The organism is Streptomyces sp. NPDC002809, assembly GCF_040295435.1.
Taxonomy (GTDB): Bacteria; Actinomycetota; Actinomycetes; order Streptomycetales; family Streptomycetaceae; genus Streptomyces.
Genome location: NZ_JBEOVJ010000001.1, coordinates 170,828 through 228,498, shown reverse-complemented (window position 1 = coordinate 228,498; position 57,671 = coordinate 170,828). Strand labels below are relative to the sequence as shown.

The window sequence follows — 57,671 nt, the reverse complement described above, 5'->3', positions numbered from 1 at the left end:
ACCTCCGCCCTTCGCTGCCGCTGGATCGCTCGTGTCTGCATCTCTTGGTCCCGCCGCCGGTGGGACGGATGCTCTCGGCGTCCGGTTCCCTTCCGTCCGCGGCCCGGCACCGCCGTCGTTCCCGCTGCGGAGGTGATTGAGCTGAGGGGCCAGCCTGGCGCGTCCCCGTGCGCAACGGCTCTTCACGGTGCCGACCGGCACTTCAAGGATGCGGGCTGCCTCCGCCACCGGGTATCCCTGCATATCGACGAGGACCAGGGCGGCGCGCTGCTCGGCGGGCAGGGTGGCCAGAGCCGCGAGCAGCTCACGGTGGAGGTCCTGACGTTCTGCGGGCGCCTCGGCGGACTCATGCGGCTCCAGGAGCTGGTCGAACCGCTCGGGGTCGTCGACCGGTGCGGTCTTCCTGGAAGAGGCTTTGCGGACCCGGTCGAGGCAGGCGTTGACCGTGATGCGGTGCAGCCAGGTGGTGACGGCGGACTGGCCGCGGAAGGTATGGGCGGCGCGGAAGGCGGAGACCAGGGCATCCTGCACGGCATCGGCCGCTTCCTCGCGGTCCCCCAGGGTCCGCAGCGCCACGGCCCACAGCCGGTCGCGATGACGTCGTACGAGCTCACCGAAGGCGTCCGGTTCACCGGCTACGTGACTGGCCAGAAGATCCTGGTCGGACGTGTCGGCGAAACTGGTGTCGTCCAACGGTGAGCCCCCTCCCTTGGTGCCGTCAGCTTGTGACCTTGATGTCTGAGATCTTGCCCCGGAAGTTCCCTGTGTCGCTCTGTGGCAGCTCGGTGAGCCAGACCAGAAGGTACCGTGCCTGGACGGGTTCGCCAGGCTTGAGTGCCACCTTCGTTCCAGAACCGTGAGCGACCTTGCTGAAGTCGGTGGGCCTACTCGGCACCTCGGAACTGGTGGTGGTCCGCAACTCGACCGACGTGTTGCCTCCCAGGAAGGTCACGTCCACCGTGCTGACCTGCTGCACCTTGCCCAGGTCGAGCACGACCCCGACGCCCTCCTTCAGCTTGCCGAAGTCGGCGGTGAAGTAGCCGTCGGTGTTCCAGTAGGTCGTCGCGTCCCCGTCGTAGAGATTCTTTATGCTCTGAGGCTTCTCGGACCCGTCGCCGAGCGGGTCGTAGTCCCGGGCCTCGACGATGGGGACCGGCTTGCTCTCCACGACCGGCTTGTGGTCGCCGTTCTCCGGATTGGTCTGGGTGGTCCCCGGGTCGTCCGAGCTGTTGTCGCGGTCCAGGAGCGTCTCCGCGAGCTGCCAGCTGCCGAGACCCAGCGCGGCGATGAGCAGCGCGGACACCGCCCACTTGAGAGCCTTCCCGGTGCGGCTCTGGAGCGGCGCTGGAGGCACGACGAGTGCCGGCTGGGTGACCCCGGCCCCCGGCCCGGCCGGGCGCCCGTAGGTGCCCTGCTGGTACGTGGTCCGCTGGTACTCGGGCGGTGCGGTGAACGTGGGCTCGGGCGGGCGGATGCGCGGCATCGCCGCGACGGCCTTGGCGAGCTCATCCGGGGTGGTGCACGGCTGTTCCTGGCGGGAGGCCGTGGCTCCGTCGTTGGCGAGGGCGCGCATGGCGATCTCGGAGAGACCGCGGTGGACCCCGGCCCGGACCTGGTCGGGTGCGATCAGCCCCACGCCCTTGGGCAGCCCGGTGAGCCCGTAGGCATCGCTCTCGTACGGCCAGCGCTGGGTCAGCGCGGCGTACAGAAGGGCACCGATCGCCTCGGTGTCGGCGCGCTGCGGTCCCTCGGAGGTGATCCCACGCAACGCGGCGTTCACGGCGAGGCCGCGAATGCGGTACTGGCCCGACGAACTGCGCAGCACCGCTCCGGGCGTGAGCCTCAGATGGGCCAGGCCCTCACGATGTGCGGCCGCCATGGCCTGGGAGATCTGACTGACGAGCTGGTACGCGTCGTGGGCGTCCATCGGCCCCGCGCCCAAGAGGGCGGTCAGCTCGGTGGCGTCGGGAAGCCACTCGTGGACGACGTAGACGAGATCGTTCTCCTCCACGGCGTCGAGGACCTGCACGAAGCGGGGGTCGCCGAGCAGTGCGGAGGAACGGGCCGCGGCCAGCACGGAGCGGGCCCGGGGATGGTCAGCGGGCAGGAGGTGTACGCCCACCGCGCGGCGCAGTTTCTCGTCGACGGCACGCCAACTGCTGAACCCGTCCAGACGGGTGACGCACTCCTCGAGCCGGTAGCGCCCGGCAAGCTTGTGACCGCTGTGCAGATCAGGGGTCGGCACAGCGGCTTCGGAGCCGCCCGGCTCACTCTCCGCGTCCTGAGTGCCTGTGCCCGTTGAATCCTGAGCTTCTGCCGCACCGTCGCTCGTGGCCTCGTCCGCCTTCGCGGCCAGTGGCTTGTCGCCACTGTTGTCGGCCACGTCGACAGCAGCCGTGCTACGTTCCGCCACCGTCGTTCCTGCCTCCCCATCCGTTGGGCGATGCCAGCCAGCCCCGCACAGTCACGCCAATTGTGCCCACACTCCAGCGCTATGCACGACACGCAGAGACCGGCGATGGTTGTGCGGGCCGATGATCCTCAGCGGCCGAGCCGTCCCCGGACCATGCCGACCATGCCGTTGATCTCTTCGATCCGCATGCGCTTCGCCGCGACGAAGAAGACTCCCAGCAGCACGACCCCACCGCAGACCAGCGCGATGAGAGAGCCTCCGGCGCCGTCGCCCAGCCCCTGGAGGACAGCGAAGCCCACTCCGCCGCCGACCACTGCCGCAGGGATTGCAGCAAGGCACAGCCGGGCGTAGGTGCGGAGCACGTGGGCGCCGTCCAGATCGCCGCCCAGCCGGTTGCGCAGCCGCCGCCAGGCGATACCGACTCCTACCGCGTAGGCGAGCCCGTACGAGGCGGCCATGCCGACCACGGCCCACTGGGCAGGCAGCACCACGTAGCAGATGGCCGATGCAGCCGCGTTGACCAGAGCGACGATGACGGTGTTGTAGAAGGGCGTGCGGGTGTCCTCGTACGCGTAGAACCCTCGCAGCACCACGTACTGGACGGAGTAGGGGATCAGACCGAGGCCGAAGGCCATCAGGATGAAGCCCATGGAGCGGGCGGCCTCGGGGCCGCTGGAGGCGTAGAGCAGGGTGCACATCGGTACGCCCAGGGCGAGGAACGCGAAGGCGACCGGCACGATGGCCACTGCCGAGTTCCGCAGGCCCTGCGAGATGTCGTCGCGGACCGCGCCCGGGTCGTTGTCATGGGCGGCACGGGAGATACGGGGCAGCAGGGCAGCCATGACCGAGACGGTGATGATCGCCTGAGGCATGCCCCAGATCAGCTGTGCGTTGGAGTAGGCGAGGAAGCCCGCCCCGTTCTGGCCGGACGCCTTGCCGGCGGAGGTCGCGAGCTGGGTGACGACCAGCACGCCGGCCTGGTTGGCGAAGACGAACAGCACGGTCCACTTGGCCAGCTTGACCGTCTTGCCGAGCCCGTGGCCCTTCCAGTCGAAGCGCGGGCGGAAGCGGAATCCGGCCTCGCGCAGATACGGGATCATGGCCAGGGCCTGGACGACAAGGCCGAGCAGGGTGCCGATGCCCAGCAGCCGGACGCCTTCCGGCGGGATCGTCGCGACGCCCATGTGGGACTCGTGCGAGGTGCCGTAGACCCAGATGAAGAGGCCGAACGTGAAGATCATGACGATGTTGTTGAGGACCGGGGTCCACATCATCGCGCCGAACTTCCCGCGGGCGTTGAGGATCTGGCCCATGACGACGTGCACACCCATGAAGAAGATGGTGGGCAGGCAGTACCTGGCGAAGGTGGTGGCCACGTTGTTGGCCGCGGGGTCGTTGGAGATCGTCGACGACATCAGCCGGATGAGGAAGGGCGCGGCGAAGACCGCGAGGGCGACGATCAGCCCGAGCGCGACCATCACGAGGGTCAGCAGCCGGTTCGCGTAGGCCTCGCCGCCGTCCTCGTCGTCCTTCATCGAGCGGACGAGCTGGGGGACGAAGACCGAGTTGAGACCGCCGCCCACGGTGAGGATGTAGATCATCGTCGGCAGCGTGTACGCGATGGTGAAGCTGTCGCCGAGGAGGGCGGCACCGAGCGCGGCGGTGATCACCAGGCTGCGCACGAAACCGGTGAGCCGTGAGACGAGGGTTCCGGCAGCCATGACTGCGCTGGACTTCAGCAGACCGGACGCCCGGCCACCGCCGGACTTCGGCGGCTGGGGGGTGGGAACGGGGGCCGGCTCGGGCCGGTCCGGGGCGGGGGACCCGGCCGGACCCTCCTGATCCCGGAAGAGGTGGGCGAACGCGTCCGGCTCCTCGCGGTTCGTCGACGCCTGGGTGACGAGATCGTCCACGCCCACGAACTGGGTGGTCGCGGCGTCGTCCCCGTACGGCAGGTGGCGCGACGGGCCGTCCGGCTCGGGGGGCGGGGTCTGCGCCCAGATCCGGGGGTCGGGTGCGTACTGGGCGGCCGGCGGCTGCTGGTAGAGCGGCTGCGGCTGCTGGTAGTAGCCGGGGGGCGGCGGCGGGTGCGCGGCGCGGTCGTACAGCGCCTCGCTCACCGGGTCCTGGGCGGAGAGATCCTGGGACCGGTACGGGTCGTAGTCGTAGGCCGCCTGCAGGTAGGGGTCGGGAGGCGGAGGCATCTGCTCCGGCCCGGGCGGCACAGGCGGCCCGCCCGAAGACCCAGCTCCGCCCGTACCCTGACCGCGGTCACCGTCGTACGGCGCGTTCATCGAAACCCCACCTCATCGTCCCCGGCCGACCGGCCACGACAGACATCGCTCAACGGTCCACTTTCTCACCCGTGCCCGGCGGCTTCGTGCTTTCGGGACCGGTGTCCGGCGTCGGGTCACTCGGCTGCTCGGGTTCACTGCCGCCGTCGCCCGCCGCGCCGCCCGCGTTGGCACGCTTGCGATGTGCATACATCCGGATGCCGGCGAGAACCAGGAGCAGAAGTCCGCCGGCGATCACGAGCAGCACGGTCGGGGTGAGCTCGGACACCTTCACGGTGAACGCCATCTCCGCGCCGTACGGCCTGCCGTCCTCCGTGTAGAGCTGCGCGGTCATCTGTACCTGACCGTTGATGTTCGCCGCGGCGTCGAACTTCACGGACTGGCTGTGGCCGGCGCCGATCTGGATCGGCTGCTCCGCGACGGCGCCGCCGTCGTTCAGCTCAAGGCGGGTCGCGTTCTCCGACTTCAGCCTGAGCACCAGGTGCTCGACGTCCTGGAGCAGTCTGTTCTGCACCGTCACGGGAATCGTGGCGCTGCGGCCGGACAGGGTGACATCCGACTTCGAGATGAGCTGCACCTCGTTGATGAGGCCCTGGAGATAGGTACGCACCGAGTCCCGGTACTGCTGGGCCTCCAGGGGCTTGCCTCGCCACGACGTCGACATGGACCGGTTGATCGCGTTGCCGAAGGGGGTCACCACCCGCTCGGGCTGGGTGAGGATGACCTGGAAGTCGTCGAGGGAGGCCTGGGTGGACTTGATGTCCTGGAAGGCCTGGGTGGGCAGCTCCTGGCTGCGCAGCTTCTTCGGGTACTGGGACGTCGGGGGGACCGTGGTGGTCGCCTCCGCGTCGGGCTTCGCCGCTGCTGCCTGGATCAGGGTCTGGGACTGCGTCCACCGCTCGTCGTCGAGGGCGTGAAGGGCGCGGGCCATCGTCTGGGCCTGTGCGATCGTCGGCATGCGCTGGGGCGCCACGACGACGCTTCGGTCCTTGTCCGTGTCCTGTTCGGACAGGGCGAGGGTGAGGGCGAGGAACTTCTGCACGGCGAGTGTGGAGTTCCCGGCCTTCGACATATCGCCCTGGAAGGCGGTGGAGAGCCGGGCGTCGGAGACCACGGCGGTCGTGCCACCACCGATGGGACGGGCAGCAGTCGGTGTGTACGACAGGCCGGCGGTCTCCTGGAGGCTGTCGCTGCGGGCGATCACGTTGTGGGCACCGGCCGAGGTGGCGACATCCACGATGGACGGGTCGATGGCCCCGTCGACGGGCCAGGCGAAGTCGGTCGACGGCTTCAGGTGGAGGATGGTCTCCACGGTCACCCCGGCGACCTCGCTGGCCGTCTGGAGGTGGCTGAGCGTGCCTGACACGTTCTTGCCGCGGTGAGCGATGGAAGCCAGATCAGGGTCTCCGAAGGGCAGAGCGACCACCTTGCCGTCGGACACCGCCGCTTCCAGTGAACTGAGCCACTTCTTGGCCACGGACTGGTTCGTACCGGCGACCGTCGTGTCACCCGACTTGACGCGGTAGCTCTTGGTCATGGCGTCGACACTGGAAAGCAGGTCCGGGTCGATAACCCAGGTCACGGGCAGCTGGCTGCCGAGCGACACCATCCGTTCGAGCCGGCCGCCCGGTGCGATCTCGGCGGCCAGGTCGTCATCGGCGAACACCGGGGTCTGCTGTTCGTCGGAGCCGGTCTCCGCGGTGAGATGCGCCGACGCGATCAGCGGCCAGAGGTAGCTGATCGAGGTCTTGGAGTCGCTGTCCTTGTCCTGCCAGGGCAGGAACGTCCGCTTGATGCCGAGCACGTGGTCGTACTGAGCGCCGGCCGTCCGGCCGGACAACGAGACGCCCAGTTGATAGACCCCCTCGTCGCCGAGCTCCAGCTTGTTGACAGGCACGGACAGGGTGAAGTCCTGGCTGATACCCGAAGCGAGCTTGGCGATCTTGACCGTGTACTTGCCCCCGAGCGGATAAGGATCCGTCCCCGGGACGAAGCCGGTGCGCTGAGCGGCCGCGTCGATCGAAGTCCTGCCGTAGAGCTGCGGACCGACACGCAGATCGACCTGCGCATCGGTGATGGTTTCCTTGCCCTTGTTGACCAGGGTGCCGGAGACGGTGAGCGTGTCCCCTTTCACAGGGGCGCTCGGCGTCAGCGTGTCCAGGGAAACCGAGACAGTGCTGGATCCCGTTGGAGCCTTGCTCGTCCCGCCGGCCTGTGCCTGCGGGGCGGCCACCCCGGCCAGCAGAGCGGCGACGAGCGGGGCCCCGGCGAGCGCGGCGGCTGTGCGCCGCAGCCACCGGCGGGCAGGAGAGGGACTCATCCCCTGGTTGTCTGCCGCCTCGGCCACGCGTACCCGTCCCTCGTCGTCGTCAGCTGCTGTCATCGTTGTCCGTTGCTGCGTCCCCGCATGGTAACGATCTGCGCCGCGGCCACGTGCCAGGGTGTGCGTCACATGGACGGGACAGTCTCACAGGGCGAACGGAAACCATGACGCCCGGACCGGTCCGGGCACGTACCCTTTTCTGTTGTGCCGAACGCCAATGAAGAGAACTCCAGCGCCCTGACCCAGGTGCAGCTCCGCGCAGTCAGCGAACTGCTGCGGGTGTCCCCGGTCGCCGACGATCTCGCCCGCCGATTCCAGGATGCCGGATTCAGTCTTGCCCTGGTCGGCGGCTCGGTCCGGGACGCGCTCCTCGGCCGGCTGGGGAACGACCTGGACTTCACGACCGAAGCACGTCCCGAGGACGTCCTGAAGATCGTGAGGCCCTGGGCGGACTCGGTGTGGGAGGTCGGGATCGCCTTCGGCACGGTGGGTGCTCAGAAGGACGGTTACCAGATCGAAGTCACCACATACCGGTCCGAGGCGTACGACAGGACCTCGCGAAAGCCGGAGGTTTCCTACGGCGACTCCATCGAGGAGGACCTTGTCCGCCGTGATTTCACGGTGAACGCGATGGCGGTCGCGCTGCCGCAGAAGGAGTTCGTCGATCCGCACGGCGGCCTCGCGGACCTGGCGGACCGGGTGTTGCGTACCCCCGGAACGCCTGAGGACTCCTTCTCCGACGACCCTCTGCGCATGCTGCGCGCCGCGCGTTTCGCCGCACAGCTGGACTTCGAGGTTGCTCCCGACGTCGTCGCCGCGATGACGGAGATGGCGGGCCGGATCGAGATCGTCTCCGCCGAGAGGGTCAGGGAGGAGCTCAATAAGCTCCTGCTCTCGTCGCATCCCCGTAAGGGGCTGGCGCTCCTCGTCGACACGGGACTGGCCGATCAGGTCCTGCCGGAGCTCCCCGCGCTCCGGCTGGAAAGTGACGAGCATCACCGTCACAAGGATGTGTACGAGCACTCCCTGACCGTTCTTGAGCAGGCGATCGGTCTGGAAGGGGACGGCCCGGACCTCGTTCTTCGCCTCGCTGCTCTTCTCCATGACATCGGCAAGCCGAGGACCCGCCGCTTCGAGAAGGACGGACGGGTCTCGTTCCATCACCACGAGGTGGTGGGCGCCAAGATGGTCAAGAAGCGAATGACCGACCTCAAGTACTCCAACGACATGGTCAAGGACGTCGCGAAGCTGGTGGAGCTGCATCTGCGCTTTCACGGATACGGCGACGGGGAGTGGACCGACTCGGCGGTGCGTCGCTATGTGCGTGATGCAGGGCCTCTGCTGGGCCGACTCCACAAGCTGACCCGCTCGGACTGCACCACGCGGAACAAGCGCAAGGCCAGTGCTCTCTCTCGGACCTACGACGGGCTGGAGGAGCGCATTGCCCAGTTGCAGGACCAGGAAGAGCTGGACTCGATCCGGCCGGACCTTGACGGGAACGAGATCATGGAGATTCTGGGCGTCGGACCGGGGCCGGTCATCGGCAAGGCGTATGCGTTCCTGCTTGAACTGCGTCTGGAGAACGGGCCGATGGAGCATGACGCGGCCGTGGCGGAGCTCAAGAAGTGGTGGGAAGCGCAGAGCTGAGGCCGTGAAGGCCACTCCGTCCCGGAGGCCGCAGGGCATGTTTCACGTGAAACATGCCCCATGGTAGATGTGCTGGCGGCGCTGTTTCACGTGAAACAGCGCCGCCAGTCGTCCCTGCTCCACCGGAACAACATCGCGGCCGCCAGGGCGTACAGCGCACCCACTCCGATCACTACTGCTGCCGATCTTCCATCAGCAGGCAGGAGTAGCGCGGAGGCCCCGGCAGCGCCCACGAAGGCCACGTTGAACAACACGTCATAGAGCGAAAAGATCCTGCCGCGGAACGAGTCGTCCACGGTCGTCTGCACCACCGTGTCCGTCGCGATCTTCGCTCCCTGAGTGACAAGGCCGAGGACGAACGCGGCGATGAGCATCGGGACGGGCCTGAACCAGAGGCCGAGCGCCGGCTCCAGGACAGCGGCGGCCGCAGCGCACACCGTCATCCAGCGGAACCTGCCCAGTCGTCCCGCGGTCCAGGGAGTCAGTACGGCCGCCGTGAAGAAGCCTGCGCCGGACGCCCCGACTGCGAGGCCCAGGAGGGCCAGCCCGTCGGAGTCGTTGTCGGCCCAGGCGTACCGGCACAGCATCAGGACCATGACCGTCAGTGCCCCGTAGCAGAAGCGGAGCACCGTCATGGCGGCCAGTGCCCGGGCGGCATTCCGGCGCTCCGCGAGATGGCGCAGTCCGTGGCCGAGTCCGCGTGCGGTGCTAGCGAGAGCCGTCCGCAGGCGAAGGTGGATCCCACTCCTGTCCGGCCCCAGCAGGCCCGAAGCAAGACTCAGAGACGCCAGCGCCGAGGCGAGGTAGAGCCCGGCGCCCAGGAGTACCACCGCGGCATCGGAGTCGGCGAGGAGCAGCCGCACGGCGAAGGCGAGACCGCCGCCCGCGGTGGCGGCCAGGGTGCCCGCGGTCGGTGACAGCGAGTTGGCCATCACCAGCAGATCTCGGTCGACAACGCGTGGCAGCGCGGCGGAGAGGCCGGCCAGGACGAAACGGTTGACCGCCGTGACGCAGAGGGCCGAGGCATAGAAGAGCCAGTCGGGGGCGGAGCCGAGGATCAGGAGCGCGGTGCAGCAGGCGAGCGCGGCGCGCAGCAGATTGCCGTAGAGGAAGACCTGCCTGCGCGGCCAGCGGTCCAGCAGCACACCGGCGAACGGGCCGATGAGTGAGTAGGGCAGCAGGAGTACCGCCATGGCGGAGGCGATCGCGCCGGCGGACGCCTGCTTCTCCGGGGAGAAGACGACGTGAGCCGCGAGGGCCACCTGATAGACACCGTCGGCCGCCTGGGACAGGATCCGCACGGCCAGCAGACGGCGGAAGTTCCGAAGGCGCAGGAGTATGCGCAGGTCACGCACGACGGGCATGGAAGCAAGGGTCACATACGTTGAGGGTCCCCGGGCGGATTGCCCGGGGACCCTCAACGGTGCGGGAGTCAGGAAGCGTTGCCGCTCCTCACCATGCCGCGCCGACGCACCGTTTCCGGTGGGTCAGTTGGAGACCTCGCCACGGATGAACTTCTCGACGTTCTCGCGCGCCTCGTCGTCGAAGTACTGAACCGGCGGGGACTTCATGAAGTACGAGGACGCGGAGAGGATCGGGCCGCCGATGCCGCGGTCCTTGGCGATCTTCGCAGCGCGGACGGCGTCGATGATGACACCGGCCGAGTTCGGGGAGTCCCAGACCTCGAGCTTGTACTCCAGGTTCAGCGGAACGTCACCGAAGGCGCGGCCCTCGAGGCGCACGTACGCCCACTTGCGGTCGTCCAGCCAGGCCACGTAGTCCGACGGGCCGATGTGGACGTTGTCCGCACCGAGATCGCGGTCACGGATCTGCGAGGTGACGGCCTGCGTCTTGGAGATCTTCTTGGACTCCAGGCGCTCACGCTCGAGCATGTTCTTGAAGTCCATGTTGCCGCCGACGTTCAGCTGCATCGTGCGGTCCAGGACGACGCCCCGGTCCTCGAACAGCTTCGCCATCACGCGGTGTGTGATGGTGGCGCCGACCTGCGACTTGATGTCGTCGCCGACGATCGGGACACCGGCCTCGGTGAACTTGTCCGCCCACTCCTTGGTGCCGGCGATGAAGACCGGGAGAGCGTTGACGAACGCGACCTTGGCGTCGATGGCGCACTGCGCGTAGAACTTCGCAGCGACCTCGGAACCGACGGGCAGGTAGCAGACCAGCACGTCGACCTTGCGGTCCTTGAGGATCTGGACGATGTCGACCGGGGCCTCGGTCGACTCCTCGATGGTCTCGCGGTAGTACTTGCCCAGGCCGTCGTGGGTGTGGCCGCGCTGGACGGTGACGCCGGCGTTCGGCACGTCGCAGAGCTTGATGGTGTTGTTCTCGCTGGCGCCGATGGCGTCCGAGAGGTCGAGGCCGACCTTCTTCGCGTCGACGTCGAAGGCGGCGACGAACTCGACGTCCCGCACGTGGTACTCGCCGAACTGGACGTGCATCAGGCCGGGCACCTTGCCGGCCGGATCGGCGTCCTTGTAGAACTCGACGCCCTGGACCAGCGAGGCGGCGCAGTTGCCCACGCCGACGATGGCTACGCGAACCGAACCCATTCCGGTTGCTCCCTGTGTGTAATGGATGTTCCTGATGAGGGCCCCGCGGATCTGCGGGGAACTCACTTGGCGGTGTCGCCGGACGGATCCGGCGGGTTGTTACCCCGCCGGGGCAGGCCGTCCGGCTCTCCTGCGGTGTCCTGCTGAGCTGAGCCCTCGGGCGAGGATCGTCGATGATCCCGTCCCGACCGCTCGCTCTCGATGAGCTCGTTCAGCCAGCGCACTTCGCGCTCCACGGACTCCATGCCGTGTCGCTGCAGCTCAAGTGTGTAGTCGTCGAGGCGCTCGCGGGTGCGGGCCAGAGAGGCGCTCATCTTCTCGAGACGCTCCTCCAGCCGGCTGCGACGGCCTTCCAGCACCCGCATTCGCACGTCGTGCTCCGTCTGCCCGAAGAAGGCGAAACGAGCAGCGAAGTGCTCGTCCTCCCAGGAGTCGGGGCCGGTGTGCGAGAGCAGTTCCTCGAAGTGCTCCTTACCTTCTGCCGTCAGCCGGTAGACGATCTTGGCGCGGCGCCCTGCCAGTGAAGAAGCGGGTGCGACCGCGCGGCCGGCGCCGGGCGGAAGGTCTGCCGGAACATTTCCCGGCTCCTCGATCAACCAGCCGGTGGCGACCAGAGTCTTGAGGCAGGGGTAGAGGGTTCCGTAGCTGAAGGCACGGAAGATCCCCAACGAGGTGTTGAGGCGCTTGCGCAGCTCATAGCCGTGCATCGGGGACTCGCGGAGCAGTCCGAGGACGGCGAACTCGAGGATGCCTGAGCGTCTGCTCAACCTCGCCTCCTCCTTCTCCGAGTGCTCTCGCGTGGCCCTGTGCGGAGCCGATGTACCGAGTCGATGTACCGAGCTGATGTATCGACTCGATACATCAGCACGATAGATCGGACTCCGGGCTGCGACAAGGGGAACCTTAGTGAGCGGCGTCACATCGCTAATTCGTAGCAACCGACTTGCGTAATTTGGGGTGAAGTTAGGCCTCGGGAGGGTTTTGACCGTGCGTAGTCTGTGCTGGATGCAGACCACCGGGAACCGTGTGACGTCCGAGCGCGTCAGTCTTCGCGGACTGGCCGGATGCACTGCGGATGAGCCTCTCGCAGGGCTTGTCCGTAATTCGGGGGGACCGGATCTCAACTGCCGCTTCCAGGCGCTCTCGCCTGCCCGAGGAGTAGTCGTTCGATGAGCGAGCACCGTCGCAAGATGCCGCAACCGCAAGGTGGCGGGCGTGCCGCGGCCAGACGAGCCGCCCAGCAGTCCTCCGGACGACGCGCAGCGCCGTCACGCGGAGTCACTTCCGAGTCACCTTCCGGCTCTGATGTCGAGGAGAGTCCGTACGGCGGGCGTGCCGCGGCCAGACGGGCCGCCCAGCGGGGCGGCGGTGGCCGTGGTGGTTCCGACGGCGGCGGTGGCCGGCGTCGCGGAGGCGGGGACGGCGGCCAGGAAGGCCCCGGCCGCGGCCGTGGGCGCGGCAGCCAGCGCCCGGCCAAGAAGCGCTTCATCGACTACCCACGCTTCGGCAGGCAGGGCCTGCGGCGCTGGATGCCGTCGTGGAAGCTCGTCTCCGGCCTCTGTATCGGTTTTCTCGGCCTTCTGATGGGACTCGCGGGCCTCGCGTACGCGATGGTCGCCAAGCCCCAGGTCCAGGCGGCCGCGAAGGCGGAGAACAACGTCTACTTCTGGAAAGACGGCTCGCAGATGGTGGCCACCGGCGGTGAGATCAACCGCCAGATCATCGACTACGCCCAGATTCCGGAAGCGATGCGCAACGCCGTCATCTCCGCCGAGAACAAGACCTTCGACACCGACCACGGCATCGACCCGATGGGTATCGCCCGAGCCGTGTTCAACATGGCCAAGGGCGGCCAGACGCAGGGTGGCTCGACGATCACCCAGCAGTACGTGAAGAACGCGCAGCTGTCGCAGGAACAGAGCCTGAGCCGTAAGTTCCAGGAACTCTTCATCACGCTGAAGGTCGGCAGCGAGATGGACAAGAAGGAAATCATGGCCGGGTACCTCAACGTCTCGTACTACGGACGAGGTGCCTCGGGTATCCAGGCGGCGGCGCGTACGTACTACGGCAAGGACGCCAAGGACCTGAACCCGAGCCAGTGCGCCTTCCTGGCCACCCTGCTCAAGGGCGCGAGCTACTACGACCCCGCAGGTGCCCCGGAGATCGACTCGGTGGAGGCGACCGCGGAGAAGAACAGGGCCCGGGCCGAGAAGCGCTGGAGCTGGATCCTCGACGAGGAGGTGAAGGACGGCCGGATGGAGCAGTCGGAGCGCGCCAAGTACACGAAGTTCCCGATGCCCGACAAGCCGAAGAAGAACGCCCAGCTGGGTGGGCAGATCGGCTACCTCGTCAACACGGCCAACACCTACATCGTCGAGAACGACAAGGACATCACCCGCGAGAAGCTGGCCCAGGGCGGCTACGAGATCCACACGACCTTCGACGAGAAGAAGGTCGCCCAGCTCAGCAAGGCGGTCAAGAAGGTCTACGACGAGAAGATCGACCCCAAGAAGCGCCCGAAGACGGACACCCACGTCCAGTTCGGCGGCTCCTCGGTCGATCCGAAGACCGGCGCCATCGAGGCCATCTACGGCGGTGAGGACGCGACGAAGCACTACACCAGCAACGCCGATCCCACCGGCGCAGCGGTCGGCTCCACCTTCAAGCCGTTCGTGCTGGCTGCCGCGATGGAGTACGGCAAGCGGGACCCCTCCGGAGGCACGGAACAGGGTGAGTCGGAGCGTACGAAGGTCTCGCCGAAGAGCATCTACAACGGTGACGACAAGCTGAAGATCAAGAAGTACAACGGCGAGATCTGGACCGACGAGAACGGCAAGGAGTGGCTCCAGGCCAACGACGGCCACGAGTCGAAGGGCAACATCACCCTTCGTGAGGCGATGCGGGTGTCGGCCAACTCGCCGTACGTACAGCTGGGCATGGACGTCGGCACCGACAAGGTGAAGGCAGCGGCCATGGCGGCCGGCCTGAAGGACGACAAGTACATGGCCAACGCGAACGTCCCGTCGTTCTCCATCGGTACCTCATCGCCCGGCGCGACCAGCATGGCGAGCGCGTACGCCACGTTCGCGGCCAGTGGCCAGCAGCGTGAGCCCTTCTCGGTGACCGAGGTGAAGAAGCGCGGCGAGGTGGCCTACCAGCACAAGGTGGTGGCCAAGAGCGCCTTCGACAACGTCATCGCCGACAACGTGACGGACGTACTCAAGAACGTCGTCGAGAAGGGAACCGGTACGCCGGCCAGGCTTCCCGGACGGGACGTCGCCGGTAAGACGGGTACGACGGACGACAACCTGTCCGCCTGGTTCGTGGGCTACACGCCGCAGTTGTCGACCGCGATCAGCATGTACCGGATGGACGACGACGACAGTCACGAGAACCGTGCGTTCGAGAAGATGTACGGCACCGGTGGCGAGAGGACCATCCACGGCGCCTCGTTCCCCGCCCGGATCTGGCACGACTACATGGCCGAGGCGATGGAGGGCCAGGAAAAGGTCTCCTTCCCGAAGCCGGAACCGATCGGTGACACGGTCTACGGCGGTGGCGCGAAGAGTCCCACCCCGACCCCCACCCCGACGCCGACCCCGACGCCCACCAAGTCGGAGACCGTCGAACCGTCGCCGAGCACACCTGACGTTCCGACGCCCGACCCGAGCGAGACCTGCAGCACGTGGGACGTGACCTGCCAGAACAACAACGGCGGCAACTCCACCGGTTGGACCGACGGAGGTACCGACACGGGAACGACCGACGGCACCACGAGCGGAACGGACGCCGGGACCACCACAGGAACCACGGATGGTGCCACGGACGGAGGCGTCAGTCCCTCACCCGACACAGGTGGCAACGGCAACGGGAACGGGAACGGCAACGCCTTCGGTGGACTGGGCGGGTAGCGCCCGCCGGACAGCTCGTCCCACTCCGCCGGAGCGGACACAGGTGAGCCGAGCAGCATGACGAGGGCCGCGGCACCACAGGGTGCGGCGGCCCTCATCGTTTCCACACGTCGGTACGGCAGGATGTGCGGCATGCCAAGCGCAGAGGACACGAACGTGCACCAGGAACGGTCCGTCGTACGGCCCACGCACCAGGACGAGGTCGCCGCGGCCGGCAGCGAGCTGATCGGCGGGAGGTCGGGCCGCTGGGCGCGGCTGGGCAGTACCGCGCTCACGCCCGTGGGAGCCGTCGCGCTGGTGGCGATCGGGATGTTCGCGCTCGGCATGGTGCAGAAACTGCCCTGCTACAACTGGGCGTGGTTCAGAGGCGCCGGCTCCCAGTACACCCACGCCTGCTACTCCGACATCCCGCATCTGTACGCAGGACGCGGATTCGCCGAGGGCCTGGTGCCGTACTTCGACCGGCTGCCCGGCGACATGCAGTTCCTGGAGTACCCGGTTCTCACGGGCGTATTCATGCAGATCGCCGCGTGGCTGACCCCGGGCGGCTCCATCCAGGAGCAGGAGCAGGCCTACTGGCTCGTCAACGCGGGCATGCTGATGATCTGCACCGCCGTCATCGCCGTGTGTGTCGCCCGCACGCACCGGCGCCGGCCCTGGGACGGCCTGCTGGTGGCGCTGGCGCCCGCGTTCGCCCTCACGGCCACGATCAACTGGGACCTGCTGGCGGTCGCCCTGACGGCCGCGGCGATGCTCATGTGGTCCCGGAGCCGCCCCCTGGCCTTCGGCATCCTGATCGGGCTGGCCACCGCCGCCAAGCTCTATCCCGTCTTCCTGCTGGGCCCGGTCTTCGTGTTGTGCTGGCGGGCGGGAAAGTGGCGGGAGTTCGCGGTGGCGACGCTCGGTGCCGCCGGCTCGTGGCTGGTGGTCAACCTGCCGGTGATGGTGTTCGCGCCCGAGGGCTGGAAGAAGTTCTACACCTTCAGCCAGGAGCGCTCGATCGACTTCGGTTCCTTCTGGCTGGTCATCACACAACGAACCGGTGACTCCATCGAGGTCTCCACGGTCAACACCGTGTCCACGCTGGCGACGGTCGCCCTGTGCGCGGCGATCGGGGCGCTGACGCTGACCGCACCGCGCAGGCCGAGGTTCGCCCAGCTGGCCTTTCTCGTCGTCGCAGTGTTCATCCTCGTCAACAAGGTCTACTCACCGCAGTACGTGCTGTGGCTGATCCCCCTCGCCGCGCTGGCCAGGCCGCGCTGGCGGGACTTCCTGATCTGGCAGGCGTGCGAGGTCATGTACTTCCTGGGGATCTGGATGTACCTCGCCTACACGACGAGCGGGGACAAACACCAGGGGCTGCCCACGGAGGGCTATCAACTGGCGATCGTCCTGCACCTGCTGGGCACGCTCTACCTCTGCGCCGTCGTCGTACGGGACATCCTGATGCCGGAGCGCGACGTGGTGCGGCGTGACGGTTCGGACGACCCGGCGGGCGGTGTGCTCGACGGGGCCGAGGACGTCTTCGTACTGGGTCACGCGGGGGCGCACCGGACGCGCCATACCGCGCTGGCCGAGGCGGGACCGCGGGTGGAGTGGGGCACGGCGGGCACACCGGCCGCCGACTGAGCGACCGGCGGCCCGGGCCTCAGCGGTCGACGAGCCGGTCGAACTGCGTGGTCGTGTGCCGCAGGTGGGCCACCAGCTCGTCGCCCACCCGCGGCTCCTCGGCGTCCGAGGGCACGAACAGGATCGACACCTGCATGTGCGGCGGCTCGGCGAACCAGCGCTGCTTGCCGGCCCAGACGAACGGCGAAAGATTGCGGTTGACGGTGGCCAGCCCGGCCCGGGCGACGCCCTTGGCGCGTGGCATCACACCGTGCAGGGCCTTCGGGGCCTCCAGACCCACGCCGTGCGACGTGCCGCCCGCGACGACGACCAGCCAGCCGTCGGAGGCGGCCTTCTGCTGCCGGTAGCCGAACCGGTCACCCTTGACGACGCGTGTGACGTCGAGCACCGCGCCCCGGTACTCCGTCGCCTCGTGGTCGCCGAGCCACAGCCTGGTGCCGATGCGGGCACGGAAGCGGGTCTGCGGGAACTGCTGCTGCAGCCGGCCCAGCTCCTCGGCACGCAGATGGCTCACGAACATCGTGTGCAGCGGCAGCCGGGCCGCCCGGAGGCGGTCCATCCAGGCGATGACCTCTTCGACCGCGTCCGAGCCGTCGGTGCGGTCCAGCGGCAGGTGCAGGGCGAATCCCTCGAGGCGTACGTCCTCGATGGCGGCGTGCAGCTGTCCGAGCTCCTCCTCCTTGACGCCGTGGCGCTTCATCGAGCTCATGCACTCGATGACGACACGGGCGCCCACCAGGGCGTGCACGCCGTCCACGGACGAGACGGAGCGGATGACCCGGTCGGGCAGCGGCACCGGCTCCTCGCCCCGCCGGAACGGTGTGAGCACCAGCAGATCACCGCTGAACCAGTCCTTGATGCGGGCCGCTTCGTAGGTGGTGCCGACCGCGAGGATGTCGGAGCCGAAGCGGATCGCCTCGTCGGCCAGCCGCTCGTGGCCGAAGCCGTACCCGTTGCCCTTGCAGACCGGTACGAGGCCGGGGAACTGGTCGAGCACGGATTTCTGGTGCGCCCGCCAGCGCGCGGTGTCGACGTACAGGGAGAGCGCCATGGCCGGTCCGGAACCTTTCTGGTGGCTGCGGTGGTGTCAGAGGAGTGCGGAGCTTCCGGAACAGCTTCCGGAAGAGCCCATTGAAACGAATGAAGCCGGTTTCGTCAGCCTTGCACGGCGGAGCAGCGGTGGATCAGCGGCGTGACATGTAAATGTCGAGCGCCTTGTGCAGCAGCTTGTTGAGTGGGAAGTCCCACTCACCGAGGTACTCCGCGGCCTGGCCGCCGGTGCCCACCTTGAACTGGATCAGACCGAAGAGGTGGTCGGTCTCGTCCAGGGAGTCGGAGATGCCGCGCAGGTCGTAGACGGTGGCGCCCATCGCGTACGCGTCGCGCAGCATCCGCCACTGCATCGCGTTCGAGGGGCGGACCTCGCGCTTGTGGTTGGCCGAGGCGCCGTAGGAGTACCAGACGTGCCCGCCCACGATCAGCATGGTCGCGGCCGCGACGTTCTCGCCCTCGTGACGGGCGAAATACAGCCGCATCCGGTTGGGGTCCTCGTTGTTGAGGGCCGTCCACATGCGCTGGAAGTAGCCGAGCGGACGCGGTCGGAAGTGGTCGCGCTCCGCCGTGATCTCGTACAGCCGCTGCCACTCGGCGAGCTCCGCGTAGCTGCCCTGGACGACCTCGACACCGGCCTTCTCGGCCTTCTTGATGTTGCGCCGCCAGAGCTGGTTGAAGCCCTTGTGGACGTCCTCGAGGGAGCGGTTGGCCAGCGGCACCTGGAAGATGTAGCGGGGCTGTACGTCACCGAATCCGGCGCCGCCGTCCTCGCCCTGCTGCCAGCCCATCTTCCGCAGCCGGTCTGCGACCTCGAAGGCGCGAGGTTCGATGTGGGTGGCCTCGACGTCGCGCAGGCGCTTCACGTCCGGGTCCTGGATGCCGGCCTTGATGGCGGTGGCGTCCCAGCGTCGGATCACGACGGGCGGGCCCATCTTCACCGAGAACGCGCCCTGCTGCTTGAGGTGCGCCAGCATCGGCTGCAGCCAGTCGTTCAGGTTGGGGGCGTACCAGTTGATGACCGGGCCCTCGGGCAGATAGGCCAGGTACCGCTTGATCTTGGGCAGCTGGCGGTAGAGCACCAGACCGGCGCCGACGAGCTGCCCGCCCTTGTCGAACCAGCCCAGGCTCTCCGAGCGCCACTCGGCCTTCACATCCGCCCATGCCGGGACCTGCATGTGACTGGCCGCGGGCAGACTCTGGATGTACGCCAGATGCTGCTCTCGGCTGATGGTCCTCAGGGTCAGGCTCATGCGGGGCGCTCCTCGGCAGGTGTGTCCCCATCGGTCAGGGGCTCCGGCTCTCGCGCCGAAGCCTACTGTGACCGGGAAGCGCGCGGTCTGGCCCCGTCGTACCCGTGCGGTCCGGCACGGCGCACGGGGCGGCCCCGTCCGTGAACGGTGCCGCCCCGCAGGCTGCCGGGACGGTGTTGCGCCGCGGTCAGCTGATCACGCCGCCGAAGAGTCCGCCGTGGGCCATACCGAGGAAGAACCCGAGGCCGGCAGCGCCCATACCGATGAAGAGCGGGAACCTCTCACGTGTGGTCGCGGAGATGTACAGCCCGTAGCCGCCTGTGAGGATTCCGACGAGCCCGGCCCACGAGCTGACCAGATGCAGGCTGTGGAACATCGCCGTCACGAACGCGAGGGCGCCGAGCACCACCGTCACGGCCACCAGGGCGTCCTGGAGGGGGTGGGGCCTGCCGTCCGTCGCGAAGAGGGAGACGGAAGAGCGGGAGCGGGATCGCATTGCTTGTGCCATGGAGTACCTCCTGGCCGAAAGGCGGCGCATCGTGGCGCCGCTCACACCCGATGTGTACAGATTGCGTCTCCTGACCACCGGATTTCAACCGGAAGCCTGTCTACAGGTACTCTGTACGGTCTGCACCGGTGTCTGCCCAGGCCAGCACAGTCAGCCCCTCCTCGACGGAGGGTGTTGTCAGTGGCGGCTGTTCTACTCGGAGACACTGTTGCTTACGCATCACGACCCTCCTGCCACGGAACGACCGTGGCCGCTGAGTCCAAAGGAGGTGGGTTCCACATGCGTCACTACGAGGTGATGGTCATCCTCGACCCCGATCTCGAGGAGCGAGCAGTCTCCCCGCTGATCGAGAACTTCCTCTCCGTCGTCCGTGAGGGCGAAGGAAAGGTTGAGAAGGTCGACACCTGGGGCCGTCGTCGGCTCGCTTACGAGATCAAGAAGAAGCCCGAGGGCATCTACTCGGTCATCGACCTGCAGGCCGAGCCTGCGGTCGTCAAGGAGCTCGACCGCCAGATGAACCTGAACGAGTCGGTCCTCCGGACCAAGGTCCTCCGTCCCGAGATCCACTGAGCTTCTAGCTCAGTGGTCATCGGGTTCGAGTAGCAGCAAGCAGCCAGAAGCAATCCCCGCCGAGAGGTTCATCCATGGCAGGCGAGACCGTCATCACGGTCGTCGGCAATCTCGTCGACGACCCCGAGCTGCGCTTCACCCCGTCCGGTGCGGCGGTCGCGAAGTTCCGCGTCGCGTCCACACCCCGCATCTTCGACCGGCAGACCAATGAGTGGAAGGACGGCGAAGGCCTGTTCCTCACCTGCTCGGTCTGGCGTCAGGCGGCGGAGAACGTCGCCGAGTCGCTCACGCGAGGCATGCGCGTTGTCGTGCAGGGCCGGCTGAAGCAGCGGTCGTACGAAGACCGCGAGGGCGTCAAGCGCACGGTCTATGAGCTGGACGTCGAGGAAGTCGGCCCCAGCCTCAAGAGCGCCACCGCCAAGGTCACCAAGACCACCGGTCGCGGTGGTCAGGGCGGCCAGGGCCAGGGTGGATACGGCGGCGGTCAGCAGGGTGGCGGTAACTGGGGCGGCGGTCCCGGTGCTGGTGGCCAGCAGGGTGGTGGCGGTGCTCCCGCCGACGACCCGTGGGCCACGAGCGCGCCGGCCGGCGGCCAGCAGGGCGGGGGCCAGCAGAGCGGCGGAGGCGGTTGGGGCGGAAGCTCCGGCGGTTCCGGCGGTTCTGGCGGCGGCTACTCGGACGAGCCGCCCTTCTAGGGCAGCTCGTACCCCCACTTCTTGATCACACAGGAGAAACACCATGGCGAAGCCGCCTGTGCGCAAGCCTAAGAAGAAGGTCTGCGCGTTCTGCAAGGACAAGACCCAGTACGTGGACTACAAGGACACGAACATGCTGCGGAAGTTCATTTCCGACCGTGGCAAGATCCGTGCCCGCCGCGTCACCGGCAACTGCACGCAGCACCAGCGTGACGTCGCCACGGCTGTCAAGAACAGCCGTGAGATGGCGCTGCTGCCCTACACGTCCACCGCGCGATAAGGGAGGGTGACCGAATCATGAAGATCATCCTCACCCACGAGGTCTCCGGCCTCGGTGCTGCTGGCGACGTCGTTGACGTCAAGGACGGGTACGCCCGTAACTACCTGGTTCCGCGTGGCTTCGCCATCCGCTGGACCAAGGGTGGCGAGAAGGACGTGGCGCAGATCCGCCGCGCCCGCAAGATCCACGAGATCGCCACGATCGAGCAGGCCAACGAGATCAAGTCCAAGCTCGAGGCCGTGAAGGTCCGTCTGGCCGTTCGCTCCGGCGACGCCGGCCGTCTCTTCGGCTCTGTCACCCCGGCCGACATCGCTTCGGCGATCAAGGCTGCCGGTGGCCCGGATGTCGACAAGCGTCGCGTTGAGCTCGGTTCGCCGATCAAGACGCTCGGCGGACACCAGGTGTCCGTGCGTCTGCACCCCGAGGTCGCTGCGAAGCTCGGCGTCGAGGTCGTTGCTGCCTGATTGGGCCGCACCTCAGCAGAACAGTGAAGGGCCGCACCCCCTGGGTGCGGCCCTTCGCCGTTGTCGGATCGGCCTGTTTCACGTGAAACAGGCCGATGTGGCGGGCTCAGCGGGTGGCACCGGTGACCATCCATGCGCCGGAGCGGGCGCGAAGCCAGAGCGTCGCCATACGAACGAGCATCATGAGGGCCATCGCACACCACAGGGCCGTCAGGCCGCCCCCGAGGACGGGAACCAGCAGCGCCGCCGGGGCGAAGACAGCCAGGGTGACGACCATGGCCCAGGCCAGATAGGGCCCGTCCCCGGCGCCCATCAGGACGCCGTCCAGGACGAATACGACTCCGGCGACCGGCTGGGTCAGAGCGACCACCAGCAGAGCTGGGAGCAGAGCGTCCTGCACGGACTGATCGCTGGTGAAGAGCGGTACGAACAGGGGACGAGCGAGAATGATCAGGACTCCGAACACCAGGCCGGAGGCAACGCCCCACTGCACCATGCGGCGGCAGGCCTCGCGTGCGCCCTTGGTGTCACCCGCTCCTAGGTAGCGACCGATGATGGCCTGACCTGCGATGGCGATGGCGTCCAGCGCGAAGGCCATCAGGCTCCACAGCGACAGAACGATCTGGTGCGCGGCGATGTCGGTGTCGCCCAGCCGGGCGGCGACGGCGGTGGCGATGAGCAGTACGGCGCGGAGCGACAGCGTACGGACCAGGAGAGGGGCTCCTGCCTGGGCGCTGGCCTTGATGCCTGCGATGTCGGGACGAAGCGAGGCTCCGTGGCGCCGGGCGCCTCGGACCACGACCACGAGATAGGCGATGGCCATCCCGATCTGAGCGATCACGGTTCCCCAGGCCGATCCTGCGATGCCGAGCCCGGCGCCGTAGACGAGGCCTGCGTTGAGGGCCGCGTTGGCGGTGAATCCGCCGATGGCGACGTAGAGCGGGGTGCGGGTGTTCTGCAGGCCCCGGAGCACACCGGTCGCGGCCATGACCACGAGCATCGCGGGGATTCCGAGGCTGGAGATCCGAAGATAGGTGGTGGCGTAGGGGGCTGCAGTGTCGGAGGCGCCGAAGGCGTCGATGAGCCAAGGGGCCAGGGGGAGGGTCAGCGCGATGACGGCGAGGCCGAGCAGGATCGCCAGCCAGATGCCGTCCATGCCTTGGCGGATCGCTGAGGCCAGATCGCCGGCGCCGACCCGTCGGGCGACGGCCGCGGTGGTGGCGTAGGCGAGGAAGACGAAGATGCTCACGGCCGTCGTCAGCAAGGCTGCGGCAACGGCCAGGCCGGCCAGTTGCGGAGTGCCGAGATGGCCGACGACGGCACTGTCGACCATCACGAAAAGAGGCTCGGCCACGAGTGCGCCGAAGGCGGGGACGGCGAGCGCGATGATCTCGCGGTCATGCCGCCGACGACGGGACGGCGGGGTCGCCGGTGCCTGGATCATGGCAGTCAATCTAATCTTCCACAGGTAATAGATGCAAGTGCCTGGTGATCCTTACAATTACCGTGGCGTGACGTTCTGGCATGTGCCGGTTGTCGCGATCTTGTGCCGACTCGGAAAGTTTTTCTCCCCCACAGCCCGTGGATGGAGAAACTGCAGGTCAGGTGGATGATGATGGCGCCGCTATGAGTTTGTCCACAGTGCTGTCCCCCGGTCCGTGCACAGGTTCTGTGGAGTTCTCCACAGAACCTGGTCCGTCGTCCACATGCCCTGTGGATAACCAGATTGGCTGACGCTTCCGGGACGCCTACCGTGGTCCGGCGCCCCCACCTCGTTTCGGCTCTGAAAACCCGCAGAACCCGACACACCGGAACCGGAGTCGGGCGTCCTGATTGTCGGTGCTGTGCCGTAAGAAAGAGTGGCACGGCTAGGTCCGCGGAGCGGACGGGAGGAGGTGGCCGGATGAGCATTCCCGAGCCTTTGGACGACCCCTGGGCCGACACCGGTCCCAGCGACCGTCTGCCTGTTTCCCGCCAGCGACGGGGCGAGGGCAAGGATCGCGGTGAGCAGCACGACCGGGGCCGGGAGGGCAACAGCTGGGAGGGCGGCTCCTCCGGATTCGAACGGGTGCCGCCCCAGGACCTCGACGCCGAACAGTCCGTCCTCGGTGGCATGCTCCTGTCCAAGGACGCCATCGCCGACGTCGTGGAGATCATCAAGGGTCACGACTTCTATCGTCCCGCGCACGAGACCGTCTACCAGGCGATCCTCGACCTCTATGCCAAGGGCGAGCCGGCCGACCCGATCACGGTGGCGGCCGAGCTGGTCAAGCGCGGCGAGATCACCAAGGTGGGCGGAGCTCCTTATCTGCACACCCTGGTCCAGTCGGTGCCGACCGCGGCCAACGCTTCGTACTACGCGGAGATCGTTCACGAGCGCGCCGTCCTGCGGCGACTCGTCGAGGCGGGCACAAAGATCACGCAGATGGGATACGCGGCCGACGGCGACGTCGACGACATCGTCAACTCCGCCCAGGCCGAGATCTATGCCGTCACCGAGCAGCGGACCAGTGAGGACTACCTGCCGCTCGGCGACATCATGGAGGGCGCGCTCGACGAGATCGAGGCGATCGGTTCACGCAGCGGCGAGATGACCGGTGTGCCGACCGGATTCACCGACCTCGACGCCCTGACCAACGGCCTTCACCCTGGCCAGATGGTCGTCATCGCGGCCCGGCCCGCCATGGGTAAGTCCACGCTCGCTCTCGACTTCGCCCGCGCCTGCTCGATCAAGAGCAACCTGCCCAGCGTGATCTTCTCCCTCGAAATGGGGCGGAACGAGATCGCGATGCGACTGCTGTCCGCCGAGGCGCGGGTGGCGCTCCACCACATGCGCTCGGGCACCATGACGGACGAGGACTGGACCCGGCTGGCGCGGCGGATGCCCGATGTCTCGGCGGCCCCGCTCTACATCGACGACTCCCCGAACCTCTCCATGATGGAGATCCGGGCCAAGTGCCGCCGCCTCAAGCAGCGGAACGACCTCAAGCTGGTGGTCATCGACTATCTGCAGCTGATGCAGTCCGGTGGTTCCAAGCGTGCCGAGAGCCGTCAGCAGGAGGTCTCGGACATGTCCCGAAACCTCAAGCTGCTGGCCAAGGAACTCCAGCTGCCGGTCATCGCGCTCTCCCAGCTGAACCGTGGACCGGAGCAGCGCACGGACAAGAAGCCGATGGTCTCGGACCTCCGTGAATCCGGATCGATCGAGCAGGACGCCGACATGGTGATCCTGCTGCACCGTGAGGACGCCTACGAGAAGGAGTCGCCACGTGCGGGCGAGGCGGACCTGATCGTGGCCAAGCACCGTAACGGTCCGACGGCGACGATCACTGTCGCCTTCCAGGGCCACTACTCGCGCTTCGTGGACATGGCGCAGACCTGATCCGGATTGTGGCGTCTCGGATTTGCGCGCCACAACCTCACGATGTTGACACCGCTCGCGGTATCTAACGCAGCACCCCCTGCGGCATCTACCGCGCCACCGAACGTGGTAGATGCCGCGGTACCGCCCCCGGTGGCTTTGCTCACGAGTGCCGGCAGCGATTGTTCAGCCTGTTGGGAAGCACTTGTTCAGGGCCAGGTTCGATTTTCACGAGGCCGGGCAGCACCTCGCTGGGTGTCTGAGAAGCCGGGCGAGGTGAGCCTGCCGGTGCCCGGGCCGACTGCTTCCGCGGAGTGATCAGTGTGGCGGCCCGAGGTCAGCTGAGCCGAGTGGTGGCGTACGCCTCGATGGCGTCGCGCTGGTACGCGGCCAGGCCCGGTGCGATCGCCTCGTACGCGGCGCGCCATGCGCTGTTGTCCACGCAGGAGCGCCCGATGGTGCGGTACTCCTCGGCCGACACGGGCCGCAGCTCGGTCATGGCCTGGTACTGGGCGTCGATCTGGGCCTGCACGGGCGCGGCGTCGGACGGGTGGCCGGCGGCCATGAGGTCGGCCAGCAGGATCATCTGTGTCGTGCGCTCGCGCTGTCCGGCCTCGATGTCCTGCGAGGTCATTGCGGCGACCGTGCGGGCGACTTCTTCGGCGTGCTCGGGGAAGCCGCTCAGGCTCTCCTGGTATTGGGAGGGCTGGATGCCCTCGAACAGGTTCTCCGGTCGGTTGATGCTCATGGGATTGCCGTCCTTTCCGGACTGTTCCAGTTCGGCGATCGTGCGGAAGACAGTGCCTGCCAGGGCGTCGAGCCGGTCCCGCTCGGCGAGCAGCCGCCGGTGGTGGCCGCGCAGGGCGTCCACCTCATCGACCTGCTCGGCCAGGATCCGGCCGACCTCGGGAAGCCCTACGCCCAGCGCCCGCAGTACGAGAATCCGCTGCAGCCGCAGCAGCTGGTGCTCGTCGTAGTAGCGGTGGCCGTTGGCCCCGAACCGGGCAGGCGGCAGCAGGCCGACTTCGTCGTAGTGCCGCAGGGTTCGTGCGGTCACGCCCGACATCCGGGCGACCTCCGCGATGGGCCAGTCCATCGCGGCCCCCTCTCGATCGCGCCACCGGGCCGGTTTCTCCGGCCCTGCTCAAGACGGTAGAAGCTGCCGCAGCGGCAACCGCAAGCTCCGCACCCGGACTCACCCGGTTCCTGCTCTGCGACTACGCGGACGATGTCCACGGCGGACCCCGATCAAGGACGGCTGCTGCCGAGACCCGTGAACATTTTGCTGCCGTCATAGCTGCGCTGTGCCACCCGGACCGCCGCCAAAACGCTGCCCTCTCCCGTGAACGGAGCCACTCCGGCATCCAACGGAGATGTCGCAGATCAAAGGAGTGCGGCTGCGACCACGGAGGTTCCATGCACGTAGTCGGCTGTCATGAACCGCCTTTGCCGGCAGCGGGTTCCTGGGTCCCATTTCTCTCCTTGACCAGTTGCACGGCGGTTCCGGTCCGGTCCTGCGCCCTTGTCCGCCAGGAGGCGAGCGACTTCTGGGCGGCACGGGTATGCAGGTTCGTGGTCCTGCACCCTCTCCTGATCGGCGGCCAGTTGGGCAAGGTCAGCTGCCGCTCCGTCGGAGTCTCCGGCTCTCCCGCGTAATGAGTTCGCCATGCGGCTGTGCGGGAGGTAGTTGTTGACGATGACTTCTCCTGCTGAACAGTTGCTCCCGGGTACGCAGCGCGCTCTGTTGCACCGTATTGCCACCGCCCAGACAGAAGGGCGCTCACCTGCCGTTGCCGCTGCCGTGCAACGGCAGGGACAGGCCGTCTGGAACGGCTCCCGCAGCTGTGTCGACGGCCATGCCCCGGATGCGGACACACAGTTCAGGATCGGATCCCTCACCAAGACGTTCACTGCCGTGCTGGTGATGCGGCTGCGGGACGAAGGCCTGCTGGATCTGGGCGATCCCCTGGAAAAGCACCTGCCCGGTACGGGCGCGGGCGACGTCACTATTCATCAACTGCTCGGCCACAGTGCGGGGCTCGGTGCCGAGTCGCCCGCACCCTGGTGGGAGCGGACGCCTGGCAGTCTGCGGCCCGGCCTTGCAGATGTGCTCGGCGATCAGAGCAGGATGCATCCTCCCGGCCGTCGGCATCACTACTCCAACCCGGGCTACACACTGCTCGGAGCGCTGATCGAAGCGGCGCGCGGAGTTTCGTGGGCAGAGGTGCTGCGGAACGAGGTGCTGGAGCCCCTGGGCATGCACCGGACGAGCCCGCAGGCGCAGGCCCCGCACGCCGGCGGCTGGGCCGTCCATCCGTGGGCGGACGTCATGCTGCCCGAACCGGCCGAGGACCTCGGGCTGATGGCGCCGGCGGGCCAGCTCTGGTCCACCACTGCCGATCTCCTGCGATTCGCCGCCTTCCTTGCAGAGGGAGACGACCGGGTACTCACGGCCGCGTCCGTGACCGAGATGAGGGAGCCGGCGGCGGCGCCGGAGGCGGGGGACTGGGATGGTCATTACGGCCTGGGCCTCCAGGTGGTCCGGAGGAAGGGCCGCACCCTCATCGGGCACACGGGGTCGCTACCCGGCTTCCTGGCGGCGCTCTGGTTCAGCGTCGAAGACGATGTGGCTGTTGTCCTGTTCGCCAACGTCACGTCCGGGGTGATGATCGGTGAGGTGGCTGCCGAACTCGTGGACATCGTCGCCGAGGCCGAACCACGTATTCCGGAGCCGTGGCGCCCGCTGCCCGTGGTTGACGCGCAGCTTCTGGCGCTGACAGGCCCTTGGTACTGGGGTACGCGGACGAACATGCTGCGGCTGTCTCCCGATGGCGGGCTGGAGCTGAGGGCTCTGAACGGTCAGGGCCGCGGTGCCCGATTCACCGCCCGCCCCGACGGCACCTGGATCGGGCAGGACGGCTACTACGCAGGGGAGACGCTTCGGGTTGTCCGGAACGACGACGGCAGCGTGAACCATCTGGATCTCGGGTCGTTCGTCTTCACGCGTGAGCCGTACGACCCCGCAGCAGCCATTCCGGGTGGCGTGGACGCGGACGGTTGGCGCGGCCTGGGGGATTGAGCTGCCCGGTGAGTTGAGCGGTCCGGCGACTTGGGCGGCCCAGTGAGGCGGGCGGCCCGTTTCACGTGAAACGGCGCGGTCGGCCGCTCAGGCCGTCAACTCCCTTTCCAGCGGCGTGCGGAAGCGCGGTGTGATCCGGGCCTCGCCCACCCAGCCCGCGAGCCGGGATGCTTCCGCCTCGATGGCGGCGGAAGCATCCCGGCCTGCGTCGGTGAGAAGCCGCCAGACCGGCTCGCCGTCGGCGCGCAGAGCCCAGCCGCCCACGATCCGGCCGTTCCACCACACGGTGGGGCCGACGTTGCCGGAGCGGTCGAAGAGCGCTGCCCGGTGCTCGGCGGGAAGGTGGAATCCGCGATCGGCCCAGCCCATGGCGCTCGGGTCGAGCGCGGGCAGTAGCGCGGCCCAGGGCTCGGGTTCCGGATCGGGCTCGTAGTCCTGCGGTGCGACCCAGGCCGTGGCACCGCTGTCGAGCCGTACTTCCTCGGCGCCGGCGGTTGTCAGTGCCTTGCGGACCTGGCCGAGCCCCCACCCCGTCCACCACTTGAGGTCGGCCTCGGATGCGGGGCCGTACGAACGGAGCCAGTGCAGGGCCAACTCCGCCTGCGCACGGTCGGTTTCCTGCGAGGGCCGGGGCGTGGACGCGGTCCAGCGGAACTGGCTGGAGGTCCAGGACCCTCGGGGCCGGTCCCGGCGGATCCGTCCTTCGGCTGCCAGCACGCGGATGACCCGTGAGGCCACGCCCTGCACCGTCTCCTGCTTCTTCCCGGGGAAGACCGTGATTTTGGTGCGTAGGGCGGGTACGGCGGAAGAGAGCTCGCTGCCCGTGGCGGAACCCCGAGCGGCCAGGACCGCGAGTACGGCCCTCTCGGTTCCGGCCAGCCACTGGTCGTCCAGCCCGTTGCCGTCCTCCGTCAGGTGTTTGAGAAGGGTCCGGCGTTCCTTGGCTGCGACGGCGCGCGCGTTCGACGCGTCGACCCGTGGAGCCATCTCCGCCGACACGACGAAGAGGGTGTTGCGCATGGAAAGCAGCCGGACCAGCGAGACGTCCTCGTAGAGGTCCTTCTCCACGGCGTCGATCTCCGGTACCCGGAGCCGTGCGCAGGCGGAGAGGAAGACGGTGGCCGCGTCGGTGGCGTGCAGGGCGACGACTGCGTCGGCCACGGCCACGGGCGAATCCGACCGCACCGAGGGGGCCAGTAGGTGGCGGCGGCCGATCCTGATGCGGCGCTGTTCGTCACTGATGTGGTGCACGGACGATCCCTTGGAGGTCGGGGCCGGGGTCAGAGGGTGAGCTTGAAGCCCACATGGCTGGCCACGAAACCGAGCCGTTCATAGAAGCGATGCGCGTCGGCCCGAGTCGCGTCGGAGGTCAGCTGGACCAACTGGCATGCCTGCCGCCGTGATTCATCCACGGCCCACTGGATCAGCCGCGTACCGAGACCGCTGCCGCGCTCGTCCGCGTGGACGCGGACGCCCTCGATCACCGACCGGGTCGAGCCGCGCCTGGAGAGGCCTGGGATCACCGTCAGCTGGAGCGTCCCGACGATGCGGTCCGCGCGTACGGCGACCATCACATGCTGATGGGGGTCGTCGGCCAGCCGGCGGAACGCCGCGAGGTAGGGGGTGAGATCGTCCGGCGACTCGCGTCGGGCACCCAGCGGATCGTCGGCGAGCATGGCCACGATCTCGGAGAGATCGCCGACGGCCGCAGGACGGATTTCCAGATCGCTCATGATCGGCAGCCTACGCCGCGACCCTGTGCGGGGCCTCTATGCGGGAACCTTCAGCTCCTCGACCGTCCGGACGAGCGGGGCCAGTTCGGGGTTCTTGGCGGCCTCGTCCAGTGCGGCCCGCAGGGCGGTGTCATTGGTCGGCCGGGCCTCGGACAGCAGCTTGAGGCCGGCTTCGGTGACATCGGTGTAGATGCCCCTGCGGTCGGTGTCGCAGAGGTACCGGGTCAGCAGGCCCCGGTTCTCGAGGCGGGTGACCAGACGAGTGGTGGCGCTCTGGCTGAGCACGACGGCGTCGGCCACCTGCTTCATCTGAAGATGACCGCCGGTGCCGTTGTGCTGTCGGCTCAGGACGTCCAGCAGGGAGTACTCCCGCACGCTGAGGCCGTGCCCGGCCTGCAGGGCCCGCTCGATATGGGCCTCGATCTTCCCGTGGAGCAGGGAGAGCGCGCACCAGCCCTGGGAAAGGGCGGTCAGTGCCGGGTCCGTCGCTGTCATGGGTCTCTCCTCCGTGCCGGAGTTGCTTGCGTCCAGGATAGGCGACGAGCGCAATAGCCCGCGCTTGCAATTAGCCCGCGTCTGCAATTATTGTGGACGCCCGTAAGGCGCAGACGCAATCTCCAGGGAAGGTGAACCCATGCCGCTCGCGCTCCTCGCCCTCGCCATCGGGGCATTCGGTATCGGAACGACCGAGTTCGTGATCATGGGGCTGCTCCCCGAGGTGGCTGCGGACTTCCAGGTGTCGATCCCGACCGCAGGCTTCCTCGTCACCGGCTATGCGCTCGGTGTCGTCATCGGAGCCCCTCTGATGACCCTTCTCGGCACCAGGGTCAGCCGCAAGCGCATGCTGATGATCCTTATGGCGCTGTTCGTCATCGGCAACGTGGTCTCCGCGACCGCCCCCGTCTTCGGAGTGATGCTCGCGGGCCGGGTGATCGCTTCACTCGCCCACGGCGCCTTCTTCGGCATCGGATCGGTGGTGGCAGCCGATCTGGTCGCCCCGCACAAGAAGGCCGGTGCGATCGCCATGATGTTCACGGGCCTCACGGTCGCCAACGTCGTCGGTGTGCCGCTGGGCACCTACATCGGCCAGAGCGCCGGCTGGCGGAGCACGTTCTTCGTCGTCGCCGCTCTCGGTGTCATCGGTCTGCTCGGAGTGGCCCGGCTCGTTCCCGACCAGCCCCGCCCCGAAGGGGTCCGGCTCCGCCACGAGCTCGCCGCCTTCCGTAACGTGCAGGTACTGCTCGCCATGGCGATGACCGTGCTGGGCTTCGGCGGAGTCTTCGCCGCGATCACGTACATCACGCCGATGATGACGGAGATCGCCGGCTACTCGGCCTCCTCCGTCACCTGGCTGCTGGTGCTCTTCGGCCTCGGCATGGTCGGAGGGAATCTGCTTGGCGGCAGGTTCGCCGACCGCCGTCTGATGCCGCTGCTGTACGTGTCGCTGGGTGGGCTCGCCGTCGTCCTGTCACTGTTCACGCTGACCGCCCACAACCAGATCGCAGCAGCCGTCACCATCTTCCTGATCGGTGGCCTGGGCTTCGCGACCGTGCCCCCACTGCAGAAGCGGGTGCTCGACCAGGCGGCCGGCGCCCCGACTCTCGCCTCCGCGGTGAACATCGGCGCCTTCAATCTCGGAAACGCCCTGTCCGCATGGCTCGGCGGCATCGTCATCGCCGCCGGTCTCGGCTACACCGCACCCAACTGGGTCGGTGCGGTGCTCGCAGCCTCCGCGCTGGTGCTCGCCATCGTCTCCAGCACCCTGGAGCGCCGCACGGCCACCCGGAGCAGCCTCGTGACCACCCACGCTCCGGAGTCGGCCGCTGCACCGGCGACCACCCGGCACTGACCACCCCGTATCCCCCACCCCTCACCGCACCACACCAAGGAGTTCCCCCATGAGCACGCTCACCGCCGCCGTAGCCCCCCTGACCACGCAGGACGCGGAGGCACTGATCGAGGCGGCCCGTACGGCCGCCGAGGCCGCAGGCGTCGCGGCAGCTGTAACCGTCCTGGACGCGGGCGGCCATCTGCTGGCCTTCCGCCGCGACGACCGGGCCGTTCTCATCGCCGGCGAGACCAGCACCCGCAAGGCGTACACGGCGCTGCAGCTCGACGCCCCCACGGCCGACCTCGTCGATGCGGTCCAGCCCGGCGGGCTCTTCCACACCCTGCCGACCGCACTGGACCGGCCGCTGCTCTTCATCGCCGGGGGTGTCCCGGTCCATCGCGACGGCCGGCTGATCGGCGCCGTCGGGGTCGGTGGCGGTGCGCCCGAGCAGGACCACGGGTTCGCCACCGCTGCCGTGGCCGGTCTCGTCTGAGGTCCCACCTGCCCTGCGCCTGGCAATTCGCTGGTGTCGGCTCCCATGTGCGGAGAATCTCCGTGCATGGGAGCCGACATTCACGGCTTCATCGAGTGTCGGTCACGATGAGCGGAGCCGGAGGATTCGTGGTCGACGGCCATCGGTCCCGACCTGCTCCACCTGGGCCGGGACCATGACGCGTTCGGCTGCCTGTCAGGCGTGCGCAGTTACGGAGGCTTCGTTCCCCTCGCGACGGAGCGGGGTTGGCCGAGCTCATCTCCGACGCCGCACGCGCGGATTTCGACGACTGGGCCGCCGACGCGCACAGCCCCGGTTGGACCGCGTGGAGAGAGTTGAAGTGCGTCGACCGGGACGAGTCCGCCGTAAGCACGGACCGACGGATCCACGAGTACGAAGCGGTGGACGGTACGTGGGTCTTCTCCAAGGCGGCATGGAGCGTCCGCTTCGCCGAAGCGGCTGAGCTCCCGGCTGATCCCGCAACCCGTGCCGACGATCGCTACGGCCGGACGGACTGGCCGGAGGGAGCGGAGTGGCAGGACGGCGACCGTCTCTACCGGCTGGGGCAGTGATCCCGGTGGTCCGAGGACCTGCCAGGCGTCAGCCCGTCGCCACGCTCAGCGGCGCGAAACTCCGTGTCCAGTCCCCCGCCGGTGGCGGGTTCCCGAGTCGCATGACCGTGGTCGCCGTGCCGGGCTCCAGACCGCACGCACCGAGCCAGGCCAGCAACTCTTCGTGACGGGCGTCGATGTCCGCGCGCAACGGCCGGTCCGTCGCCCCGGCGAGGGAGACGATAAGCAGCTTCGCCGTGGCGGTGTCTCTTGCGATCAGCGGTCCGACCACATGGTTGTCCGAGCTGGGCCACAGCGCGGCGTACCCGACGAGCTCCTCGCCGTCCTCGGCGACCCGCAGATGGTCGGCGAAGGCGGGGAGGCGGGCCAGGAGCTGCATCCGGTCGAGACCGAAGGCCTCCGAGTCCAGACGGAGCAGGGCCGGCAGATCGCCTGCCGTGGCAGGGCGGACGGTAGGGCCCGCATCATCGGCCGAACCTGGATGCCCCCCCGTTCTGCTGCTGCCCGGATCCGCGTCCGGCCGCAAGTACCCGCTGACCCGCTGGGTCCGGCCCACCGCTCTGAACCCGAGCTCCTCGTAGAGAGGTTGCCCTGCCGGCGTCGCATGGAGGCTCAGAGGAGCACCCCCGGTCGAGTCGATCACTCGTTGCATCAGGTACCGCCCGACCCCCTGGCGGCTGTAGCGCCCGGCAACCAGAAGCATGCCGATGGCTGCCATGTCCGGACCGTACGAGGTCACCACGCAGGTCGCCATCAGGCCCTTGCCCTCGGGATCGTCGATGCCGTAGGCCGTTCCCGCGGTGAGGAGCAGTCCCCACCGGTGCTCATCGCGGGGCCAGCCGCGGTCCTCGCTGAGATCGGCGCACGGGACCAGATCGTCCCGGGTGAGACGCCGGACGGGTAGGTCGGCGAGCGGGCGGGGCAATGAGCTGGGCATAGGGGTCAGGCTGTCCGACGCAGCGATCGCTCGTCCACCGCTTTAACGGATCTGGTCGAGACACGCAGTCGTCGGCCGCGCCGGGTCGGCCCCCAGGGCTTCAGTACGGAGATCGCGGTCATGAGGAGGTAGGCCGCGGTGGCCACCGAAGGGGCGACGACGAGGCTGATGTCGACACCCCCGCGTTCCGCGGCTTCGTTGATGGCCGGGCGCAACAAGAAGATCGACAGTCCCGTCGTGGCCAGGGTGAGCCAGAACTTCGTCCAGACCCAGCGATGTCTGGCCAGTCCCCAGGGGGTGCCGAGCGAAAGGATCAGGCCGCTGATCAGGGCAGCCAGGGCGACCGGGACGACAAGCCAGTCACCGAAGATCTTCATGGCCCGGGTGGCGGCCTGCGCGGTGACCGGATCGCCGGTCGCGAAAGCGGTGATGCCGAGCGTCAGGAGGCCGGCCGTGAGACCGAGCCAGCTGACGGATACCGAAACATGGATGACGAGGAGGCTTCTGCGGGTGCGGCGCTTGAGTGGTTTCACGTGAAACACGGTGTAGCCGACGGCGAGACAGGTCATCTGCCGAGGGGAGTATCCCCGCGTACTGGCTTCGGCGTACGAGGAGCTTTGGAGCGGGCCCGCGGCGGGGGCCGCTCGCCCGAAAGGTGAGATCCGTCCCCCTCGCAGGGCCGGCCCGAGGCCGCAGGGGCGGGGCCGCCGCGAGTAGATGCGCCCTTGCGGATCAGCCCAGGTCGGGTGCGTGCATCGCTCGGACACCCTCGATATTGCCGTCCAGGTAGTGCCGTAGTGACAGCGGTACGAGGTGAACGGCGGCGATCCCGACCCTGCTGAACGGAACGCGTACGACGTCGTACTCCCCGCAGGGGTCGTCGATCTCGGGGCCGTGGCGCAGGGACAGGTCCATCGATTCGAGTCGGCAGACGAAGAAGTGCTGGACCTTGACGCCCTTCACGCCGCCGCCCTCGATGTGTTCCACGGTGTCGACGAAGCAGGGCACCACATCGGTGATTTTGGCGCCGAGCTCCTCGTCCAGCTCACGGTGCAGGGCTTCGACGACGGTTGTGTCCTCGCGCTCGACCCCACCACCCGGCGTGAGCCAGTACGGGTCCACTCCTGGCTTGGTGCGCTTGATGAGGATGAGGTCGTTGCCATCGAGCAGGACGGCGCGTGCGGTGCGCTTGACCACAGGACGTTCGGTCATGGCAAGAGAGTGGCCCGCGGAACCGGTTCTGAAACACCTGAGGCCTGCCGGACCCTCCTGCGGTCACCAGTCGGCTGCGGCACGCAGCAGCAAATCGTGTGCCCGAGCGAGATGCGGAAGCGCGAGCGTGCCGGTCCGCGCGGCCAGGAAGTAGGTACGCAGGGGTGGAACCGGTGGATCGAGGAGCGCCACCACCTCTCCCCGTTCCAGTGCGCCCTCGCAGAGGTATCGGGGCAGCACGGCGAGCCCTGCCCCCGCCGCCGTGCATTCCAGGACCGCCCGCAGATCCGGAGCGATGACCGCCCCGGCCGCCGCGGGGCGGGTGTCGAAGACCGCCGCCCAATAGCGGGAGACCAGGGGCAGGCTCTCGTGCACCTCGACCACCGGCAGCTGCTCCAGGACCACCGGGCCGTTGCGCCGTAGCGTTCCCGGCCCCAGACGTCCCGCCCACCGGGGTGCTGCGACCAGAACATGCTCCTCGTCGCAGAGCGGGGCGGCGGTGAGCAGCCCGCCGCGCGGCCGGGCCGTGACGATGGCCAGATCATGGTGGCCGGCTGCAAGACCGTCGAGCGTCTCGTCGGTGTCAGCGGAGAACGAGCTGCGCAGTGCGAGCCCCTGGGTGATGAGCGGGGTGAGGGCAGGCAGAGCCCGCAGGGAGGTGAACTCCGGTGGTCCCGCCAGATGCAGCGTCCGTACGCCCGATTCCTCGTCGAGCTCGGTCTCGGCGATCTCGACCAGGGCGTCCAGATGGGGAGCCGCCCGGTGCGCGAGCTCGTCGCCCATGGTGGTGGGTGTCACGCCGCGGGCCCGGCGGAGAAAGAGCGGGCGGCCCAGTTGCCGCTCCAAAGTGCGGATCTGCGAGGTCACGGCGGGCTGGGAGAGGCCGAGCAGCGCGGCAGCGCGGGTGAACGAGCCGGCGCGGTGCACGGTGACGAAGGTGCGTAACAGGGCCAGGTCCATGTCCGTCCCCTCTCACCGCGCGAACCGTCGGACCAGGACAACTATAAATATGTCGATAGGTCGCTGCCGCTACTGTGATTGGACACTGACGCAGAGTCAACTAGCCTTGTCGAGGCGGTTCTTCGCGAGGAGAAGGCGGAGAACCGGGACGGTCCGAGCCACGAGGGGGGAGGCTCGGACCGTCCGTACCGTACCCGCGGTGGGTAGGTCAGCTCCCGGCCACGGCCTCGGCCAGCGCACGTTCGACGTCGGCCACCAGGTCGGCAGCGTTCTCGGCCCCGACGGAGAAGCGGATGAAGCCTTCCGGCACGGCGTCGCCGCCCCAGCGGGCCCGGCGTTCGGCGGTGGAACGTACGCCTCCGAAGCTGGTGGCGTCCTCGGCGAGACGCAGCGCCGAGAGGAAGCGCTCGGCGGTCCCTCGATCCGCCAGTACGAACGACACCACGGAGCCGAAGCGCCGCATCTGCCGCACGGCGGTCGGGTAGGAGGGATCGGTGGGCAGACCGGGGTAGCGCAGTCCGCTCACCTCCGGCTGCTCGGCGAGGGCCTGGGCAAGCACGAGGGCGTTTGCGCACTGCCGCTCGATCCGCAGCTCCAGCGTGGCCAGGGAGCGGTGTGCGAGCCAGGCCTCCATGGGGCCGGGGATCGCGCCGACCACCTTGCGCCAGCGTCGCACCCCCGCCGCCAGCTCGGAGTCTCGGCAAGTCACATGTCCGAGCAGGATGTCGCCGTGCCCGGTCATGCCCTTGGTGTCGCTGGCCACCGAGAAGTCGGCGCCGAGCTCCAGCGGGCGCTGGCCGAGCGGGGTGGCGAGGGTGTTGTCGACCGCCACCAGTGCGCCGCCGGCGTGCGCCGCCTCGACGAGTCGACGCACGTCGCAGACGTCGAGCCCCGGGTTGGACGGGGTCTCGATCCACAGAAGCCGGGCCCCCTCCAGCAGGGCCAGCTGGGCGTCGCCCCCCGTCGGGGCGGTGCGCACCTCGACGCCGTAGGCCTCCAACTGCGCACGTACCAGCGGAAGAGCCTGGTAGCCGTCGTCGGGCAGCACGACGACGTCGCCGGTGCTCACCTGGGACAGCAGGACCGCCGAGATCGCCGCCATGCCGGAGGCGAAGACCGTGGTCTCGACGTGCTCACCCGGCGCTTCGAGTTCCCCGATGGCCCGTTCCAGATGGGTCCAGGTCGGATTGGTGTCACGCCCGTAGGTGTACGGTCCGGTCGGCTCGCCGGACAGATGGAAGTGCGCGGCGAAGACCGGACCGGGGAGAGTGGGCTCGTACTGCTGCGGTTCCGGCAGGCCCGCGCGTACTGCCCGGGTTCCGTCGCCCATGGTGCTCATTCCGTGCCCTCGCTTCTCTCCCCGGTCTGTCGCCGGTCTCGTCGTCACTGTTTCAGGTGCCGAGGGTTCAGTCCTCGTCGGGCAGGACGACGTTCAGCGCCCAGGAAACGATCGAAATGATCAGGCCACCGAGGACGGCGGTCCAGAAGCCGTCGACATGGAAGCTCAGATTCAGCACGTCGGCCAGCCACGAGGTGAGCAGCAGCATCAGGGCGTTCACCACCAGGGTGATCAGCCCCAGTGTGAGGATGAAAAGCGGCAGTGTGAGCAGCTTCACCACCGGCTTGACGAGGAAGTTGACCAGGCCGAAGATCAGCGCGACCAGGATCAGGGTCAGTATCTTGCGTCCGGTGCTGCCGCCGGTCAGCGTGATGTCCTGGAGCAGCCAGATGGCCACGGCCAGTGCACCCGCGTTGGCGATCGTCTTGACTACAAAATTCTTCATGTGTCTGATCGTGGCAGACATGATCGGTGGCGGACACCGGCTGGGCAGAGGCAAGGGGCGGATGGGCCATGAAGGCATTCAGACTGGACGAACTGGAAGCGGAACGGGCCGCCAACGACGGCGCCTACCTTCAGTTCGTCCGCGAACGGAACATGTCTGTCGGTCTGTACGCCCTGGACGCCGGTGAACTCGACCCGCAGCAGCCGCACAACCAGGACGAGGTCTACTTCGTCGTCAGCGGACGCGCTTCGATCACCGTGGGCATGGAAACGACGCAGGTGGGCAGGGGAAGTGTCGTGTATGTACCTGCCGGCACGGCCCACAAGTTCCACCACATCACCGAGGACCTGCGGGTGATGGTGGTCTTCTCGCCGCCCGAGGGCTGAGCCGCACCTCGGGGATCCCTAGGGGATCGATCAGGGGAGTTCAAGGGCTCCGGAGCCCCGCGGCCCGCTCCCGCGCCTCTAGCATCGAAGCAGGAACTCACAGAGACGAGGTAAGGACGATGGCCGTGCGGGAGATATTCGCGGGGATGCCCTGGTGGGTGAAGTGGATCGCGGTGCCTGTCATCGTGATCGTCGTGTTCGGCGGTCTGATCGCCAGCATCGTCGGGTTTGTGATCTGGCTGCTGTTCAAGATCCTGCTCGTCGCGATCCTGGTCGGTGGGCTCGTCTTCGTCGTACGGAAGTTCATGTCGTCCTCCTCCTCACGAAGCGACTGGTAACCGCACGGCCGACCCTGCGGTTAGCCCAGCTGAGCTAAGCGGAGGGCGAAACGGCACCCGGTCCGGATGCTCCCGATACAGTGGCAGTCCGCTGCCGCCACCTGGGAAAACACCGTCAGTCGCCACCCTGACCAGTGGTTTGTACGGCATCCGGCCTTCTGGACCCCAGGCCTGCGGCAGATCTGTGGGGGCGGCCCCCACAGGCGGGCTGACCGCCCGTCACCATGCCTGGGGGTGACCGTTGACCACGGCATCGACTACCGCTGTTCCGACGCTGATCGGATCGGTTCAGCGGGCGCTGAGGCTGCTGGAGGCTGTGGGCACCCATCGCGACGGGGCTCCGGCCAAACAGCTGGCACGGGAAGCGGGACTACCCCTTCCCACCGCCTACCACCTGCTGCGCACCCTGACGCACGAGGGATATCTGCGCAGGGAGAACGGCGTCTTCCTCTTCGGTGCCGCCGCGGAGCGGCTGGTGGACGACGGCGCACTGCAGAATCGTCGCAGCAGAATGACCCAGTCCCTGGGGCGGTGGCGGGACATCATCGGTGCCCCGGTGTACTGCGCCGTCTACCGCGACGGTGAGATCGAACTCGTCGCGGTCGCGGACACCCCCGCTGCGCCGGCGGTGGAGGAGTGGGCGGCCTTCGGCGAGACGGGGCATGCCCATGCGATCGGTCAGTGTCTGCTGAGCCAGCTCGACGAGCAGGCCCGCGAGGACCACCTGGACCGGCATCCGGTACGGCCGCTGACCCGCTACTCCGTGCGTGACCGACCGGCACTCCTTGAGCGGCTGCGGTCGGTCGAGCGTATGGAACCTGTCATCGAACGACAGGAGTACGCCCTCGGGACGGTCTGCGCGGCCATCCCGATCACGGCCGGATTCACGGCCGCCGCGATGGCCATTTCCGTCCCTCTCGACCAGGCAGAACGGTTGCTCCCCGCAGTCGAACGACTACGTGGCGAAGTGGCCAGCCTCTTGCGTTCGTTCGTGTTCTCTATCAGTATCTGAAAAATCACTCCTTGTGATCTGCTATCGGGTGCACCACGATGGCGTCAATAGGGCCATGGGGGATCATTCCTGGCCAGATTCATCTACTGCGGGGTTGAACGATGCGCGAGTCGGTTCAAGCTGAGGTCATGATGAGCTTCCTCGTCTCCGAGGAGCTCTCTTTCCGTATCCCGGTGGAGCTCCGGTACGAAGTGTGCGATCCGTACGCGATCCGGATGACCTTCCATCTGCCCGGCGACGCCCCCGTCACCTGGGCTTTCGGCCGTGAGCTGCTGCTCGACGGTCTCAACAGCCCCAGTGGTGACGGCGATGTACACATCGGGCCGACGGAGCCCGAAGGGCTGTCCGACGTCCACATCCGGCTCCAGGTGGGGGCTGACCGTGCGCTGTTCCGGGCCGGCACGGCACCTCTTGTGGCCTTTCTCGACCGGACGGACAAGCTTGTGCCACTCGGGCAGGAGTGCACGCTGGGTGACTTCGAGGGCAATCTGGAAGAAGCGCTGGGGCGGATTCTGGCCGAGGAACAGAACGCCGGCTGACGAAGGCCGTGCCCATGGCCCGTATGCCGGTCGAACAGCACACCTGCCGAACGGGTGAATCGCTCTCCGTGTCCGGGCACTCAGGCCCTCGTCCGGCGACGGCGTCCCCTGCCGCTCCGTACGGGTGCCGGAGCACCGGAATCAGCGGCGATCCCGGTGCGGTCCGCGGAGACGACCAGTGCCGCGAGCGCGGTGGTCACCGGCACCGAGGCGACCAGTCCGATCGAGCCGATCAGTGTGCGCACGATCTCCTCCGCCACCAGCTCGCTGTTGGCCACCGTCCCCATGCTGCTCTGGGCGATCGAGAACAACAGCAGCAGCGGAAGCGCGGCGCCCGCATAGGCGAGCACCAGGGTGTTGACCACCGAGGCGATGTGGTCGCGTCCGATTCTGATCCCTGCCCGGTAGAGCTCCTTCGCACTCATCGTCGGGTCCGCCTGGTGAAGTTCCCAGACCGCCGAGGTCTGGGTGACCGTCACGTCGTCGAGCACTCCCAGGGAACCGATGATGACGCCGGCCAGCAGCAGTCCGCTCATGTCGATGTGCGGATACAGGCCGTGGATGAGGCCGGTGTTGTCGTCGGTGTTCCCGCTCAGGCTCGCCCAGCCGATGAAGAGCGAGCCCAGCAGACCGATCAGCAGCAGTGAGATCAGGGTGCCGATGACGGCGACCGATGTGCGGGCGGTCAGTCCGTGGCAGATGTAGAGCGCGATCAGCATGATGGCGCCGGCCCCGACGACTGCCACGACCAGCGGGTTCGAGCCCTGAAGGATGGCCGGAAGGATGAACAGGGTCAGGACGGCGAACGACAGCGCGAGCGCCACCAGCGCCATGACCCCGCGCATTCTGCCCACGGCCACCACGACCAGGGCGAAGATCCCGGCCAGCAGCAGCAACGGGAACTTCCGGTTCACATCGGTCACGGAGTACTGGAGGTCGTGGGGCGCGTCGGGGGCGTACGCGACGACCACCCCCTGTCCCTTCCGTAGTTGTCGGGGCGCGTCCGGCTGGACGACCTCAATGAACGTGCGGCCTTTGTCCTGGCCGCTCGTCACTTCGATGGTGGCCTTCTTGCATAGGCGATCGCTGTCGGCCGACTCGCCCGCGGGCGGCGATGTCTCACTGCTGACGGGGATCTGCGAGGCGTTCACGTCCTTGCAGTCGACCTTGCCGACGTTCACCACCTTGCCCTGCTGGGTCTGCCGGTCGAAACCGACACCGGTGCGCTCGTGCGCCGGCGCACCACCGGGCCAGAGCACCGCGATCCCGACGACGACCGCGGCCGCGAACGGGATCAGCACGGCGGCGATCACCTTGCGCAGATGACCGGAGACGGGAGCGGCGGGGCCGTGGCTGTGCGAGTGCGCGTGCTGATGGCCCTGTGGTTCGGATTTGCTATGGGGGGACGTCACCGGGCGATCATCGCAAGAAGGGAAGGGGTCCTCTGTTCAGCTTGCCCATGGGGGCGCTAGCGTGGTGGCACCTTTGCACACGCGGGAGCTCGGAGCACCGGGCTGAGAGGGCGCTGATCTCCGTACGTCCGTACGGGACAGGCTGCGCCGACCGCCGAACCTGTTACCGGGTAATGCCGGCGTAGGGAGTAGGTCTCATGACCACATCGGACGCACGCACGCCTGCCTCGAACCAGAACGACGAGGCCGGGAAGTCCATCGGATGGCACAAGGGATACGTCCAGGGCTCGCGCCCGGACCTCCGGGTGCCGGTTCGCCAGGTGCACCTCACCAACGGCAAGGACGTGACGCTCTACGACACGTCGGGGCCGTACACCGATCCCTCGGCCGAGACCGATGTCCGCCGTGGACTGGCGCCTCTGCGGGAGAACTGGATCATCGCCTGCGGCGACACCGAGGAGTACACGGGACGTCCCGTGCGCCCCGAGGACGACGGGCTCAAGCACACCTCACCGCGCGGGGGACTGCGCAACCTGGACGCGGTCTTCCCCGGCCGCCCCCGACAGCCGCGGCGCAGCCGGGACGGCCGGCCCATCACCCAGCTCGCATACGCCCGCCGGGGCGAGGTCACCCCGGAGATGGAGTTCGTCGCGATCCGGGAGAACGTCGAGCCCGAGGTGGTGCGCGAGGAGATCGCGGCCGGCCGGGCCGTTCTGCCGGCCAACGTCAACCACCCGGAGATCGAGCCGATGATCATCGGCAAGCGGTTCCTGGTGAAGGTGAACGCCAACATCGGCAACTCCGCGGTCTCGTCCTCCATCGAGGAGGAGGTGGACAAAATGACCTGGGCGACCAAGTGGGGCGCCGACACAGTCATGGATCTGTCCACCGGCCGCAACATCCACACCACCCGTGAGTGGGTTCTTCGCAATTCACCCGTTCCGATCGGCACCGTGCCGCTCTACCAGGCTCTGGAGAAGGTCGACGGCAGGGCGGAGGAGCTGACCTGGGAGATCTACAAGGACACCGTCATCGAGCAGGCGGAACAGGGCGTCGACTACATGACGGTTCACGCCGGCGTGCGCCTGCCGTACGTGCCGCTGACGGCCCGTCGCAAGACCGGCATCGTCTCCCGGGGCGGCTCGATCATGGCGGCCTGGTGCCTCGCGCACCACAAGGAGTCGTTCCTCTACGAGAACTTCGAGGAGCTCTGCGAGATCCTCGCCTCGTACGACGTGACGTACTCCCTGGGCGACGGCCTGCGGCCCGGTTCGATCGCTGACGCCAATGACGAGGCGCAGTTCGCGGAGCTGCGTACGCTCGGCGAACTGAACACCGTCGCCAAGCGGTTCGGCGTCCAGACCATGATCGAGGGCCCGGGGCACGTCCCGATGCACAAGATCAAGGAGAACATCGACCTCCAGCAGGAGATCTGCGAGGAGGCGCCGTTCTACACGCTCGGCCCGCTGACGACCGATGTGGCTCCGGCGTACGACCACATCACCTCGGGCATCGGCGCCGCGATGATCGCCTGGTGGGGGACGGCGATGCTCTGCTACGTGACGCCCAAGGAGCACCTCGGTCTGCCCAACCGGGACGACGTGAAGACCGGGGTCATCACCTACAAGATCGCGGCCCATGCGGCGGACCTGGCCAAGGGGCACGCGGGGGCGCAGGACTGGGACGACGCGCTGTCGGACGCCCGGTTCGAGTTCCGCTGGGAGGACCAGTTCAACCTGGCCCTCGACCCGGACACGGCACGGGAGTTCCACGACGAGACGCTGCCGGCCGAGCCGGCGAAGACGGCGCACTTCTGTTCGATGTGCGGCCCGAAGTTCTGCTCGATGAAGATCTCCCAGGACATTCGGCGGGAGCACGGAGGTTCGCAGGCGGAGATCGAGGAAGGGATGGCGGAGAAGTCCAAGGAGTTCGCGGCGGCGGGCAACCGGGTCTATCTGCCCATCGCGGACTAAGGGCGTAACCGAGCAGGGCGCGCACGGCGCGCGCCCTGCTGACCGGGCCCCCGGGCCGGGACACCCGGGTCCGGGGACCGGGTGCCGGGACCGTCAGTCCAGCTCGTGGTCCGGGCCGCCGAAGTCGGGGCTCGTGAAGTCCGGACTGGTGAACGTCGGACGGGGAGCGGCTGCCGGACCGTCGTCCGGACTGGAGAAGTCCGGTCGGCTGTAGCCGATCTTCGGGATGCGGTTGGCCGAGCGGTGCGGGATGCGCGCGGCCGGGGCTGCCCCGGGGTCGGCGAGGGCGTCCCGTAGGAACGGCAGGATGCCGCGTTCCAGCAGGGCGTGGCGCCAGGCCTCTCTGGCTCGCGCCACGTCCTCCGGCAGTTCCTCGCCCTGTTCCTCGGCGGCCACCGATGTCGACCCGTTGCGCAGAGCCGTGACGAGGAGGCCGACGGCGGCTACGAGGATGGCGGCCGCGGTCGCCGCCGCGAAGAACCAGCCCGCACCGACCATGGTGCGCGCGAACGACGGTGGCGGGTCGAGCGCCTTGAGGATGTAGCCGATGAGCAGGAAGATCACCGCGGCGGTGCCTGCCAGCACCGGGGCCAGCACGGTGATGACGACTCCTATGCCGGCGCCCGACTGGTGCGCGCCGACCGGGCCGGCGTCGGGTTCACCGTCTTCGTCCGGGCCGGTGGCCGCGGCGCGGATCTCTTCGCGGGCCTTCACGTAGTACTCGTACTCGGTGGCCGCAGCCGCCGTTATCAGCGCCGTGGCGGCCATCGCCATGGTGCGCAACTGCACCGGATTGAGCCGTTCGCCGACAGCGGCCAGATCCGGACGTTCATGGGCGTGGCGCAGTGCGTCGTCGAGGATCCGCTCGTACTCGGGGCGGTCCTCGGTCAGCAGGTGCGGAGCGCTGTTCATGTGCATCCCCCGATGCTCCGTAGGGCCTGTGTGCCCGATCGAACCGGGCAGTCGGGCGGAAACGGAGGAGAGCCTGCTACTGATACGCCGATGGTAGAGCGCCCACGGCACGGGGTGACAGGGGGTTTCCGTAAATAGGCCCAGTGGTCCGCGTATTCAGGTCTGGATGCGTCTTCCCAGAAGAACGTCAGTCATGCAGCGGGAGTTTGACGACCAGTAGCTTTCCGGCCATGGTCACTCCGCCGTCCATGGCGATGGCGAGCCCGTCCGCGTACACGTGCGGTCCGTCCACCAGCGGGCCCGACCTGTCCTCGCCGTCCTCGGAACCCACCTCGCCCAGAAGGTAGGGAATGGGGCTGTGACCATGGACGACGCGTCGGCCGCCGTAGGCCGCCATGAGTTCCTGCACGGCCTGCGGGCCCGATTCGTCGCGGAAGGCGAACCGCTTGGTCAGCTTGCGGAAGAGGTCCCAGCACTCATCGGCGTCGTTCCGCGTGAGAATGGCGTGCACCGTGTCGTTGACGTCCTCGATGGTGGAGCCGTAGTCGAGGTACGCCGTCGTGTCCGAGTGCATCAGAAGGTGCTCGTCCTCCTCGACGACGGCGTCGAGTCGGGACATCCACTGGAGGTGGACGTCCTGGAGCCGCTCCATGTCGGTCTTCTGGCCGCCGTTGAGCAGCCAGGCGGCCTGGAAGGTGGCGGTTCCGGCGCCGGAGTTGACCGGGGTGTCACCGAACCGCTTGGCACCGATGAGCAGCAGTTCGTGGTTGCCCATCAGGGCCTTGCAGTAGCCGCCGGCGGCCGCGGCCTCGGCGGAGAGTCGCATCACGAGGTCGATGACGCCGATTCCGTCGGGTCCCCGGTCCGTGAAGTCGCCGAGGAACCAGAGCCGGGCGTTGCCCGCGGCCCAGCTGCCCTCGGAGTCGATCAGGTCCTGTTCGGCGAGGGCGGCGAGGAGCTCGTCCAGATAGCCGTGGACGTCACCGACGACGTACAGCGGCCCGAGACCCGACTCCTTGGCGGGCCGCGGGTCGGGCACTGCGCGGACCTGGACGGTGTCCTCGCGGCTGATCACGGGGAGGTCGCGTGCGGTCGGCGTGTACCCCTCCGGCGGCTCGCCCCCCGGGAAGGCGCTGCCCGGGTGCGGTGGGGCGGGCGGCGCAGGGGACTGCGCATAGGGCGGTACGCGGAAGTCGCGCAACGTCGCCGTCCGCACCACGGGTTCCTGACCGGCCCCCTGTGTCATCGACCCCTCCACCACCGTCGTGCCGCCGTACACCTGACGGGCCCTGCTGGTCGGGGTGGTCCGCGGTGTCGTGCGCCCATCATAGGAATGAGGATCGTGCTCTGTGACGCACCAGGGGTGGTGAATCCGCGTGCACGCCAGGTTCATCGGTCAATTAGTCCCAATTGGCCTGATCAATCCCCGGCCGGAGAGCGTGGCGCGCTGACCGTGGTGCGTGGCGGGCGGCGTTGCGAGGAGGTCCGGACGATGAGTTCCGTCGGTATGACCTGTTCCACCGGCCCGTCCTGGTCGACCCCTTCGATGGCGTCGATGAGCAGCTGGACGACCGCCGTACCGATGCGGCGCGGTTTGAGCGAAAGCGTGGTGATGGGCGGCTCGGTCGTCGCGTACACGGTGGACTCGCTGCAGCAGACCAGCAGCAGGTCCTCCGGGACCCGCAGGCCGTACCGGCGGGCGGCCGCCAGCAGATCCGTGCCATTGGGGTCGAAGAGGCCGTAGACGGCGTCCGGGCGGTCCGGACGGGCCAGCAGGCGGTCGGCTGCCACCGCGCCGGCGCACGGGTCGTGGGCGGGGTACGACTCGTACACCGGATCCTGGCCGACGCGCTCGCACCAGTGGAGGTACGCGGTGGTGGACAGCCGGGTGTAGGTGTCGGTGGTGGTGCCGGTGAGCAGTCCGATGCGGCGGGCGCCGGCGGCGGCGAGGTGGTCGAGGAGGTCGAGGACGGCTGCCCGGTGGTCGTTGTCGACCCATGCGGTGACCGGCAGGGTCCCGGCCGGCCGGCCGTCGGAGACGACGGGCAGCCCCTGGCGTACGAGTTCGGTGACCACCGGGTCCTGGTCGGAGGGGTCGATGACGACGGTGCCGTCGAGTGCGACGTTCGACCAGACGTCGTGGCGTGAGGTGGCGGGAAGGATCACGAGGGCATAGCCGCGGGCGAGTGCGGCGGAGGTGGCGGCTCTGGCCATCTCGGCGAAGTACGCGAATTCGGTGAAGGTGAAAGGTTCATCCCCGTAGGTCGTCACGGTCAGGCCGATCAGGCCCGACTTGCCGGTACGGAGCGTTCGGGCCGCGGCGGAAGGGCGATAGCCCAGGCGCTCGGCGACCTCGCGGACATGGCTGCGGGTGGCGTCCGGGAGCCTGCCCTTGCCGTTGAGCGCGTCGGAGACGGTCGTGATGGAGACTCCGGCGGCGGCGGCCACGTCCCGGATTCCTGCTCGTCCCTGCCGGCCGCCGCGCCGGGGGGTATCCGTCCGGCTCACCTGGTGCTTCCCTGCTGCTGTCATGGCGAGCCGATAGTAGGGCTCGGGCGGGCACATGACCTGGTCGCATATGCACTCGTTGACAGGCACGTTTCTGCATGGTCATCAAGCCTCAATTGCCTTGGTAACACAGGGCGTTATGGGGTGGATCCGTCATGTGTCACGCGTCGGGCCGGATGAGCCTGGCGATAGGTCCATGTCTCGAAGAGGTCTCAACTCACCTCTTCGAGGGACGCGCGCCACGGAGTGAGCCACCGGCGCGCGCCAGGGCAAGGGGCGCTCCCCCTCATTCCGGGGTCCACCGGACTAATCCCCGGTCCGCCATTCGCACCGGCGCTCAATCCTCATAAGGTGAGCAGTATTGATGTGTAAGGACGGTCGAGGAGGACCTGCGGTGAGCGAGTCGAGCCCCAAGCTGCGTGCCGAACTGGATGGCGTCCCCGCCTATGTGCCGGGCAAGCCGGCCGCGTCGGACGGACCGCTCGCGTTCAAGTTGTCCTCCAACGAGAATCCCTATCCGCCGCTGCCTGGGGTGATGGAGTCGGCGCTGGCCGCGGCCGCGCACTTCAACCGGTACCCGGACTTGGCATGCACCGGTCTGATGAACGAGCTGTCCGACCGTTTCGGTGTGCCGCTCTCGCACCTGGCCACCGGCACCGGTTCGGTCGGTGTGGCCCAGCAGCTGCTGCAGGCCACCTCGGGCCCGGGCGACGAGGTCATCTACGCCTGGCGTTCCTTCGAGGCGTACCCGATCATCACCCAGGTCAGCGGGGCGACGTCGGTGAAGGTGCCGCTGACCGACGCCGAGGTGCACGATCTGGACGCGATGGCGGACGCGATCACCGACCGGACCCGGCTGATCTTCGTCTGCAACCCGAACAACCCGACCGGCACCGTGGTGCGCCGGGCGGAGCTGGAGCGGTTCCTGGACCGGGTGCCGAGCGATGTGCTCGTGGTGCTCGACGAGGCGTACAAGGAGTTCATCCGCGACGTCGAGGTCCCCGACGGCATCGAGATCTACCGGGACCGGCCCAATGTGGCGGTGCTGCGGACGTTCTCCAAGGCCTACGGTCTGGCCGGACTGCGGGTCGGCTTCGCCGTGGCCCATGAGCCGGTGGCGGCCGCGCTGCGCAAGACGGCGGTGCCCTTCGGTGTCAGCCAGGTCGCCCAGGACGCGGCGGTGGCCTCGTTGCGTGCGGAGGATGAACTCCTGGGCAGGGTGGGCTCCTTGGTGTGCGAGCGCCAGCGGGTGCAGGAGACGCTGAAGCGACAGGGCTGGACGGTGCCCGAGTCCCAGGCGAACTTCGTCTGGCTGCGGCTGGGGGACCGTACCGCTGATTTCGCCGCGGTCTGCGAGAAGGCCGGTGTGGTGGTCAGGCCGTTCGCAGGCGAGGGCGTGCGCGTCACGATCGGGGAGGACGAGGCGAACGACCTGTTCCTGAAGGTGACGGAGTCGTACCGCAGGAGTCTGTAGAACCGGCTGCCACCTGCCGGCGGGCCCCGTACCTCGTTCGAGGTGCGGGGCCGTTTGCGTGGGCGGGCTCAGACGCGGGGGTGTCCGCTTCGGCGGTAATGATCGCTACGTCCCGGAGGGGGACCCCGGTCGTATCTCCCGAAAGCCTGTGCGCCATAATTGCTTGTGAATGTGAACGCGTTCACAAGCGTGTCCCGTTTCCTCCGCTGTTAAGTCGGATTTATAGGACAAACTGCCGGTGTATTGGCGGCGACGTAAGGAGAAGACGACGTGGAGCTAGCTCTGGCGCCGGAGACCCTGGCGCGATGGCAGTTCGGAACGACCACCGTCTACCACTTCCTCTTCGTTCCCCTGACGATCTCTCTCGCCGCGCTCACCGCCGGCCTGCAGACGGCCTGGGTGCGGACCAACAAGGAGAAGTACCTCAGAGCCACCAAGTTCTGGGGAAAGCTCTTCCTGATCAACATCGCCATGGGCGTCGTCACGGGCATCGTCCAGGAGTTCCAGTTCGGGATGAACTGGTCCGACTACTCGCGGTTCGTCGGCGACATCTTCGGTGCCCCGCTCGCGTTCGAGGCGCTGATCGCCTTCTTCTTCGAGTCCACGTTCATCGGCCTGTGGATCTTCGGCTGGGACAAGCTGCCGAAGAAGATCCACCTCGCCTGCATCTGGATGGTCTCGATCGGCACCATCCTCTCCGCGTACTTCATCCTGGCGGCCAACTCCTGGATGCAGCACCCGGTCGGCTACCGCATCAACAAGGAACGCGGACGCGCCGAGCTCACCGACTTCTGGCACGTGCTCACGCAGAACACCGCGCTCGCCCAGTTCTTCCACACCATCACGGCGGCCTTCCTGGTCGGTGGCGCGTTCATGGTCGGCATCGCCGCCTTCCACCTGGCGCGCAAGAAGCACATCCCGGTGATGCGGACCTCGCTGAGGCTCGGACTGATCACCATCGTGATCTCCGGTCTCCTCACCGCCGTCAGTGGTGACCAGCTCGGCAAGGTCATGTTCAAGCAGCAGCCCATGAAGATGGCGGCGGCCGAGGCGCTGTGGGACGGGCAGAACTCCGCGCCCTTCTCGATCTTCGCGTACGGAGACGTCAGCAAGGGTCACAACTCCGTCGAGATCTCGATCCCCGGGATACTGTCCTTCCTCGCCGACGACAACTTCAACTCCTACGTCCCCGGCATCAACGACATCAACAAGGCCGAACAGGAACGCTTCGGGCCCGGCGACTACCGGCCCAACATCCCCGTCGCCTTCTGGAGCTTCCGGTGGATGATCGGCTTCGGCATGGCGTCCTTCGGCCTGGGGATCCTCGGACTGTGGCTGACCCGGAAGAAGTTCATGCTGCCACCGGGGATGCGCACCGGTGAGGACGAAGTGCCCCACCTGGTCCTGTTCAAGAACAAGGCGCTGAGCCCGAAGCTGGCCAAGTGCTACTGGATCGTCGCGCTGTGGACCCTGCTCTTCCCGCTGATCGCCAACTCCTGGGGCTGGATCTTCACCGAGATGGGGCGGCAGCCCTGGGTCGTCTACGGCGTCCTGCAGACCCGTGACGCGGTCTCCCCCGGCGTCTCGCAGGGCGAGGTGCTCACCTCGATGATCCTGTTCACGCTGCTCTACGCGGTTCTCGCCGTCATCGAGGTCAAGCTGCTCGTGAAGTACATCAAGGCCGGCCCGCCGGAACTCACCGACGCCGACCTCAACCCGCCCACCAGGATCGGCGGCGACCACGACGACGCCGACCGGCCCATGGCCTTCTCCTACTGAGAGCACAGGGAGCCGAGAGATGGAACTCCACGACGTCTGGTTCGTGCTCATCGCCGTTCTCTGGACCGGCTACTTCTTCCTGGAGGGATTCGACTTCGGGATCGGTGTCCTGACCAAGCTGCTGGCGCGGGACCGGAAGGAACGACGGGTCCTGATCAATACGATCGGGCCCGTCTGGGACGGCAACGAGGTATGGCTGCTCAGCGCGGGCGGAGCGACCTTCGCCGCGTTTCCCGAGTGGTACGCCACGCTGTTCTCCGGCTTCTATCTGCCGCTGCTGATCATCCTGCTCTGCCTGATCGTGCGGGGTGTCGCCTTCGAGTACCGGGCGAAGCGGCCCGAGGAGAAGTGGCAGACCAACTGGGAGCACGCGATCTTCTGGACCTCGCTGATCCCGGCCCTGCTCTGGGGAGTGGCCTTCGGGAACATCGTCCGCGGGGTGAAGATCGACGCGGACATGGAGTACGTGGGCAACTTCTGGGATCTGCTCAATCCGTACGCGATCCTCGGCGGGCTGGTCACGCTCTTCCTCTTCACTTTCCACGGAGCGGTGTTCGCCGGGCTCAAGACGGTCGGCGACATCCGGGCCCGGGCGCGCAGGCTGGCGCTGAAGCTGGGCGTGGTCACCGCGGTTCTCGCTCTCGGGTTCCTGATCTGGACCCAGATCGACAACGGTGACGGCTGGAGCCTGATCGCGATGATCGTCGCCGTGGTGGCCCTGGTCGGGGCGATCGGAGCCATTGCAGTGGGGCGCGAGGGCTGGTCCTTCGCCTTCTCCGGGGTGACCATCGCCGCCGCGGTCGCCATGTTGTTCCTGACGCTCTTCCCGAACGTCATGCCGTCCTCGCTGAACGATGCCTGGAGCCTCACGGTCACCAACGCCTCGTCCAGCCCGTACACGCTGAAGATCATGACCTGGTGTGCGGGGATCGCCACTCCCGTCGTCCTGCTCTACCAGGGGTGGACGTACTGGGTGTTCCGCAAGCGGATCGGTACGCAGCACATCGCCGACGCGCACTGAACGCAGTGAGTGCCTTGACCGAGTCCAGCTCCATGGGGTGTTTCACGTGAAACCGATCGATCCGCGTCTGCTCCGCCACGCCCGTGCCACCCGCCTCTTCCTGGTGGCGGTGGTGGTACTCGGGCTGGCCGGAGCGGCGCTGGTCATCGCCCAGGCGATGCTCGTCGCCGAGGTGGTGGTGGGCGGTTTCGAGGACGGGCTCACCGGTGCGGGACTGCGTACACCGCTCATCCTGCTCGCCGCGGTCGCGCTCGGCCGGGCCCTGGTTTCCTGGCTCACCGAACTGGCCGCCTACCGGGCCGGTGCGGCCGTCAAGTCCGAACTGCGCGGGCGCCTTCTGGCCCGGGCGGCGGAACTGGGCCCGGACTGGCTGAGCGGGCAGCGCACCGGCTCGCTGGTGGCTCTCGCCACCCGGGGGATCGACGCGCTCGACGACTACTTCGCGCGCTACCTCCCGCAACTCGGACTCGCGGTGGTGGTACCGGTGGCGGTACTGGCCAGGGTCGTCACCGAGGACTGGATCTCGGCCGCGATCATCGTGGTCACGCTGCCGCTCATCCCGCTCTTCATGATTCTCATCGGCTGGGCCACCCAGTCGAGGATGGACCGTCAGTGGCGGCTGCTCTCCCGGCTCTCCGGCCATTTCCTCGACGTGGTCGCGGGGCTGCCGACGCTGAAGGTCTTCGGCCGGGCCAAGGCCCAGGCCGAGTCCATTCGCACCATCACCTCGCAGTACCGGCAGGCCACCCTGCGCACCCTGCGGATCGCGTTCCTCTCATCCTTCGCCCTGGAGCTCCTGGCGACGCTGTCGGTGGCACTCGTCGCCGTCACCATCGGCATGCGACTCGTGCACGGTGAGCTCGACCTCTACACCGGGCTGGTGGTGCTGATCCTCGCGCCCGAGGCCTACCTGCCGATCCGGCAGGTAGGCGCGCAGTACCACGCCGCGGCCGAGGGACTCTCGGCCGCGGAGGAAATCTTCGCCGTCCTGGAGACCGAGCCGCGCACGGGTGGCACGCAGGACGTCCCCGACTCGCTCCGCCTGGAGCTGGAAGGGGTGACCGTTCGGCACGCCGGTCGCACAGAACCCTCCCTCGCCGGAGCCTCGCTGGTGGTGGACGAGGGGGAGACCGTCGCCCTGGTCGGTCCGAGCGGCGTCGGCAAGACCACCCTGCTGAACGTGGTGCTGGGGTTCGTGGAACCCGACGAGGGCCGGGTGCGGGTCGGCGGGACCGATCTGGCGGCCCTCTCCCCCGAGCTCTGGCGCGAGCGCATCGCCTGGGTGCCGCAGCGTCCCCATCTCTTCGCGGGCACGATCGCGGAGAACGTACGGCTGGCCCGTCCGGGCGCGGACGACGACGCGGTGACGGCTGCGCTGCGGGACGCCGGGGCGTACGACTTCGTGACCGCGCTGCCGGACGGTGCCCGCACGCTTCTCGGCGAGGACGGTGCGGGACTTTCCGCAGGACAGCGCCAGCGGCTCGCGCTCGCCCGCGCATTCCTCGCCGACCGGCCGCTGCTGCTGCTCGACGAGCCGACGGCGAGCCTGGACGGCGAGACGGAGGCGGGCATCGTCGAGGCGGTACGGCGACTGGCGGTGGGCCGGACCGTGCTGCTGGTCGTCCACCGGCCGGCGCTTCTGACGGTGGCCGACCGGGTGGTGACGCTTTCGCCTGCCGAAGTGACCGGGCAGGTGACGGGCGCGGTGTCCGGGGCGGTGCCGGACGTGGCGTCCGTTGTGGCGGCAGAGCCGGTGGGGGTGCAGACAGCCGCCTCGGCGTCCGAGCCGTCACGTGAACCCATGGCGCTGCGGGACACCGCGGCGTGGACCGGGCACGTGCTCGCCCGGGTGAGGGAGGCCGCCGGCGCGGAGCGCGGCCGACTGCTGCTGGCCCTGCTGCTGGGAAGCCTCGCACTGGGCTCGGCCGTCGGTCTCATGGCCGTTTCCGGCTGGCTGATCTCCCGCGCCTCCGAGCAACCGCCGGTGCTTTATCTGATGGTGGCGGTGACGGCGACTCGCGCCTTCGGGATCGGGCGGGCGGTCTTTCGCTATGCCGAGCGCCTCGTCTCGCACGACGCTGTGCTCCGGATGCTCGCCGAGCTCCGTGTGGCGGTCTACCGAAGCCTGGAGCGCATCGCGCCCGCGGGCCTGGGCCGGACCCGGCGGGGAGACCTGCTCTCACGGCTCGTCGCCGATGTGGACGCCCTTCAGGACTACTGGCTTCGGTGGCTGCTGCCCGCAGGCACCGCGGTCGTCGTGGGGGTGGGAGCCGCAGGCTTCACCGGCTGGCTGCTGCCGGAGGCGGGCCTCGTACTGGCCGGCGGACTGTTGCTGGCCGGGGTCGGGGTCCCGCTCGTCAGCGGAGCCTGCGCCCGGCACGCGGAGCGCCGGCTGGCACCCGCACGGGCCGATCTGGCCACCCGGATCACCGACCTGCTCGGCGGAACCGCCGAGCTCACCGTCGCGGGCGCGCTTCCGGGACGCGTGGCCCGGACCCGGGAGGCCGATGGGGTGCTGACCCGGATCGCAGCCCGGGCGGCGGCCGCCACCGCGCTCGGCGGCGGTCTCAGCGCCCTGATCGCCGGCCTCACCGTGGTCGCGGCCGCCCTGGTGGCCCTTCCCGCAGTGGCCGACGGCCGACTGGCCGGGGTGGAACTCGCCGTGGTCGTCCTCACCCCGCTGGCCGCCTTCGAAGCCGTGACCGGCCTGCCGCTCGCCGTGCAGTACCGGCAGCGGGTCAAGCGGAGTGCGGAGCGGGTGTTCGAGGTGCTGGACGCCCCCGTGCCCGTGATGGAACCCGCCGTCCCGGCCGAGGCTCCCGACTCGCCGTTCCCGCTGGAAGTGCGGGGGCTGTCCGCCCGTTACGCAGGGGCCGGACACGATGCGTTGGACTCCATCGACCTCACGCTGGAGGCAGGCCGGCGCATCGCGGTCGTGGGATCGTCCGGTTCGGGAAAGACCACGCTGGCCCAGGTCCTGCTCCGGTTCCTGGACGCGCGGACGGGGACGTACCGGATCGGCGGGGTGGAAGCGTCCGCGCTGGACGGGGACACGGTCCGGCGGTTCGTGGGCCTCTGCGCCCAGGACGCCCACATCTTCGACAGTTCCATCCGGGAGAATCTGCGGCTGGCCCGCACCGGCGCGACGGACGCGGAACTGCGCGACGCCCTCGGCCGGGCCAGGCTGCTCGACTGGGCGGAGGCACTGCCGGACGGCCTGGACACCCTCGTCGGTGAGCACGGCGCCCGCCTCTCGGGCGGCCAGCGTCAGCGGCTCGCCCTGGCCCGGGCCCTGCTGGCGGACTTCCCCGTGCTGGTCCTGGACGAGCCTGCAGAGCACCTCGACCTGCCGACGGCCGATGCTCTGACCGCGGACCTGCTGGCGGCCACCCAGGGGCGTACGACCGTACTGATCACTCACCGTCTCGAAGGGTTGGACGCCGTCGACGAGGTGGTGGTGCTGGAGGAGGGTGCCGTCGTCCAGCGCGGTCCGTACGACGTCCTCGCAGCGGTGGACGGGCCGCTGTGCCGGATGCTGAAGCGCGAACGGGAGACCACGCTCGCTCCCGGCGAACCGGTGGGTGTGCATGCCTGAGATGCCCTGCCGGCCTTCAGCTCTCGACTTTCCATGGCAAAAGGGACTAACTACGCTCTGGGTATGTCAGAGCAGGACCCGAACCACCCGCAGCACTCGAAGGACCCGATTCACTCGGATCAGCCCCTGAAGCCGTCGGGCTCAGCGGACCCGCTCGATCGACACAACCCGCGAGATCCGAGCGCCCCGTTCGATCCGCTCGACCCGACAGGCCCGAGGGACTCGCTCGACGCCGCGACGGAGGCTACGGAGGCGACCCGCACTCTGCAGGGCCTGTCCACCGAACTCACCGCCCGCGTACCGCGGCTGCTGGAAGCGATGCGGTCGGTGGGCACGGGGCTCGAACTCCACTCCACGCTCGACCGCATCTGCGAGACGGCTGCCGAGTTGGCCCACTCCCGCTATGCGGCCATCGGTGTCGTGGACGAGGAGGGCAAGGGGCTTTCCGACTTCGTCACTTACGGGGTCTCCGATGAAGTGGCGAACCGGATCGGGCGCAGGCCGGACGGGCATCGAGGGCTGCTCGGCGCCCTCATCCACGACCCGCGCCCTCTGCGGCTGGCCGACCTGACGGCTGACCCGAGATTCTCCGGCTTCCCGCCGGGCCATCCACCGATGCGCACGTTCCTCGGCGTTCCGATCCGGGTCCAGGGCGAGATCTTCGGCAATCTGTACCTGGCCGAAAAGGTGGACGGCGGCGAGTTCAACGACTACGACCTGCACATGGTCCGGGTGCTCGCCACCGAGGCCGGCATCGCCATCGGCAACGCGCGGCTGTACGAGGCAGCCCGGCAGCGCGAGCGGTGGATCGACGGTTCGGTTGCCGTGACCACCGCACTGCTGTCCGGCGGGGACGCCGACGACGCGCTCTCCGTCGTTGCCGAGCAGGCCCGTCACCTCGCCGGATCCGCGGCCGGCATCGTGCTGTTGCCGGCCGAGGACGGGGGACTGGAGATCGTCGCCGTCTCCGCGGACGACCCGTCCGCCTCGCTCGGAGTGATCATTCCGGCGCACAGCCCCGTGGTGGCCAGGCTGTTGAGCGGCGAGGCGGTCTTCATCGACGACTCGGCCACCGACTCCCGCATGATCACCAGGCTGGCGGACCGGTTCGGCCCGAGCATGATGCTGCCGCTGCACAGCGGGGGGCGTGTGCTCGGTGCACTCGCCACACCGCGCGCCAGGGGCGGCCGGCCGTTCACGGAGACCGAGCGGACCCTCGCCACCCAGTTCGCCTCGCAGGCAGCCCTGGCGCTCATGATGGCCGAGGCGCAGCGCGACCGGGAGCGGCTCGCGGTCTACGAGGACCGCGACCGAATCGCCCGTGACCTGCACGACCTGGTCATCCAGCGGTTGTTCGCCACCGGGATGATGCTGGAGAGCGCGCAGCGCCGATCGGACGTGCCGGAGGTGCAGACCGGGGTGGGCAGGGCGGTCGATGAACTGGACGTGACCATTCAGGAGATCCGTACCGCGATTTTCGCGCTGCAGCAGGAGCCGGCCGAGGCGCCTTCCGGGCTGCGCACCCGCGTTCTGCGCGAGATCAACATGGCGGCGGTCCCGCTGGGATTCAAACCGTCCCACCGCTTCCTGGGGCCGGTCGACTCCCTGGTCGGTGAGCTGACCGGGAAGAACCTGATCGCGGCGCTCCGGGAGGCATTGTCCAACGCCTTCCGTCACGCCGGAGCGGCGCGGATCGATGTGGTCGTCGACGCGACCGCCACGCTGCCCGACGGCAGGGACGCGGTGCGGCTCTCGGTCGCCGACGACGGGGTGGGCATCCCGCCCGGCGGTCGGCGCAGCGGGCTGCGGAACCTGGCCCGCCGGGCGGAATCACTCGGCGGGGCCAGCTGGTTCGGGCCCGGCATCGGGGAGGACGGCGCCGGTACGACGGTGGTGTGGCAGGCGCCGCTCTGAACACCGGGGGCCAGGCGGGAAGGGGCCCGGGGCGGCTCTGATCGCCGAGGGCCGGGTGGGCGGGCCACCCGGCGGTTTGCGCGGGGCAGGTCCCCTCAGTGCGCGGCGAGTGGGTGGGCGCGCTCGGCGATGATCCGCTCGATGACGACTGCGACGCCGTCCTCGTTGTTGGTGACCGTACGGCCGGAGGCCGCCGCCAGTGCGGCCGGGTGTGCGTTGCCCATCGCGTACGACGTGCCCGCCCAGCTCAGCATCTCGACGTCGTTCGGCATGTCGCCGAAGGCGACGACCTCTGCGGAGGAGATGCCGCGTTCGGCACAGCACAACTCCAGCGTGCTGGCCTTGGAGACGCCGGGTCCGCTGACCTCCAGGAGCGCGGTGGGGCTGGACCGGGTGAAGGAGGCCCGGTCGCCGGCCACCCCGAGTGCCAGCGCGAGGAAGTCGTCCGGGGCCAGTTCGCCGTGGTGGGCCAGGAGCTTCAGCACGGGGGCGCCGCCACCCGGCGTCTCCTCGTGGAGCAGTTCCTCGGCGACGGCCACCGTCGCACCGGGGTCCAGGTGGAAGGGCGGGTAAGCCGGCTCGTAGTGAATACCGGTGGCCAGCTCGACGGCGAACGAAGTCCCGGGGGCGGCAGCACGCAGCGTGTGTACGACATCGAGGGCCGTCGGCCGGTCGAGGGCCCGCACCTTCAGCAGCCTGCCTCCCGCGTGCAGGTCGGCGACGGCGGCGCCGTTGGCACAGATAGCCAGGCCGTGGCCGTGCACATGGTCGCTGACGACATCCATCCAGCGGGCGGGACGGCCGGTGACGAAGAAGACCTCGATCCCGGCCTCCTCGGCGGCGGCGAGCGCCGCGACCGTGCGGTCCGAGACGGTCTTGTCGTCGCGCAGGAGGGTGCCGTCCAGATCGGTGGCGATCAGCCGAGGAGCGGCAGGAACGGGCTGTTCGGTAGCTGAGGTCACCGCCCCATTCTCGCGTACGAGGGTGCACGGGCGTGCGCAGGGGCGCACATCTGAGTGCGTACGCCCCTGAGCAGGAGAACATTCCTCTGGCATATGTCGGCGGATTTCCGAGCGCCGCGTCCCCCTGATTAGCAAGACGTCGCCGGACACCGCAAGACGTCGCCGGAGCCGCCGGAGCCGCCGGAGCCGCCGGAGCCGCCGGAGCCGCCGGCACGGTCGGACAGCGCCGGACGGCCCGGGGACCGGGCTTCCGTACTGTCGGCCCCGTTCGTGGTGC

At 68.3% G+C, this 57,671-nt stretch carries 48 protein-coding genes (1 of these 48 cut by a window edge); 22 read left to right on the top strand and 26 right to left on the bottom strand.

Annotated features, from left to right (window positions below; genetic code table 11):
- From sigM to ABT025_RS00995, 4 genes are all read right to left on the bottom strand, one after another.
- A protein-coding gene (sigM, locus tag ABT025_RS01010) for an RNA polymerase sigma factor SigM (RefSeq protein ID WP_350988375.1) crosses the window boundary here: on the bottom strand, positions 1-693 show its 5' portion. Its footprint begins 12 nt before the window's first position; 693 of the gene's 705 nt are visible here — the first part of the coding sequence; the start codon lies at positions 691-693; its stop codon lies off the left edge, out of view.
- Between the two features lie 25 nt (positions 694-718).
- Positions 719-2,413 carry a protein kinase family protein gene (locus tag ABT025_RS01005; protein WP_350988373.1) on the bottom strand — a complete coding sequence of 565 codons (1,695 nt, stop codon included), beginning with the start codon at positions 2,411-2,413 and terminating at the stop codon, positions 719-721.
- Between the two features lie 128 nt (positions 2,414-2,541).
- Positions 2,542-4,707 (bottom strand): murein biosynthesis integral membrane protein MurJ, encoded by a 2,166-nt coding sequence (gene murJ, locus ABT025_RS01000; protein ID WP_350988371.1) that lies wholly within the window; start codon positions 4,705-4,707, stop codon positions 2,542-2,544.
- 49 nt (positions 4,708-4,756) lie between these two features.
- Positions 4,757-7,054, bottom strand: coding sequence for a DUF6049 family protein (locus tag ABT025_RS00995; protein WP_350988491.1), 2,298 nt, complete (start codon positions 7,052-7,054; stop codon positions 4,757-4,759).
- A 180-nt stretch (positions 7,055-7,234) separates the two neighbouring features.
- Here ABT025_RS00995 and ABT025_RS00990 point away from each other — a divergent pair, with 180 nt between their 5' ends.
- On the top strand, positions 7,235-8,677 hold the full coding sequence (locus tag ABT025_RS00990) for a CCA tRNA nucleotidyltransferase (RefSeq protein WP_350988369.1): 1,443 nt from the start codon (positions 7,235-7,237) through the stop codon (positions 8,675-8,677).
- 86 nt (positions 8,678-8,763) lie between these two features.
- Here ABT025_RS00990 and ABT025_RS00985 read toward each other — a convergent pair whose 3' ends face one another.
- The 3 genes from ABT025_RS00985 to ABT025_RS00975 all read right to left on the bottom strand — a co-directional run bounded on the left by ABT025_RS00985 (position 8,764) and on the right by ABT025_RS00975 (position 12,014).
- Positions 8,764-10,041, bottom strand: a complete 1,278-nt coding sequence (locus tag ABT025_RS00985) for an MFS transporter (RefSeq protein WP_350988367.1) — start codon at positions 10,039-10,041, stop codon at positions 8,764-8,766.
- Between the two features lie 123 nt (positions 10,042-10,164).
- Positions 10,165-11,247: an inositol-3-phosphate synthase gene (locus tag ABT025_RS00980; protein WP_350988365.1), complete on the bottom strand. Its 1,083-nt coding sequence runs from the start codon at positions 11,245-11,247 to the stop codon at positions 10,165-10,167.
- Between the two features lie 62 nt (positions 11,248-11,309).
- A complete protein-coding gene (locus tag ABT025_RS00975; RefSeq protein WP_350988361.1) occupies positions 11,310-12,014 on the bottom strand; it encodes a PadR family transcriptional regulator in 705 nt (234 codons plus the stop codon).
- A 402-nt stretch (positions 12,015-12,416) separates the two neighbouring features.
- Here ABT025_RS00975 and ABT025_RS00970 point away from each other — a divergent pair, with 402 nt between their 5' ends.
- Positions 12,417-15,158, top strand: coding sequence for a transglycosylase domain-containing protein (locus ABT025_RS00970; protein WP_350988359.1), 2,742 nt, complete (start codon positions 12,417-12,419; stop codon positions 15,156-15,158).
- A 132-nt stretch (positions 15,159-15,290) separates the two neighbouring features.
- Positions 15,291-16,787 carry a glycosyltransferase family 87 protein gene (locus ABT025_RS00965; protein ID WP_350988357.1) on the top strand — a complete coding sequence of 499 codons (1,497 nt, stop codon included), beginning with the start codon at positions 15,291-15,293 and terminating at the stop codon, positions 16,785-16,787.
- A gap of 19 nt (positions 16,788-16,806) precedes the next feature.
- Here ABT025_RS00965 and ABT025_RS00960 read toward each other — a convergent pair whose 3' ends face one another.
- The 3 genes from ABT025_RS00960 to ABT025_RS00950 all read right to left on the bottom strand — a co-directional run bounded on the left by ABT025_RS00960 (position 16,807) and on the right by ABT025_RS00950 (position 19,598).
- On the bottom strand, positions 16,807-17,838 hold the full coding sequence (locus ABT025_RS00960; protein WP_136330867.1) for an alanine racemase: 1,032 nt from the start codon (positions 17,836-17,838) through the stop codon (positions 16,807-16,809).
- Positions 17,839-17,971: 133 nt separating this feature from the next.
- Positions 17,972-19,090: a lipid II:glycine glycyltransferase FemX gene (locus ABT025_RS00955; protein ID WP_350988355.1), complete on the bottom strand. Its 1,119-nt coding sequence runs from the start codon at positions 19,088-19,090 to the stop codon at positions 17,972-17,974.
- Positions 19,091-19,277: 187 nt separating this feature from the next.
- A complete protein-coding gene (locus ABT025_RS00950) occupies positions 19,278-19,598 on the bottom strand; it encodes a hypothetical protein (protein WP_350988353.1) in 321 nt (106 codons plus the stop codon).
- Between the two features lie 279 nt (positions 19,599-19,877).
- On the opposite strand from ABT025_RS00950, the gene rpsF reads away from it, so the two are divergent.
- The 4 genes from rpsF to rplI all read left to right on the top strand — a co-directional run bounded on the left by rpsF (position 19,878) and on the right by rplI (position 21,607).
- Positions 19,878-20,168 carry a 30S ribosomal protein S6 gene (gene rpsF / locus ABT025_RS00945; protein ID WP_018101872.1) on the top strand — a complete coding sequence of 97 codons (291 nt, stop codon included), beginning with the start codon at positions 19,878-19,880 and terminating at the stop codon, positions 20,166-20,168.
- 74 nt (positions 20,169-20,242) lie between these two features.
- Entirely contained in the window at positions 20,243-20,863 is a 621-nt protein-coding gene (locus ABT025_RS00940) for a single-stranded DNA-binding protein (RefSeq protein WP_350988351.1), read from the top strand.
- A gap of 43 nt (positions 20,864-20,906) precedes the next feature.
- Positions 20,907-21,143, top strand: coding sequence for a 30S ribosomal protein S18 (rpsR, locus tag ABT025_RS00935; protein ID WP_003967857.1), 237 nt, complete (start codon positions 20,907-20,909; stop codon positions 21,141-21,143).
- A 17-nt stretch (positions 21,144-21,160) separates the two neighbouring features.
- Positions 21,161-21,607 (top strand): 50S ribosomal protein L9, encoded by a 447-nt coding sequence (gene rplI, locus ABT025_RS00930; RefSeq protein WP_073733221.1) that lies wholly within the window; start codon positions 21,161-21,163, stop codon positions 21,605-21,607.
- A 106-nt stretch (positions 21,608-21,713) separates the two neighbouring features.
- Here the strand turns inward: rplI and ABT025_RS00925 are convergent, their stop codons facing one another.
- Positions 21,714-23,051, bottom strand: coding sequence for an MATE family efflux transporter (locus tag ABT025_RS00925; RefSeq protein ID WP_350988348.1), 1,338 nt, complete (start codon positions 23,049-23,051; stop codon positions 21,714-21,716).
- A gap of 459 nt (positions 23,052-23,510) precedes the next feature.
- Between ABT025_RS00925 and dnaB the strand changes: the two genes are divergently transcribed.
- Positions 23,511-24,989 carry a replicative DNA helicase gene (gene dnaB / locus ABT025_RS00920; protein ID WP_350988346.1) on the top strand — a complete coding sequence of 493 codons (1,479 nt, stop codon included), beginning with the start codon at positions 23,511-23,513 and terminating at the stop codon, positions 24,987-24,989.
- Between the two features lie 316 nt (positions 24,990-25,305).
- On the opposite strand, the gene ABT025_RS00915 is transcribed toward dnaB, so the two are convergent.
- Positions 25,306-26,064: a MerR family transcriptional regulator gene (locus ABT025_RS00915; RefSeq protein WP_350988344.1), complete on the bottom strand. Its 759-nt coding sequence runs from the start codon at positions 26,062-26,064 to the stop codon at positions 25,306-25,308.
- Positions 26,065-26,664: 600 nt separating this feature from the next.
- Between ABT025_RS00915 and ABT025_RS00910 the strand changes: the two genes are divergently transcribed.
- Entirely contained in the window at positions 26,665-28,047 is a 1,383-nt protein-coding gene (locus tag ABT025_RS00910; protein WP_350988342.1) for a serine hydrolase domain-containing protein, read from the top strand.
- A gap of 87 nt (positions 28,048-28,134) precedes the next feature.
- Here the strand turns inward: ABT025_RS00910 and ABT025_RS00905 are convergent, their stop codons facing one another.
- From ABT025_RS00905 to ABT025_RS00895, 3 genes are read right to left on the bottom strand one after another with little or no spacing between them, the layout of a single operon-like run.
- Positions 28,135-29,298 (bottom strand): winged helix DNA-binding domain-containing protein, encoded by a 1,164-nt coding sequence (locus tag ABT025_RS00905; RefSeq protein ID WP_350988340.1) that lies wholly within the window; start codon positions 29,296-29,298, stop codon positions 28,135-28,137.
- 29 nt (positions 29,299-29,327) lie between these two features.
- A complete protein-coding gene (locus ABT025_RS00900) occupies positions 29,328-29,780 on the bottom strand; it encodes a GNAT family N-acetyltransferase (RefSeq protein ID WP_350988338.1) in 453 nt (150 codons plus the stop codon).
- Positions 29,781-29,816: 36 nt separating this feature from the next.
- Entirely contained in the window at positions 29,817-30,275 is a 459-nt protein-coding gene (locus tag ABT025_RS00895) for a MarR family winged helix-turn-helix transcriptional regulator (protein ID WP_350988336.1), read from the bottom strand.
- A 139-nt stretch (positions 30,276-30,414) separates the two neighbouring features.
- Between ABT025_RS00895 and ABT025_RS00890 the strand changes: the two genes are divergently transcribed.
- The 3 genes from ABT025_RS00890 (at position 30,415) to ABT025_RS00880 (ending at position 32,676) form a co-directional block, all read left to right on the top strand.
- Positions 30,415-31,629, top strand: a complete 1,215-nt coding sequence (locus ABT025_RS00890) for an MFS transporter (RefSeq protein ID WP_350988334.1) — start codon at positions 30,415-30,417, stop codon at positions 31,627-31,629.
- A gap of 49 nt (positions 31,630-31,678) precedes the next feature.
- A complete protein-coding gene (locus ABT025_RS00885) occupies positions 31,679-32,104 on the top strand; it encodes a GlcG/HbpS family heme-binding protein (protein WP_350988332.1) in 426 nt (141 codons plus the stop codon).
- Between the two features lie 245 nt (positions 32,105-32,349).
- Positions 32,350-32,676 (top strand): hypothetical protein, encoded by a 327-nt coding sequence (locus ABT025_RS00880; RefSeq protein ID WP_350988330.1) that lies wholly within the window; start codon positions 32,350-32,352, stop codon positions 32,674-32,676.
- A gap of 28 nt (positions 32,677-32,704) precedes the next feature.
- Here the strand turns inward: ABT025_RS00880 and ABT025_RS00875 are convergent, their stop codons facing one another.
- The 6 genes from ABT025_RS00875 to ABT025_RS00850 all read right to left on the bottom strand — a co-directional run bounded on the left by ABT025_RS00875 (position 32,705) and on the right by ABT025_RS00850 (position 37,569).
- On the bottom strand, positions 32,705-33,613 hold the full coding sequence (locus tag ABT025_RS00875) for a GNAT family N-acetyltransferase (protein WP_350988328.1): 909 nt from the start codon (positions 33,611-33,613) through the stop codon (positions 32,705-32,707).
- Between the two features lie 5 nt (positions 33,614-33,618).
- Entirely contained in the window at positions 33,619-34,146 is a 528-nt protein-coding gene (locus ABT025_RS00870) for a DUF2269 domain-containing protein (RefSeq protein WP_350988326.1), read from the bottom strand.
- A 199-nt stretch (positions 34,147-34,345) separates the two neighbouring features.
- Entirely contained in the window at positions 34,346-34,825 is a 480-nt protein-coding gene (locus ABT025_RS00865) for an NUDIX domain-containing protein (RefSeq protein ID WP_350988324.1), read from the bottom strand.
- A 63-nt stretch (positions 34,826-34,888) separates the two neighbouring features.
- Entirely contained in the window at positions 34,889-35,785 is an 897-nt protein-coding gene (locus ABT025_RS00860; protein WP_350988322.1) for a LysR family transcriptional regulator, read from the bottom strand.
- Positions 35,786-35,993: 208 nt separating this feature from the next.
- Complete coding sequence (locus ABT025_RS00855) at positions 35,994-37,124, bottom strand: cystathionine gamma-lyase (RefSeq protein WP_350988320.1); 1,131 nt, start codon at positions 37,122-37,124, stop codon at positions 35,994-35,996.
- 67 nt (positions 37,125-37,191) lie between these two features.
- Positions 37,192-37,569: a phage holin family protein gene (locus ABT025_RS00850; RefSeq protein WP_350988318.1), complete on the bottom strand. Its 378-nt coding sequence runs from the start codon at positions 37,567-37,569 to the stop codon at positions 37,192-37,194.
- Between the two features lie 68 nt (positions 37,570-37,637).
- On the opposite strand from ABT025_RS00850, the gene ABT025_RS00845 reads away from it, so the two are divergent.
- The 4 genes from ABT025_RS00845 (at position 37,638) to ABT025_RS00830 (ending at position 39,844) form a co-directional block, all read left to right on the top strand.
- Entirely contained in the window at positions 37,638-37,955 is a 318-nt protein-coding gene (locus ABT025_RS00845) for a cupin domain-containing protein (protein ID WP_350988316.1), read from the top strand.
- Positions 37,956-38,080: 125 nt separating this feature from the next.
- Positions 38,081-38,293, top strand: coding sequence for a DUF5326 family protein (locus tag ABT025_RS00840; RefSeq protein ID WP_350988314.1), 213 nt, complete (start codon positions 38,081-38,083; stop codon positions 38,291-38,293).
- A gap of 241 nt (positions 38,294-38,534) precedes the next feature.
- Positions 38,535-39,305 carry an IclR family transcriptional regulator gene (locus tag ABT025_RS00835; RefSeq protein WP_350988312.1) on the top strand — a complete coding sequence of 257 codons (771 nt, stop codon included), beginning with the start codon at positions 38,535-38,537 and terminating at the stop codon, positions 39,303-39,305.
- 101 nt (positions 39,306-39,406) lie between these two features.
- Positions 39,407-39,844 carry an SsgA family sporulation/cell division regulator gene (locus ABT025_RS00830; protein ID WP_114245561.1) on the top strand — a complete coding sequence of 146 codons (438 nt, stop codon included), beginning with the start codon at positions 39,407-39,409 and terminating at the stop codon, positions 39,842-39,844.
- Between the two features lie 80 nt (positions 39,845-39,924).
- Here ABT025_RS00830 and ABT025_RS00825 read toward each other — a convergent pair whose 3' ends face one another.
- Positions 39,925-41,256, bottom strand: coding sequence for a YibE/F family protein (locus tag ABT025_RS00825; protein ID WP_350988310.1), 1,332 nt, complete (start codon positions 41,254-41,256; stop codon positions 39,925-39,927).
- Between the two features lie 197 nt (positions 41,257-41,453).
- On the opposite strand from ABT025_RS00825, the gene thiC reads away from it, so the two are divergent.
- Positions 41,454-43,229, top strand: a complete 1,776-nt coding sequence (gene thiC, locus ABT025_RS00820) for a phosphomethylpyrimidine synthase ThiC (protein ID WP_350988308.1) — start codon at positions 41,454-41,456, stop codon at positions 43,227-43,229.
- Positions 43,230-43,322: 93 nt separating this feature from the next.
- On the opposite strand, the gene ABT025_RS00815 is transcribed toward thiC, so the two are convergent.
- The 3 genes from ABT025_RS00815 to ABT025_RS00805 all read right to left on the bottom strand — a co-directional run bounded on the left by ABT025_RS00815 (position 43,323) and on the right by ABT025_RS00805 (position 46,673).
- On the bottom strand, positions 43,323-44,147 hold the full coding sequence (locus ABT025_RS00815; protein ID WP_350988306.1) for a hypothetical protein: 825 nt from the start codon (positions 44,145-44,147) through the stop codon (positions 43,323-43,325).
- A gap of 181 nt (positions 44,148-44,328) precedes the next feature.
- Positions 44,329-45,387: a metallophosphoesterase gene (locus ABT025_RS00810; RefSeq protein WP_350988304.1), complete on the bottom strand. Its 1,059-nt coding sequence runs from the start codon at positions 45,385-45,387 to the stop codon at positions 44,329-44,331.
- Between the two features lie 173 nt (positions 45,388-45,560).
- A complete protein-coding gene (locus ABT025_RS00805) occupies positions 45,561-46,673 on the bottom strand; it encodes a LacI family DNA-binding transcriptional regulator (RefSeq protein ID WP_350988302.1) in 1,113 nt (370 codons plus the stop codon).
- A gap of 370 nt (positions 46,674-47,043) precedes the next feature.
- On the opposite strand from ABT025_RS00805, the gene hisC reads away from it, so the two are divergent.
- The 5 genes from hisC (at position 47,044) to ABT025_RS00780 (ending at position 56,432) form a co-directional block, all read left to right on the top strand.
- A complete protein-coding gene (gene hisC, locus ABT025_RS00800; RefSeq protein WP_350988300.1) occupies positions 47,044-48,123 on the top strand; it encodes a histidinol-phosphate transaminase in 1,080 nt (359 codons plus the stop codon).
- Between the two features lie 270 nt (positions 48,124-48,393).
- Positions 48,394-49,902: a cytochrome ubiquinol oxidase subunit I gene (locus ABT025_RS00795; RefSeq protein WP_350988298.1), complete on the top strand. Its 1,509-nt coding sequence runs from the start codon at positions 48,394-48,396 to the stop codon at positions 49,900-49,902.
- A gap of 19 nt (positions 49,903-49,921) precedes the next feature.
- On the top strand, positions 49,922-50,923 hold the full coding sequence (cydB, locus tag ABT025_RS00790; RefSeq protein ID WP_350988296.1) for a cytochrome d ubiquinol oxidase subunit II: 1,002 nt from the start codon (positions 49,922-49,924) through the stop codon (positions 50,921-50,923).
- A gap of 46 nt (positions 50,924-50,969) precedes the next feature.
- On the top strand, positions 50,970-54,518 hold the full coding sequence (gene cydD / locus ABT025_RS00785; protein ID WP_350988294.1) for a thiol reductant ABC exporter subunit CydD: 3,549 nt from the start codon (positions 50,970-50,972) through the stop codon (positions 54,516-54,518).
- A 63-nt stretch (positions 54,519-54,581) separates the two neighbouring features.
- Complete coding sequence (locus tag ABT025_RS00780) at positions 54,582-56,432, top strand: GAF domain-containing sensor histidine kinase (RefSeq protein WP_350988292.1); 1,851 nt, start codon at positions 54,582-54,584, stop codon at positions 56,430-56,432.
- Positions 56,433-56,527: 95 nt separating this feature from the next.
- On the opposite strand, the gene ABT025_RS00775 is transcribed toward ABT025_RS00780, so the two are convergent.
- The gene (locus ABT025_RS00775; RefSeq protein ID WP_350988290.1) at positions 56,528-57,394 is read right to left on the bottom strand and encodes an HAD hydrolase family protein; all 867 of its coding nucleotides are present in this window, start codon (positions 57,392-57,394) and stop codon (positions 56,528-56,530) included.
- Between the last annotated feature and the right edge of the window lie 277 nt (positions 57,395-57,671).

Bases quoted from the DNA above. Each gene is read 5' to 3' on its own strand.
- ABT025_RS00875 (WP_350988328.1), bottom strand. From the start codon at position 33,613: ATGCCCAGCTCATTGCCCCGCCCGCTCGCCGACCTACCCGTCCGGCGT.
- ABT025_RS00940 (WP_350988351.1), top strand. From the start codon at position 20,243: ATGGCAGGCGAGACCGTCATCACGGTCGTCGGCAATCTCGTCGACGAC.
- ABT025_RS00980 (WP_350988365.1), bottom strand. From the start codon at position 11,247: ATGGGTTCGGTTCGCGTAGCCATCGTCGGCGTGGGCAACTGCGCCGCC.
- ABT025_RS00895 (WP_350988336.1), bottom strand. From the start codon at position 30,275: ATGACAGCGACGGACCCGGCACTGACCGCCCTTTCCCAGGGCTGGTGC.
- cydB (WP_350988296.1), top strand. From the start codon at position 49,922: ATGGAACTCCACGACGTCTGGTTCGTGCTCATCGCCGTTCTCTGGACC.
- ABT025_RS00955 (WP_350988355.1), bottom strand. From the start codon at position 19,090: ATGAGCCTGACCCTGAGGACCATCAGCCGAGAGCAGCATCTGGCGTAC.
- ABT025_RS00890 (WP_350988334.1), top strand. From the start codon at position 30,415: ATGCCGCTCGCGCTCCTCGCCCTCGCCATCGGGGCATTCGGTATCGGA.
- ABT025_RS00865 (WP_350988324.1), bottom strand. From the start codon at position 34,825: ATGACCGAACGTCCTGTGGTCAAGCGCACCGCACGCGCCGTCCTGCTC.
- ABT025_RS00815 (WP_350988306.1), bottom strand. From the start codon at position 44,147: ATGCACATGAACAGCGCTCCGCACCTGCTGACCGAGGACCGCCCCGAG.
- ABT025_RS00910 (WP_350988342.1), top strand. From the start codon at position 26,665: ATGACTTCTCCTGCTGAACAGTTGCTCCCGGGTACGCAGCGCGCTCTG.
- ABT025_RS00970 (WP_350988359.1), top strand. From the start codon at position 12,417: ATGAGCGAGCACCGTCGCAAGATGCCGCAACCGCAAGGTGGCGGGCGT.
- ABT025_RS00965 (WP_350988357.1), top strand. From the start codon at position 15,291: ATGCCAAGCGCAGAGGACACGAACGTGCACCAGGAACGGTCCGTCGTA.
- ABT025_RS00960 (WP_136330867.1), bottom strand. From the start codon at position 17,838: ATGGCGCTCTCCCTGTACGTCGACACCGCGCGCTGGCGGGCGCACCAG.
- rplI (WP_073733221.1), top strand. From the start codon at position 21,161: ATGAAGATCATCCTCACCCACGAGGTCTCCGGCCTCGGTGCTGCTGGC.
- ABT025_RS00950 (WP_350988353.1), bottom strand. From the start codon at position 19,598: ATGGCACAAGCAATGCGATCCCGCTCCCGCTCTTCCGTCTCCCTCTTC.
- ABT025_RS00855 (WP_350988320.1), bottom strand. From the start codon at position 37,124: ATGAGCACCATGGGCGACGGAACCCGGGCAGTACGCGCGGGCCTGCCG.
- murJ (WP_350988371.1), bottom strand. From the start codon at position 4,707: ATGAACGCGCCGTACGACGGTGACCGCGGTCAGGGTACGGGCGGAGCT.
- ABT025_RS00885 (WP_350988332.1), top strand. From the start codon at position 31,679: ATGAGCACGCTCACCGCCGCCGTAGCCCCCCTGACCACGCAGGACGCG.
- rpsF (WP_018101872.1), top strand. From the start codon at position 19,878: ATGCGTCACTACGAGGTGATGGTCATCCTCGACCCCGATCTCGAGGAG.
- ABT025_RS00900 (WP_350988338.1), bottom strand. From the start codon at position 29,780: ATGAGCGATCTGGAAATCCGTCCTGCGGCCGTCGGCGATCTCTCCGAG.
- thiC (WP_350988308.1), top strand. From the start codon at position 41,454: ATGACCACATCGGACGCACGCACGCCTGCCTCGAACCAGAACGACGAG.
- ABT025_RS00780 (WP_350988292.1), top strand. From the start codon at position 54,582: ATGTCAGAGCAGGACCCGAACCACCCGCAGCACTCGAAGGACCCGATT.
- rpsR (WP_003967857.1), top strand. From the start codon at position 20,907: ATGGCGAAGCCGCCTGTGCGCAAGCCTAAGAAGAAGGTCTGCGCGTTC.
- ABT025_RS00850 (WP_350988318.1), bottom strand. From the start codon at position 37,569: ATGAAGAATTTTGTAGTCAAGACGATCGCCAACGCGGGTGCACTGGCC.
- ABT025_RS00810 (WP_350988304.1), bottom strand. From the start codon at position 45,387: ATGACACAGGGGGCCGGTCAGGAACCCGTGGTGCGGACGGCGACGTTG.
- ABT025_RS00860 (WP_350988322.1), bottom strand. From the start codon at position 35,785: ATGGACCTGGCCCTGTTACGCACCTTCGTCACCGTGCACCGCGCCGGC.
- ABT025_RS00845 (WP_350988316.1), top strand. From the start codon at position 37,638: ATGAAGGCATTCAGACTGGACGAACTGGAAGCGGAACGGGCCGCCAAC.
- ABT025_RS00915 (WP_350988344.1), bottom strand. From the start codon at position 26,064: ATGGACTGGCCCATCGCGGAGGTCGCCCGGATGTCGGGCGTGACCGCA.
- ABT025_RS00925 (WP_350988348.1), bottom strand. From the start codon at position 23,051: ATGATCCAGGCACCGGCGACCCCGCCGTCCCGTCGTCGGCGGCATGAC.
- ABT025_RS00805 (WP_350988302.1), bottom strand. From the start codon at position 46,673: ATGACAGCAGCAGGGAAGCACCAGGTGAGCCGGACGGATACCCCCCGG.
- ABT025_RS00830 (WP_114245561.1), top strand. From the start codon at position 39,407: ATGCGCGAGTCGGTTCAAGCTGAGGTCATGATGAGCTTCCTCGTCTCC.
- ABT025_RS00985 (WP_350988367.1), bottom strand. From the start codon at position 10,041: ATGCCCGTCGTGCGTGACCTGCGCATACTCCTGCGCCTTCGGAACTTC.
- dnaB (WP_350988346.1), top strand. From the start codon at position 23,511: ATGAGCATTCCCGAGCCTTTGGACGACCCCTGGGCCGACACCGGTCCC.